The sequence below is a fragment of the Micromonospora sp. NPDC005174 genome (assembly GCF_040608495.1).
In the GTDB taxonomy this organism is placed as follows: Bacteria; Actinomycetota; Actinomycetes; order Mycobacteriales; family Micromonosporaceae; genus Micromonospora.
The window spans coordinates 323597-381267 of record NZ_JBEXIJ010000001.1 but is presented as its reverse complement, the minus strand read 5'-3'; the positions used below and the strand labels follow the sequence as shown (position 1 = coordinate 381267).

The 57671-nt window shown below is 72.4% G+C and carries 54 protein-coding genes and 1 pseudogene (2 of these 55 running past the window's edge); 19 read left to right on the top strand and 36 right to left on the bottom strand.

Going from position 1 to position 57671, the window contains the following annotated elements; all coding sequences use genetic code 11:
- The 8 genes from ffh to ftsY all read right to left on the bottom strand — a co-directional run.
- On the bottom strand, positions 1-470 hold the 5' end (the start) of the coding sequence (gene ffh, locus ABZU91_RS01785) for a signal recognition particle protein (protein WP_355233026.1). 1084 nt of this gene lie to the left of the window's left edge; only the first 470 of its 1554 coding nucleotides appear in the window; the start codon lies at positions 468-470; its stop codon lies beyond the left edge, outside the window.
- A 109-nt stretch (positions 471-579) separates the two neighbouring features.
- A complete protein-coding gene (locus ABZU91_RS01780) occupies positions 580-1236 on the bottom strand; it encodes a response regulator transcription factor (RefSeq protein WP_355233025.1) in 657 nt (218 codons plus the stop codon).
- A complete protein-coding gene (locus ABZU91_RS01775; protein ID WP_355233024.1) occupies positions 1233-2414 on the bottom strand; it encodes a sensor histidine kinase in 1182 nt (393 codons plus the stop codon). The genes ABZU91_RS01780 and ABZU91_RS01775 overlap by 4 nt, the downstream gene beginning before the upstream one ends.
- A gap of 329 nt (positions 2415-2743) precedes the next feature.
- Positions 2744-5020, bottom strand: coding sequence for a [protein-PII] uridylyltransferase (locus ABZU91_RS01770; protein WP_355233023.1), 2277 nt, complete (start codon positions 5018-5020; stop codon positions 2744-2746).
- 16 nt (positions 5021-5036) lie between these two features.
- Positions 5037-5375, bottom strand: coding sequence for a P-II family nitrogen regulator (locus ABZU91_RS01765; protein ID WP_007456507.1), 339 nt, complete (start codon positions 5373-5375; stop codon positions 5037-5039).
- Positions 5376-5400: 25 nt separating this feature from the next.
- Complete coding sequence (locus tag ABZU91_RS01760; protein ID WP_355233022.1) at positions 5401-6807, bottom strand: ammonium transporter; 1407 nt, start codon at positions 6805-6807, stop codon at positions 5401-5403.
- Positions 6808-7082: 275 nt separating this feature from the next.
- Positions 7083-7946, bottom strand: coding sequence for an aminoglycoside phosphotransferase family protein (locus ABZU91_RS01755; protein WP_355233021.1), 864 nt, complete (start codon positions 7944-7946; stop codon positions 7083-7085).
- A gap of 6 nt (positions 7947-7952) precedes the next feature.
- Complete coding sequence (gene ftsY, locus ABZU91_RS01750) at positions 7953-9134, bottom strand: signal recognition particle-docking protein FtsY (protein WP_355233020.1); 1182 nt, start codon at positions 9132-9134, stop codon at positions 7953-7955.
- 83 nt (positions 9135-9217) lie between these two features.
- On the opposite strand from ftsY, the gene ABZU91_RS01745 reads away from it, so the two are divergent.
- From ABZU91_RS01745 to ABZU91_RS01725, 5 genes are all read left to right on the top strand, one after another.
- A complete protein-coding gene (locus tag ABZU91_RS01745; RefSeq protein ID WP_355233019.1) occupies positions 9218-10930 on the top strand; it encodes an alkaline phosphatase D family protein in 1713 nt (570 codons plus the stop codon).
- Between the two features lie 26 nt (positions 10931-10956).
- Positions 10957-11397 carry a MarR family transcriptional regulator gene (locus tag ABZU91_RS01740; RefSeq protein WP_355233018.1) on the top strand — a complete coding sequence of 147 codons (441 nt, stop codon included), beginning with the start codon at positions 10957-10959 and terminating at the stop codon, positions 11395-11397.
- Between the two features lie 82 nt (positions 11398-11479).
- Positions 11480-13090: an MDR family MFS transporter gene (locus ABZU91_RS01735; protein WP_355233017.1), complete on the top strand. Its 1611-nt coding sequence runs from the start codon at positions 11480-11482 to the stop codon at positions 13088-13090.
- A 9-nt stretch (positions 13091-13099) separates the two neighbouring features.
- Complete coding sequence (locus ABZU91_RS01730; protein ID WP_355233016.1) at positions 13100-13594, top strand: universal stress protein; 495 nt, start codon at positions 13100-13102, stop codon at positions 13592-13594.
- Positions 13595-13639: 45 nt separating this feature from the next.
- Positions 13640-14161 (top strand): DinB family protein, encoded by a 522-nt coding sequence (locus ABZU91_RS01725; RefSeq protein WP_355233015.1) that lies wholly within the window; start codon positions 13640-13642, stop codon positions 14159-14161.
- Positions 14162-14168: 7 nt separating this feature from the next.
- Here the strand turns inward: ABZU91_RS01725 and ABZU91_RS01720 are convergent, their stop codons facing one another.
- The 3 genes from ABZU91_RS01720 to ABZU91_RS01710 all read right to left on the bottom strand — a co-directional run bounded on the left by ABZU91_RS01720 (position 14169) and on the right by ABZU91_RS01710 (position 18971).
- Entirely contained in the window at positions 14169-14789 is a 621-nt protein-coding gene (locus ABZU91_RS01720; protein ID WP_355233014.1) for an HAD-IA family hydrolase, read from the bottom strand.
- Entirely contained in the window at positions 14789-18403 is a 3615-nt protein-coding gene (gene smc / locus ABZU91_RS01715; RefSeq protein WP_355233013.1) for a chromosome segregation protein SMC, read from the bottom strand. The genes ABZU91_RS01720 and smc overlap by 1 nt, the downstream gene beginning before the upstream one ends.
- A gap of 373 nt (positions 18404-18776) precedes the next feature.
- Positions 18777-18971, bottom strand: coding sequence for a hypothetical protein (locus ABZU91_RS01710; RefSeq protein WP_030487463.1), 195 nt, complete (start codon positions 18969-18971; stop codon positions 18777-18779).
- Positions 18972-19343: 372 nt separating this feature from the next.
- On the opposite strand from ABZU91_RS01710, the gene ABZU91_RS01705 reads away from it, so the two are divergent.
- Complete coding sequence (locus tag ABZU91_RS01705; protein ID WP_355233012.1) at positions 19344-20459, top strand: CAP domain-containing protein; 1116 nt, start codon at positions 19344-19346, stop codon at positions 20457-20459.
- A 110-nt stretch (positions 20460-20569) separates the two neighbouring features.
- Complete coding sequence (locus ABZU91_RS01700) at positions 20570-21412, top strand: endo alpha-1,4 polygalactosaminidase (protein WP_355233011.1); 843 nt, start codon at positions 20570-20572, stop codon at positions 21410-21412.
- 90 nt (positions 21413-21502) lie between these two features.
- Here ABZU91_RS01700 and ABZU91_RS01695 read toward each other — a convergent pair whose 3' ends face one another.
- The 9 genes and pseudogenes from ABZU91_RS01695 to rsmD form a co-directional block, all read right to left on the bottom strand.
- Positions 21503-23722 carry an MMPL family transporter gene (locus ABZU91_RS01695; protein WP_355233010.1) on the bottom strand — a complete coding sequence of 740 codons (2220 nt, stop codon included), beginning with the start codon at positions 23720-23722 and terminating at the stop codon, positions 21503-21505.
- 221 nt (positions 23723-23943) lie between these two features.
- Positions 23944-24801 carry a bifunctional DNA-formamidopyrimidine glycosylase/DNA-(apurinic or apyrimidinic site) lyase gene (gene mutM / locus ABZU91_RS01690; RefSeq protein ID WP_355233009.1) on the bottom strand — a complete coding sequence of 286 codons (858 nt, stop codon included), beginning with the start codon at positions 24799-24801 and terminating at the stop codon, positions 23944-23946.
- Positions 24794-25729 (bottom strand): ribonuclease III, encoded by a 936-nt coding sequence (gene rnc / locus ABZU91_RS01685; RefSeq protein ID WP_355233008.1) that lies wholly within the window; start codon positions 25727-25729, stop codon positions 24794-24796. The genes mutM and rnc overlap by 8 nt, the downstream gene beginning before the upstream one ends.
- Positions 25726-26712 (bottom strand): phosphate acyltransferase PlsX, encoded by a 987-nt coding sequence (locus ABZU91_RS01680; protein WP_355233007.1) that lies wholly within the window; start codon positions 26710-26712, stop codon positions 25726-25728. Before ABZU91_RS01680 ends, rnc begins: the two co-directional genes overlap by 4 nt.
- A 114-nt stretch (positions 26713-26826) precedes the next feature.
- Positions 26827-27000 (bottom strand): 50S ribosomal protein L32, encoded by a 174-nt coding sequence (rpmF, locus tag ABZU91_RS01675; RefSeq protein WP_030335284.1) that lies wholly within the window; start codon positions 26998-27000, stop codon positions 26827-26829.
- 5 nt (positions 27001-27005) lie between these two features.
- On the bottom strand, positions 27006-27569 hold the full coding sequence (locus ABZU91_RS01670) for a YceD family protein (protein WP_355233006.1): 564 nt from the start codon (positions 27567-27569) through the stop codon (positions 27006-27008).
- Positions 27570-27679: 110 nt separating this feature from the next.
- Positions 27680-28177, bottom strand: coding sequence for a hypothetical protein (locus tag ABZU91_RS01665; protein WP_234590503.1), 498 nt, complete (start codon positions 28175-28177; stop codon positions 27680-27682).
- Positions 28178-28475: 298 nt separating this feature from the next.
- Positions 28476-28958, bottom strand: coding sequence for a pantetheine-phosphate adenylyltransferase (gene coaD, locus ABZU91_RS01660; RefSeq protein ID WP_355233005.1), 483 nt, complete (start codon positions 28956-28958; stop codon positions 28476-28478).
- Positions 28955-29527 (bottom strand): annotated as a pseudogene (gene rsmD, locus ABZU91_RS01655) (16S rRNA (guanine(966)-N(2))-methyltransferase RsmD); the annotation flags it as partial. The gene coaD and the pseudogene rsmD, both read right to left, overlap by 4 nt.
- Before the next feature lie 296 nt (positions 29528-29823).
- Here rsmD and ABZU91_RS01650 point away from each other — a divergent pair.
- Complete coding sequence (locus tag ABZU91_RS01650; RefSeq protein WP_355233004.1) at positions 29824-31347, top strand: cell wall anchor protein; 1524 nt, start codon at positions 29824-29826, stop codon at positions 31345-31347.
- 158 nt (positions 31348-31505) lie between these two features.
- On the opposite strand, the gene ABZU91_RS01645 is transcribed toward ABZU91_RS01650, so the two are convergent.
- Positions 31506-31979 carry an NUDIX domain-containing protein gene (locus ABZU91_RS01645; protein ID WP_355233003.1) on the bottom strand — a complete coding sequence of 158 codons (474 nt, stop codon included), beginning with the start codon at positions 31977-31979 and terminating at the stop codon, positions 31506-31508.
- Positions 31976-32698, bottom strand: a complete 723-nt coding sequence (locus ABZU91_RS01640) for an XRE family transcriptional regulator (protein ID WP_355233091.1) — start codon at positions 32696-32698, stop codon at positions 31976-31978. Before ABZU91_RS01640 ends, ABZU91_RS01645 begins: the two co-directional genes overlap by 4 nt.
- 246 nt (positions 32699-32944) lie before the next feature.
- Between ABZU91_RS01640 and ABZU91_RS01635 the strand changes: the two genes are divergently transcribed.
- Positions 32945-33202 (top strand): flavin reductase, encoded by a 258-nt coding sequence (locus ABZU91_RS01635; protein ID WP_355233090.1) that lies wholly within the window; start codon positions 32945-32947, stop codon positions 33200-33202.
- 133 nt (positions 33203-33335) lie between these two features.
- On the opposite strand, the gene ABZU91_RS01630 is transcribed toward ABZU91_RS01635, so the two are convergent.
- From ABZU91_RS01630 to ABZU91_RS01620, 3 genes are all read right to left on the bottom strand, one after another.
- The gene (locus tag ABZU91_RS01630; RefSeq protein ID WP_355233002.1) at positions 33336-34232 is read right to left on the bottom strand and encodes a TIGR03619 family F420-dependent LLM class oxidoreductase; all 897 of its coding nucleotides are present in this window, start codon (positions 34230-34232) and stop codon (positions 33336-33338) included.
- Between the two features lie 125 nt (positions 34233-34357).
- Positions 34358-36556: an ATP-dependent DNA helicase RecG gene (gene recG / locus ABZU91_RS01625; protein WP_355233001.1), complete on the bottom strand. Its 2199-nt coding sequence runs from the start codon at positions 36554-36556 to the stop codon at positions 34358-34360.
- Positions 36553-38166, bottom strand: coding sequence for a DAK2 domain-containing protein (locus tag ABZU91_RS01620; protein WP_355233000.1), 1614 nt, complete (start codon positions 38164-38166; stop codon positions 36553-36555). The genes recG and ABZU91_RS01620 overlap by 4 nt, the downstream gene beginning before the upstream one ends.
- A gap of 279 nt (positions 38167-38445) precedes the next feature.
- On the opposite strand from ABZU91_RS01620, the gene rpmB reads away from it, so the two are divergent.
- Entirely contained in the window at positions 38446-38637 is a 192-nt protein-coding gene (rpmB, locus tag ABZU91_RS01615; RefSeq protein WP_091671657.1) for a 50S ribosomal protein L28, read from the top strand.
- 83 nt (positions 38638-38720) lie between these two features.
- Here the strand turns inward: rpmB and ABZU91_RS01610 are convergent, their stop codons facing one another.
- Both ABZU91_RS01610 and ABZU91_RS01605 read right to left on the bottom strand, forming a co-directional pair.
- Positions 38721-39182 carry a GNAT family N-acetyltransferase gene (locus ABZU91_RS01610; protein WP_355232999.1) on the bottom strand — a complete coding sequence of 154 codons (462 nt, stop codon included), beginning with the start codon at positions 39180-39182 and terminating at the stop codon, positions 38721-38723.
- Between the two features lie 29 nt (positions 39183-39211).
- Entirely contained in the window at positions 39212-40201 is a 990-nt protein-coding gene (locus tag ABZU91_RS01605) for a thiamine-phosphate kinase (protein ID WP_355232998.1), read from the bottom strand.
- Positions 40202-40297: 96 nt separating this feature from the next.
- On the opposite strand from ABZU91_RS01605, the gene ABZU91_RS01600 reads away from it, so the two are divergent.
- A complete protein-coding gene (locus tag ABZU91_RS01600) occupies positions 40298-40531 on the top strand; it encodes an Lrp/AsnC ligand binding domain-containing protein (RefSeq protein WP_007456453.1) in 234 nt (77 codons plus the stop codon).
- Entirely contained in the window at positions 40532-41227 is a 696-nt protein-coding gene (locus ABZU91_RS01595; RefSeq protein WP_355232997.1) for a DUF3515 family protein, read from the top strand. It abuts the gene before it with no gap.
- Between the two features lie 49 nt (positions 41228-41276).
- Here ABZU91_RS01595 and ABZU91_RS01590 read toward each other — a convergent pair whose 3' ends face one another.
- Both ABZU91_RS01590 and ABZU91_RS01585 read right to left on the bottom strand, forming a co-directional pair.
- Positions 41277-42377, bottom strand: coding sequence for a D-alanine--D-alanine ligase family protein (locus ABZU91_RS01590; RefSeq protein ID WP_355232996.1), 1101 nt, complete (start codon positions 42375-42377; stop codon positions 41277-41279).
- 173 nt (positions 42378-42550) lie between these two features.
- Positions 42551-42769: a hypothetical protein gene (locus tag ABZU91_RS01585; RefSeq protein ID WP_088946586.1), complete on the bottom strand. Its 219-nt coding sequence runs from the start codon at positions 42767-42769 to the stop codon at positions 42551-42553.
- Between the two features lie 274 nt (positions 42770-43043).
- Here ABZU91_RS01585 and ABZU91_RS01580 point away from each other — a divergent pair, with 274 nt between their 5' ends.
- A complete protein-coding gene (locus tag ABZU91_RS01580; protein WP_355232995.1) occupies positions 43044-43889 on the top strand; it encodes a helix-turn-helix transcriptional regulator in 846 nt (281 codons plus the stop codon).
- 5 nt (positions 43890-43894) lie between these two features.
- Positions 43895-44095, top strand: a complete 201-nt coding sequence (locus tag ABZU91_RS01575) for a DUF397 domain-containing protein (RefSeq protein ID WP_355232994.1) — start codon at positions 43895-43897, stop codon at positions 44093-44095.
- Between the two features lie 104 nt (positions 44096-44199).
- Here the strand turns inward: ABZU91_RS01575 and ABZU91_RS01570 are convergent, their stop codons facing one another.
- The 5 genes from ABZU91_RS01570 to ABZU91_RS01550 all read right to left on the bottom strand — a co-directional run bounded on the left by ABZU91_RS01570 (position 44200) and on the right by ABZU91_RS01550 (position 49233).
- On the bottom strand, positions 44200-45249 hold the full coding sequence (locus ABZU91_RS01570) for an ROK family protein (protein WP_355232993.1): 1050 nt from the start codon (positions 45247-45249) through the stop codon (positions 44200-44202).
- Positions 45250-45582: 333 nt separating this feature from the next.
- Entirely contained in the window at positions 45583-46353 is a 771-nt protein-coding gene (locus ABZU91_RS01565) for a putative protein N(5)-glutamine methyltransferase (protein WP_355232992.1), read from the bottom strand.
- A 15-nt stretch (positions 46354-46368) separates the two neighbouring features.
- The gene (locus ABZU91_RS01560; RefSeq protein WP_355232991.1) at positions 46369-47487 is read right to left on the bottom strand and encodes a cystathionine gamma-lyase; all 1119 of its coding nucleotides are present in this window, start codon (positions 47485-47487) and stop codon (positions 46369-46371) included.
- Between the two features lie 7 nt (positions 47488-47494).
- On the bottom strand, positions 47495-48502 hold the full coding sequence (locus ABZU91_RS01555) for an NAD(P)H-dependent glycerol-3-phosphate dehydrogenase (RefSeq protein WP_355232990.1): 1008 nt from the start codon (positions 48500-48502) through the stop codon (positions 47495-47497).
- Positions 48499-49233 (bottom strand): lysophospholipid acyltransferase family protein, encoded by a 735-nt coding sequence (locus ABZU91_RS01550; protein WP_355232989.1) that lies wholly within the window; start codon positions 49231-49233, stop codon positions 48499-48501. The genes ABZU91_RS01555 and ABZU91_RS01550 overlap by 4 nt, the downstream gene beginning before the upstream one ends.
- Before the next feature lie 129 nt (positions 49234-49362).
- On the opposite strand from ABZU91_RS01550, the gene cofC reads away from it, so the two are divergent.
- From cofC to ABZU91_RS01525, 5 genes are all read left to right on the top strand, one after another.
- Positions 49363-50010: a 2-phospho-L-lactate guanylyltransferase gene (cofC, locus tag ABZU91_RS01545; RefSeq protein WP_355232988.1), complete on the top strand. Its 648-nt coding sequence runs from the start codon at positions 49363-49365 to the stop codon at positions 50008-50010.
- A 72-nt stretch (positions 50011-50082) separates the two neighbouring features.
- Positions 50083-50280: a cold-shock protein gene (locus ABZU91_RS01540; protein WP_355232987.1), complete on the top strand. Its 198-nt coding sequence runs from the start codon at positions 50083-50085 to the stop codon at positions 50278-50280.
- Positions 50281-50334: 54 nt separating this feature from the next.
- Positions 50335-52680, top strand: a complete 2346-nt coding sequence (locus tag ABZU91_RS01535; RefSeq protein WP_355232986.1) for an RNA degradosome polyphosphate kinase — start codon at positions 50335-50337, stop codon at positions 52678-52680.
- A 24-nt stretch (positions 52681-52704) separates the two neighbouring features.
- Entirely contained in the window at positions 52705-54225 is a 1521-nt protein-coding gene (locus tag ABZU91_RS01530; protein ID WP_355232985.1) for a CYTH and CHAD domain-containing protein, read from the top strand.
- A complete protein-coding gene (locus tag ABZU91_RS01525; protein ID WP_355232984.1) occupies positions 54213-55091 on the top strand; it encodes an NUDIX hydrolase in 879 nt (292 codons plus the stop codon). The genes ABZU91_RS01530 and ABZU91_RS01525 overlap by 13 nt, the downstream gene beginning before the upstream one ends.
- Positions 55092-55164: 73 nt before the next feature.
- Here ABZU91_RS01525 and ABZU91_RS01520 read toward each other — a convergent pair whose 3' ends face one another.
- Together ABZU91_RS01520 and ABZU91_RS01515 are read right to left on the bottom strand one after the other, a co-directional pair.
- Entirely contained in the window at positions 55165-57093 is a 1929-nt protein-coding gene (locus ABZU91_RS01520; RefSeq protein WP_355232983.1) for an endonuclease/exonuclease/phosphatase family protein, read from the bottom strand.
- Positions 57094-57238: 145 nt separating this feature from the next.
- A protein-coding gene (locus tag ABZU91_RS01515; RefSeq protein WP_355232982.1) for an HU family DNA-binding protein crosses the window boundary here: on the bottom strand, positions 57239-57671 show its 3' portion. Its footprint extends 242 nt past the window's final position; 433 of the gene's 675 nt are visible here — the last part of the coding sequence; the start codon falls outside the window, past its right edge; the stop codon is at positions 57239-57241.

Genomic DNA, 57671 nt, shown 5'->3' with positions numbered 1-57671 from the left:
TCGACCCCGGCCCGACCACCGAGCACCTGGAGCTGACCGACGGCGTTGGGACGCTGGAGGTCGGCGGCGACCAGCAGCGGCTGGTGCCCCTGGCCCTTGAGCCAGCGGGCCAGCTTGCCGGCCAGGGTGGTCTTACCGGAACCCTGGAGGCCGGCCAGCATGATCACCGTCGGCGGCTGCTTGGCGAACTGGAGCCGCCGCCCCTCGCCGCCGAGCACCTTGATCAGCTCTTCGTTGACGATCTTGATGATCTGCTGGGCCGGGTTGAGCGCCTGGGAGACCTCGGCGCTGCGGGCGCGCTCCTTGACGGCCGCGATGAAGCCCTTGACCACCGGCAGCGCGACGTCCGCCTCCAGCAGCGCGAGGCGGATCTCGCGCGCGGTGGCGTCGATGTCGGCGTCGGTGAGCCGTCCCTTGCCGCGGAGCTTGGTGAAGATCCCGGACAGGCGGTCACTCAAGGTGTCAAACACGCGAACATCCCGTTTGTCAGTGTTCCGGCGGGCACAACACGGCCGGCACTGCGGAGTCCGGCCACCGCTAGGGTAGCCGCCCGGCCGCACGGCCGCTGGCGGCCCGGCCTCACCCCGAAACCAGGCCCGATTGGTACGCGAAGACGACGAGCTGGGCCCGGTCCCGGGCTCCCAGCTTGCCCATCGCCCGGCTGACGTGTGTCCGAGCGGTCGCCGGGCTGACCACCAACCGGGCGGCGATCTCCTCGTTGTTGAGGCCCTCACCGACCAGGCTCACCACCTGGCGCTCCCGGTCGGTGAGGGTGTCCAGCCGCGGGTGCGGACGGGGCGCCCGCGACGGACGGGTGGCGAACTCACGCACCACCCGGCGCGTCACCGACGGCGACAGCAACGCCTCTCCCTCGGCGACCAGCCGGATCGCGCGCAACAGCTCCGGCGGGCGGGTGTCCTTGGTGAGGAAACCGCTCGCGCCGTGGCGCAGCGCGTCGAAGACGTACTCGTCCAGCTCGAAGGTCGTGAGCACCACCACCCGCGTGCCGGTCAGGTCGGGATCGGCGACGATTCGGCGGGTCGCCTCGATCCCGTCGATGCCCGGCATCCGGATGTCCATCAGCACGACGTCCGGCCGCTCCCGCCGGGCCAGCTCCACCGCCCGCAACCCGTCGGCGGCCTCACCGGCGAGCGTCAGGTCGTCCTCGCTCTCCACCAGCGCGCGCAGCCCGAGGCGGACCAGGTCCTGGTCGTCGGCGATCAGCACCCGGATCACGTGGAAGGCCCCAGCGGCAGCCGGGCCCAGACGCGGAAGCCGCCGCCCGGACGCGGTCCGATCGTCAGCCGCCCGCCCAGCGCTGCCACCCGCTCCCGCATGCCGGCCAGCCCGTGCCCTCCGGTCTGGCCGGCGGACGCGTCGAGCTCTCCGGCCGCGTCGAACCGGCTGGCGGCCCCGACACCCCGGTCCGTGACCTCGACGGTCAGCTCGTCGGCCCGGTAGCCCACGGTCACCTCCGCGCTCGCCACCCCGGCGTGCCGCAGCACGTTGGTCAACGCCTCCTGCACCACCCGGTACGCGGCCAGGTCCACCGCCGCCGGCAACTCCCGCGGGTCACCGTCCTGGCGCAGGTCGACCGCGAGACCGGCGCCCGCCAGGCGGTCACACAGGGCGGGGAGCCGGGCCAGACCGGGCACCGGTTCACGCTCCGCGCCCCGCCGTACCGCGCCCAGCGTGACCCGGAGTTCGTCCAACGCCTCCCGGCTGGTGCGGCTGATCGCGGTCAGAGCCACCTCCGCCTGTTCGGGCCGTTTCGGCAGCAGGTGCAGGGCGATCTCCGCCTGCATGCTGATCGCGGCCAGCCCGTGCCCCACCACGTCGTGTACCTCCTGAGCGATGCGCAACCGCTCCTCGTCGGCCTGCCGCCGGGCCTGCTCGGCACGCTCACGGGCCTGTTCGGCGCGGCTACGCGCGGCCGTCTCGCGGTTGACGCGTACCACCACACCCACTGCGAACGGTACGACCACCCAGGCCGACGCCGGCAGCACTCCGAACCAACCCGGCGCCGGCCCACGGCTGACGAAGACGTGCGCCACCAACAGGACGAACGCACCGCTGGCGGCGAGCGCCGCCGGACGCACCGGCAGTCGCACCGCCACGGTGTACACCGCGAACAGGAACGCGAGCAGAATCGGTCCGTACGGGTAGCCGAGCACCAGGTACGTCGAGGTGGCCATGGTGACCACTGCGAGGGTCGCCACCGGGGCTCGCCGCCGAAGCAGTAGGGCGAGGGCGGCGAGCGCGATCAGTGCGAGACAGATGGCATCCACCGGCGTGGACCCCGGCTGGTTGTCCCCGGCCAGGTCGGTGGCGAGCACCCCGAACACGAGCAGCGCCAGAGGGAGCATCGTGTCCGCCGCCGCGTGCCGCCACCCCCGCCACCCGTTCCCTCGCATGGTCGTCATTCTGCCCGCGCAGACGCCTCCCGACGTGCGCCCACGAGCGGCACCGCCCCTACGTCCCGCGACGTACCCGCGACCTCACCCCGCCCGCGCCATCCGGCCTGTCAGCCGCCGACGCGTCGCCCGACAGCCGCCGACGCCTGGGGCACGCGGCGGCGGACACCGCAATGAGCGTGATGACTGAGAGGCATATTGATGCCTCACAGTCATCAGCCGCAAGTAGCCCTTGCAGGCCGCTCAGGATCCCCGAGGCGACGACCAACCCCCGACGATCTGCGGGCGGCGGCTGCCAGCCTGGGTCGCCGCACGGCGATGGCCGTTGGTCAGACGGCGGCGAGGACGGCGGCCTCCAGGCGGGCCCGGGTGGCGTCGTCGGGCCAGCCGCCCACGAGGTAGAAGGCGTCGACGACGTCCGCGCCGAGGGTGGAGATCCGCGCGGCCCGGACCAGGGCTCCCGCCTCGTCAAGCGCGCCGGCCACCCGGTAGAGCAATCCTGCGGCGTCGGCCGCGCGCAGTTCGAGCAGGACGGCGTCGGTGGCGGCTTCGCGGTGCCAGACCACCCGCGGAGCGGCGCCGCTGCCCCGGGCGGCGAGCGCACGACCCCGCAGCCGTTGGGTGACGGACACGTCGCCGGCCACCGCACGGCGTAGGTCGGCGCGCAGCGGGACCGGGTCGGCCGGAAGTCCGTAGCGGGGTTGTACCCGGCACTCGACGAGCGCTCGACCGTCGACCACGGAGGCGTCCGCGGAGAGCACCTCCAGCCGGTGCAGGGCGAGGCAGCCGGCCACCGTGGCGAGCAGTCCCCGTCGGTCGGCGGCTGCCACCGCCACCCGGTCTCCGGTCAGGTGGACGACCGGCAGCGGCCCGGCCAGCAGCGCCGGGTCCGGGGCCGGGGGTTCGGGCAGTACGCCGGTGTCCAGGGCGGTACGGACGCGGGCGACGAGTTCGGCGACCAGTCGACCCTTCCAGTCCGACCAGGCGGCCGGGCCGGTCGCGGCGGCGTCGGCGCGTACGAGGGCGTGCAACAGGTCGAGCGTGCCGGTGTCGCCCACCGCCTCGGCGACCGACGCGATGGTCACCGGGTCGGCGAGGTCCCGACGGGTGGCCACGTCGGGCAGGAGCAGGTGCAGCCGGACGAGCGTGCCGATCAGCGCCACCTCCGGGGCGGGCAGCCCGACCCGGGTCGCCACCGTCTCGGCGAGCGGCACGCCGACGGTGCTGTGGTCACCGGGGAGACCCTTGCCGATGTCGTGCAGCAGGGCGCCGAGCAGCAGCAGGTCGGGGCGGTCCACCTCGCGGGCGTGCCGGCTGGCCTCGTGGGCGGCCTGCACGAGGTGCCGATCGAGGGTGTAGCGGTGCACCGGGTTGTGCTGAGGGAGGCTACGCACCCGGGTCCACTCGGGCAGCCAGCCGTCCACCAGCCCGTACCTGTCGCAGGTCTCCCACGCCGGCACCAGGCCGGGACCGGCGCCCAGCAGCGTGGTCAACGCGGCCCGGGCCTCGGCCGGCCAGGGCGCGGGCAGCGGCGGGCAGTACGCCGCCAGCCACTCGCAGGTGGCGCGCGCGATCGGCAGCCGGGTCGTGGCTGCCGCGGCGGCCACCCGCAGGGACAGGCTCGGGTCGGGGCGCGCGCCGATCGCCGTCCGGGCCAGCACCAACTCCCCGTCGTGCTCGACCACGTCCCGGGCCACGGGCCTGCGCACCGGACTGCCGTTTCCGCCGCGGGAGCGCCCGGAGCGCAGCCGGTCGGCGGCGCGGAAGGCGTCATCGAGGGCGTGGCTGACCGTGCGCGCGTCCCCGGCCACCCGCCGCAGGAGGGCGTCGCCATCCTCTAGCCCGAGCAGCGCGGCGACGCCGTCGCGTTCCTGGGCCACCAATCGGTCGACCCGGCGGCCGACCTGCTGGTGCAGAGCGTCGCGCGTGTCCAACAGCCGCAGGTGGGCGGCGCGGACGGCGGGACGCAGCGCGTCGGTGATGCCGGCGGCGGAGATCGCGCGCAGCAAGCCCACGTCGCGCAGCCCGCCGGCGGCCTCCTTGAGGTCACCCTCGAGGAGGAAGGCCAACTCGCCGTGGGCCTGCCAGCGGGCGGCGGTGACCTCCCGCAGACGCGGAAGCTGGCGTACGGCGGTACGTCGCCAGTGATCGGCCGCGGTGCGGGTCAGTGCGTCGGCCAGTGCCTGGTCGCCGACCACCAGGCGGGCGTCGAGCAGCCCGAGGGCGACCTTGACGTCGTCCTGGGCCACCGAGAGTGCCTCGGAGATGGTTCGCACCGAGTGGTCCAGGCGCAGGCCGGCGTCCCAGATCGGGTACCAGACCGAGGCGGCCAACTCGTCCGTGCCCGGCACCCCGGCGTGCAGCAGCACCAGGTCGAGGTCGCCGTACGGAGCGCACTGCCGCCGTCCCAGGCCCCCGACGGCCATCAGCGCGACACCGTCGCGCGCGGGCAACAAACCGCGCAGGAACTCGTCGTACGCGGCCGCCCGCCCCACTCGGGCGGCCTCCCCGATCCCCCCGGGTACGCCGACGACCTCGTTGATCAAGAGGTTCGCGTCACCGTTCTCGGCGTTTCCTGACGCGTCCTTCTTGATCAACGAGGTCATGTCGTCGTGATCCGGATCAGAGGGCGTCGAGGCCGCGCTCGCCGGTACGCACCCGGACGACCTCTTCGACACCGGTGACCCAGACCTTGCCGTCGCCGATCTTGCCCGTACGGGCGGCGCCGACGATGGCGTCCACGATCTTTTCCACGTCGATCTCGTCGGTGAGCACCTCGACCCGGATCTTGGGCAGGAACTCGACCGTGTACTCGGCACCCCGGTAAACCTCGGTGTGCCCCTTCTGCCGTCCGTACCCCTGGACCTCGCTGACGGTCAGCCCGGCCACGCCCAGGGCGTGCAGAGCTTCCTTCACCGCGTCCAGCTGGTACGGCTTGATGACCGCGGTCACCAGCTTCATGTCCAACCCCTCCATCTAAGGAACGTTAACCGGCGACCTTGGCGCTGACCGGCTCGGTGGACTCGGTCTCGGGAGCGGCGCTCGGCGCGCCACCGGTCGAGCCGATACCGGCCATCGCGAACGCGCCACCCGTGCCGCCGCCCGACGGGGACAGGTCGTAGCTGCTCTCGGCGTGCTCGGCGATGTCGATGCCCTCGACCTCGGCCTCGTTCTTGACGCGGAAGCCGATCGTCTTCTCGATGACGAAGGCGAGCACCCAGGCGATGCCGAACGACCAGGCGGTGACGATAAGGCCGGCCAGGGCCTGCCGACCGAGCTGGGTCACGCCGCCACCGTAGAACAGGCCGTCGGAGGCTCCGACCACGTCGCTGATCGCGGCGTTTACCGAGTTGGTGGCGAACAGGCCGAGCCAGAGCGAGCCGATCCAGCCACCGACGAAGTGCACGCCGACGACGTCGAGGGAGTCGTCGTAGCCCAGCTTGTACTTGAGGCTGACGGCGAGCGCGCACACCACACCGGCGACGATGCCGAGCAGTACGGACGCCCACGGGGCGATGAAGCCACAGGCCGGGGTGATGGCGACCAGGCCGGCGATGGCACCGGACGAGGCACCGACCATGGTCGGCTTGCGGTCCTTGATCCACTCGACCGCGATCCAGCCGAGCACCGCGGCCGCGGTGGCGAGCTGGGTGTTGATGAAGGCGAGGCCGGCGACCGAGTCGACGGTCAGCTCGGAGCCGGCGTTGAAGCCGAACCACCCGAACCACAGCAGACCGGCGCCGAGCGCGACGAGCGGGATGTTGTGCGGCTTCATGCCCTCGCGGGGCCAGCCGAGACGCTTACCGAGCACCAGCGCCACGGCCAGGGCCGCCGCACCGGCGTTGATGTGCACCGCGGTGCCACCGGCGAAGTCCAACGCGTGGATGTCGGCGCCGATGATGCCGCCGCCCCACACCCAGTGTGCGACCGGGAAGTAGACCAGGGTGGCCCAGCCGAACGCGAACACCAGCCAGCCGGCGATCTTGGCCCGGTCGGCGATGGCACCGCTGATCAGCGCGACGGTGATCACGGCGAAGACCATCTGGAACGCCATGAACACGTAGAGCGGAATACCGATGCCGCTGGGGTTCTCCGCCGTGGCGCCCCACAGGTCGGTCTCGGCGAGGAACGTCTTGGTACCGAGGTACGCGCCCGGGTCGCCCCAGAAGCCGTTCACGTCGGTCCCGAAGGCGACGCTGAAACCGTAGAACCACCACAGAACAGAGATGAGCCCGATAGCCGTGAAGCTCATCATCATCATGTTGAGTACGCCCTTGGCCCGGTTGAGGCCGCCGTAGAACAGCGCCAGTCCGGGGGTCATGAGCAGCACGAGCGCGGTCGAAACCAGCAGCCACGTGGTATTGGCGCCGTCGATCGTCGGTGCTTCAGGCACGCTGGCCTCCTAAAGGTGAAGTCCTCCTTCGCGGCTTTCCGGGGCAGCGTCGCCCGTAGGCCGGTTGCGCGGAAGCTTCGCGGCCGGCTGTTTCACTTTGGGTCCCGTGCGGGTTTCCGTTTCGTGACGGGTTGTTTCGTACGTGTCACGAAGTCCGCACAGTCAGCAGCATGGACGAGTGTGGATCAACCGGACGGTGAACGTCGATGGCTGACCGGTCGACCGCATCGACCGATGCGCGTGACGGGACCGGCCGCGCATCGACCGACAGGCACTCAGCGGAGGGCGTTCTCCAGAGCGTGCCGCTCGTAGTCGAGCAGTCGCAGGTCGCGCATCGGCCGCCGCAGGTGACCCTTGTGCACGATCCGGACGAACGCCGGCTCGCCGGCGGCAGCCATCCGGCGGATGCCCTCCACGTGGTCCACGATCCGCTTGCGGATGGTCCGGATCAGCCGGTGCCGGTCCCGTGGGATCAGCCCGTACGCGTCGGCGAAGAGCCGCAGCCGGCGCGGGCGGTCCGGGTGCTTCCAGCCCAGCGTGATCGAGTCCCGGTCGGCGAAGATCGGCACCCACGTCCACGCCGCGTACGCCACGTCGTAGATCCGGGCGCCGGGCGAGGCGAGGTCGAAGTCGATCAGCCCGAGGGTGCCGTCCGGCCGCCAGATCACGTTGTGCGGGGCGGCGTCGTGGTGACAGATCACCTCGGTGTCCGGTGGCGGGGGCCCGAACGAGCGCCAGACGGCCCCGGCCGGCGGGGCGAAGCCGTACTGCGCGTCGTGGAACATCCGCAGCATGGTGGCGACGGTGACCAGCGCCTCGTCGGTCACCCAGTGCGGAGCGAGCGGGTATTCCCCGCACTCCCCCTCCAGGTACGACAGCACCTCACGGTTGCGCTCGTCCATGCCGAGCGCCCGGGGAGCGCCGGTGAAGCCGACGTACTCCAGGTGCCGCAGCAGGGCGTGCACGGACGGGGTCCACGGCCCGGCGTTACGACGGACCGTGTCGCCGACCCGGACCACGGTGCTCACGTTGCCGCCGTGCAGCGGGATCTCCTGCGAAGTCACGTACGGTCTCCCGAGGCGCTGCGAGGCGTGGCCGGGGTCGCGCCAGCCCGTGTACGCGCGATCGTCAGTGGTCACCCGAGACTACGCGTCCCGTCCGGCGGGTTCGGTCCCCAGCAGCGCGTCGACGAACTGCGCCGGGTCGAACGGGGCGAGGTCGTCCTTGCCCTCGCCGAGGCCGACGAGCTTCACCGGGATGCCGAGCTTGCGCTGTACGGCGATCACGATGCCGCCCTTGGCGGTGCCGTCGAGCTTGGTCAGCACCACGCCTGTCACGTTGACCACCTCGGTGAAGACCCGGGCCTGCTCCAGACCGTTCTGGCCGGTCGTGGCGTCGAGGATGAGCAGCGTCTCGTCGATCGGCCCCTGCTTCTCCACGACGCGCTTGACCTTGCCCAGCTCGTCCATCAGGCCGATCTTGTTCTGGAGGCGTCCGGCGGTGTCGATGAGCACCGTGTCGACGCCGGTGTCGATGCCCCGCTTGACGGCGTCGAACGCGACGCTGGCCGGGTCGGCCGCCTCCGGGCCCCGGACGGTCTCCGCGCCGACCCGCTCGCCCCAGGTCTGCAACTGGTCGGCGGCGGCGGCCCGGAAGGTGTCGGCTGCGCCGAGCAGCACGCTCCGCCCGTCGGCGACCAGCACCCGGGCGATCTTGCCGCAGGTGGTGGTCTTGCCGGCGCCGTTGACGCCGACCACCAGCACCACCGCCGGAACGCCCTCCTTCGGCGCGGTCCGCAGCGCGCGGTCCATGGCGGGGTCGAGGGCGTTGACCAGCTCGGCCGCGAGCAGCGCGCGCAGTTCACCGGCAGAGCGGGTGCCCAGTACCCGGGTGCGCTCCCGCAGCCGGTCGACGATGTCGCGGGTCGCGTCGACCCCGACGTCGGCGGTGATCAGGCTGTCCTCGATCTCCTCCCAGGCGTCCTCGTCGAGGTGGTCGCGGGCGAGCAGGCCGAGCAGGCCCTTGCCGAAGACGTTCTGCGAGCGCGACAGGCGGGAGCGGAGCCGGACCAGCCGCCCGGCGGTCGGCTCGGGGACCTCGACCTGCGGTTCGAGCACCGGCGGCGGCTCGACCAGGACACCGGTGGACAGATCGGACTCCGGTGCCTCGACGGGCGGACCGGCGAGATCCTCCTCGGCCCGGGTGTCGACCTCGGTGCGCGGGAGCGGAGGCTCGGGCCGCCGCCGCAGACGGGGCACGACCAGCCCGACTGTGCCGGCGATCAGCACACCGAGCAGGACCAGAGCGAGGACGAGATATTCGGCCATGCCGGAATCCTGTCAGATGCCGGCGACGGCGTCCCAGCCACCGCACCCGGCCGGTGTCCGGAAACCGGCGGTAGGCTCGCGTCATGCCCGCCGCACACCTCCTGATCGGCCCACTGCTGCGGCGAGTGGTCGACACCCGGGCGACGATCTGGGTGGAGACCGCGGCGCCCGCCGTGGTCACCGTCCGCACGGCCGACGGCGCCACCGGCACCGCGCCCACCTTCTCGGCGTACGACCACCACTACGCCCTCGTCGTCGTGGAGGGCCTCACCCCGGACAGCGCCACGACGTACGAGGTACTTGTCGACGACGAGCTGGTCTGGCCCGTGGAGAGCAGCAGCTTCCCGCCCAGCGTGATCCGTACCCGGGCGGTTGACGACCTGGACCAGCCGGTCAACATGATCTTCGGTTCGTGCCGGGAGACCACCCAGCACGCCACCACGCGCAAGCTCCCGCCGGACGCCCTGGACGCGTACGCCCGGCGGTTGATGGCCGATCCCGAGTCGCACCCGCTGCCCGACCTGCTGGTGCTCCTGGGTGACCAGGTGTACGCCGACGTGACCTCACCGACCGTGCGGCGGCTGCTGCGTCGGCGGCGTCGTCGCCCCAAGGGCGCTCCCGCCGACCAGGTGGTCAGCTTCGACGAGTACACCAAGCTCTATCTGGAGTCGTGGCGCGATCCGGAGATCCGGTGGCTGCTCTCCACCGTGCCGAGTGTGATGATCTTCGACGATCACGAGATCATCGACGACTGGAACACCTCGGCGTCGTGGCGTGCCGAGATGCGCGAGCAGTCGTGGTGGGCCGAGCGGATCGGCAGCGGACTGGCCTCGTACTGGGTCTACCAGCACCTGGGCAACCTCGCGCCGGACGAGATCGCCGCCGACCCGGTGTTCGCCAAGGTGGTCGCCGCCGAGGACGCCACCGGCGTGCTGCGCGAGTTCGGGCACCGGGTCGACCAGGAGGCCGACCTGGCGCACGACACCGAACGCTGGCGGGCCGTGCAGTACCAGTGGAGCTACGCGCTCGACCTGGGGCGTACCCGGCTGGTCATGCTCGACAACCGGTGCAGCCGGGTGCTCGAACCGGGCAGCCGGGCGATGCTGCCGCCGGGTGAGTGGTCGTGGTTCCTCGACCAGGCGCACGGCGTCTACGACCACCTGGTGGTCGGCGCCTCGCTGCCCTGGCTGCTGCCGCAGGGCATCCACCACATCGAGGCGTGGAACGAGAAGCTGGCCGACTCGCGCCGGCCCTGGGTCGCCCGGACGGCGGAGAAGCTGCGCCGCGCCCTCGATCTGGAGCACTGGGCGGCGTTCCGGCGGTCCTTCGAGGCGCTCGGTGAGACGTTCGCCCGGATCGGCACCGGCACGCCGAGGGAGTCCGGCGCACGGGTCGGTGCCGGCCCGGCGTACGCCCCACCGGCGTCGATCAGCGTGCTCTCCGGGGACGTGCACCACTCGTACGTGGCCCGCGCCCGGTTCGCCGACCCCTCCGTGGTCACGCCCGTACACCAGCTCACCTGTTCACCGATCCACAACCAGGTGCCGGCCGGCATCCGCCCGCTGATGAAGATGGGCTGGTCGTCGGGTCCGGCGGGCGCCACCCGGGCACTGGCCCGCTCGGCGGGTGTCCGGCGGCCGGGGGTGCGCTGGCGCAAGCTGGCCGGGCCCTACTTCGGCAACGCCGTCGCCACCCTGTCCCATCGGGGCCGGCAGGCTGAGGTGACCATCGAGGGCACCACCAGCGACGGGCACCTACGCCCGGTGATGAGCCGCCGCCTCTCCGGCGACGGGTGACCAGGCCCCGCCGTACTCTCTAGGCCGTGAGCGAGCATCAGCCGGAGCCGATCCGGTCCGTCGAGCACGAGCTGACCGCGCTGCTGCGCCGGGGCCGGGCGGTCTCCTGGGAGATCGCCCGCGAGGTGCATCCGACCCTCGAACCGAACACCTACGGGCTGCTGCTCTGGCTGCGGCGCAGCGGTTCGATCCGGCTGACCGAGCTGGCGGCGCGCCTCGGCGTGGGCAAGGGCACGCTCAGCCGGCAGATCAACGGGCTGGAGGCGCTGGGCCTGGTGCACCGCGAGCCCGACCCGAGTGACCGGCGGGCGGCACAGATCAGCCTCACCGAGGAGGGGCAGCACCGGTTCGATGTCGCCCGGTCGGCCCGACTGGGCGAATTCCTCCGTGCGCTGGACGACTGGCCGGCCCGGGACGTCGAGGAGTTCGCCCGACTCCTCGGCCGGTTCAACGATTCCTGGAGATGACCCGCGACGCGGGGAATGTTGTCGCCGCTTCCCCAGTTGTTGCTTGAGGCAACCAATACGTACGGGCTGGAGGCACCACACGATGAGCCAGGCGACAGCGTCCCGAGCGCCAGCCGTCGACATGACCCACCGGCAGATCCTGGAGGCCCTCTCCGGGCTGCTGCTGGGCATGTTCGTCGCGATCCTCTCCTCCACGGTCGTCTCGAACGCGCTGCCGCGCATCATCACCGAGCTGCACGGCGGTCAGTCCGCCTACACCTGGGTGGTCACCTCGGCACTGCTCGCGACCACCGCGACCACCCCCATCTGGGGCAAGCTGGCCGACCTGACCAGCAAGAAGACACTCGTCCAGCTCGCCCTGGGGATCTACGTCCTCGGCTCGGTGCTGGCCGGCCTGGCGCAGGGCACCAGCGAGCTGATCGCCTGCCGGGTGCTCCAGGGCGTCGGCGCCGGCGGCCTCACCGCCCTGGCACAGGTGATCATGGCGACGATGATCACGCCGCGCGAGCGGGGACGCTACAGCGGCTATCTCGGCGCCGTGATGGCCGTCGGCACCATCGGCGGGCCGCTGATCGGCGGCGTGATCGTGGACACCTCGTGGCTCGGCTGGCGCTGGTGCTTCTACGTCGGCGTGCCGTTCGCCATCGCCGCGCTGGTCGTGCTCCAGAAGACCCTGCACCTGCCGGTGGTCAGGCGCAAGGCGCAGATCGACTGGTGGGGCGCCACCCTGATCACGGCGGCGGTCTCGGTGCTGCTGATCTGGGTCTCCCTCGCCGGTGACCAGTTCGCCTGGACGTCCTGGCAGACCGTCGTCATGGTCCTCGGCGCTCTGCTCCTGGGCGCGCTCGCCATCCGGGTGGAGACCCGGGCCGCCGAGCCGATGATCCCGCCGCGGCTGTTCCGCAACCGGACGATCACCCTCGCCGTCGTCGCCAGCGTCGCGGTGGGCGTGGGCCTGTTCGGCGCGTCGATCTTCCTCGGCCAGTACTTCCAGATCAGCCGCGGCGAGTCGCCCACGATGTCCGGACTGATGACCCTGCCGATGATCCTCGGCCTGCTGGTCGCCTCGACCGTGGGCGGACGGATCATCACGAAGACCGGCCGCTGGAAGCGGTTCCTGGTGCTCGGTTCGGCGCTGCTCACCATCGGCTTCGCGCTCATGGGCACGCTGCGCGCGGACACCAGCTACACCCTGCTCAGCGTCTACATGCTGCTGATCGGCGTCGGCCTGGGCCTGACCATGCAGAACCTCGTGCTCGCCGTGCAGAACACCGTCGGCACGCACGAACTCGGCGCGGCCAGCTCGGTGGTGGCGTTCTTCCGCAGCCTCGGCGGCGCGATCGGCGTCTCCGCCCTCGGTGCGGTCCTCGCCCACAAGGTCAAGGACTACACCGCCGACGGACTGTCCCAGCTCGGCATCCCGGCCTCCAGCTCCGGCAGCGGTGGCACCCTGCCCGACGTGCACACCCTGCCCGGCCCGCTGCGGGCGGTGGTGGAGGCCGCGTACGGCCACGGTGCCGGTGACATCTTCCTCGCCGCCGCCCCGTTCGCGCTTATCGCGTTTGTCGCGGTGCTCTTCATCAAGGAGGTGCCGCTGCGGGAGCAGAACGGCACTCCGGTTTCCGGCGGGGGCGAGTGGGAATCGAACCCTGTCGAGGGCGTCGGCGTCATCCCCGCCGGCGGGCAGAGGTGAGGTAGAGCCATGAGTGTGGGAGCACCGGATCGCGAGGAGTACGGGCCACAGGTCAGCTCGCTGCCCTTCGAGCGCGGCACCGACGGCCCTCGGGTGATCATGGTCGGCGTCGACGGCACACGTACCTCCGGGCGGGCCGGCGCCTACGCCGCCGGGCTGGCCCGCCGGCAGGGCGCCGCCCTGGTGGTGGTCTTCGTCAGCTCGACGAGCGGTCTCACCGCCCTGGTGCCCGGCATGGACGCCGGCGCGATCCAGCGCACCCACGACGAGTTGGCCGACGAACTGCGCCGAGAGTGCCGGCGCGGGGCCGAGCAGTTGGGCATCCCGGTGACGCTGCTGTGCCGGCGCGGTGACGCGTACGCCGAGCTGTCCGCGGCCGCCGACGAGTTCCGGGCCGACATGGTCGTGGTGGGTGCGTCCGAGCAGGCCGGTCACCGGCTGGTCGGCTCGGTCGCCACCCGGCTCGTCCGCAAGGGGCACTGGCCCGTCGTCGTGGTGCCCTGAATAACCCGTCGCGTCGTGTCACAGGTGCCGGGCAGGATGCGCGCCATGACGTGGACCGCCCCGGAGATCACCCGGACACCCGAACCGTACGTCGGCGACGAGCGCACCATGCTCGACGGCTGGCTCGACTACCACCGGCAGACACTGCTGCTCAAGTGCGCGGGCCTCACCGAGGAGCAGTTGCGCACGCCCAGCGTGGAGCCTTCCGGGCTGACCCTGCTCGGCCTGGTCCGGCACCTCGCCGAGGTGGAGGCGTGGTGGTTCCGGGAGTGCTTCGCTGGCGAGCGGGTCGACTACCCGTACTTCACGCCCGAGAACCCGGACGCCGATCACGACGTGAGCGCCGCCGACGCCGAGGCGGACTTCGCCACCTTCCACCGCGAGGTCGCGCTGGCCCGCGAGGCCGCCGCCGGCCACTCGCTCGACGAGACGTTCACCGAGGTCGGCAGCAAGAAGCGCACGTTCAACCTGCGCTGGGTGTACGTGCACATGATCGAGGAGTACGCCCGGCACAACGGCCACGCCGACCTGATCCGGGAACGCATCGACGGCGCCACCGGCGAGTGAGCGCCGTTCAGTAGTCCAGGGCCGCCCGCAGGTAGCGCAGGTCGGCGTGACCGCCCCAGCGGTGCGCCGACAGCCCGGCGGCGCGGGCGCCCCGTACCGCCCAGTCCTCGTCGTCGACGAAGAGCACCCGGGCGGGTGGGATGGCAAGCGCCTGGCAGGCGGCCTGGAAGTACTCCGGGGCCGGCTTGTGCACACCGACCACCGAGGAGTTGACCACGACGTCCAGCTCGCCGACCAGGCCGAGCGCGGTCAGGTCGGCGTCGAGCAGGTCGGTGGCGTTGGTGCCCAGCCCGACCCTGATCCCGGCCGCACGCACCTCCCGGACGAAGTCGAGCACCTCGGTGTCCACCTCACCGCGGTAGCGCTGCCACTGCTCGACGGCGTCGCGGGCCCGCTGCGGGCTGCCGACCGACTCGGTCAGGGCGTCCGCCACACTCGACACCCACTCGGCGTGGTTGACCTGGCCGGTGAGCACCGGCTGGAGCCGGCTCCACTGCATCGCGATCTCGCCGAGCACCCCCTCGGAGAGGCCGTACTCCCGCTCGACACCGGCGGCCACCGCCGGGTCCCAGCGGCGCAGGACGCCGTCGAAGTCCAGCAGGAGCGCCTTCGCGCGTTCCCGAGCCACTACCTGTTCTCCTCGCCGCGGCCGGGCCGCTGGTCGTCCTCGTCGGCCCGGTTGAGCCGTTGACTGATCACCTGGGTGACCCCGCTGCGCATGGTCACCCCGTAGAGCGCGTCGGCGATCTCCATCGTCCGCTTCTGGTGCGTGATGACGATCAGCTGACTCTTCTCCCGCAACTGTGCCAGCAGCGTGATCAAGCGGCCCAGGTTCACGTCGTCCAGGGCCGCCTCCACCTCGTCCATGATGTAGAACGGGCTGGGCCGGGCGCGGAAGATCGCCACCAGCATGGCCACCGCGGTCAGCGACCGCTCACCACCGGAGAGCAGCGACAGTCGCTTGATCTTCTTGCCCGGCGGGCGGGCCTCGACCTCGACGCCGGTGGTGAGCAGATCCTCGGGGTCGGTGAGGATGAGCCGGCCCTCGCCGCCGGGGAACAGCACCGTGAACACCTGCTGGAACTCGCGCGCGGTGTCCTCGAAGGCGCTGGCGAAGACCTCCAGGATCCGCTCGTCCACGTCCTTCACGACGGTGAGCAGGTCCCGACGGGTGGCCTTGAGGTCCTCCAACTGCTCGGAGAGGAACTTGAAGCGCTCCTCCAGCGCGGCGAACTCCTCCAACGCGAGTGGATTGACCTTGCCGAGCAGGGCCAGCTCCCGTTCCGCCTTGGCGGCGCGCTTCTCCTGCACCGGCCGCTCGTAGCGGACCGGCTCGGGCACCGGGAGGCCATCGCGCTCCGCAGCCGCCACGTCCGCCTGCGTCGGCGGAACGGGCTGGGTGGGGCCGTACTCGGCGACCAGGGTCTCCACGTCCAGCCCGAAGTCCTCGGCGGCCTTCGCCTCCAACTGCTCGATGCGCAGCCGCTGCTCGGCGCGGGCCACCTCGTCCCGGTGCACCTGGCTGGTCAGCCGCTCCAGCTCAGCGCCGAGGCGTTTGGCCGCTCCGCGTACCTCCTGAAGCTCGGCCTCGCGGGCGGCGCGTTCGCGCGCGACGGCGTCGCGGTGCTGCTCGGCCGCCGTGATCGACGTGGTGAGGCGGGTGAGCGCCGCGCGGGCCCCGCCCGCGACGGCCCGGGCGATGCCCGCACCCCGGGTGCGCGCGGCCCGCCGCGCCGCGGCACGCTCCCGCGCCGCCCGCTCCGCACTGGCCTGGCGGGTGAGGGAGTCGGCCCGGCCGGCGATCGAGGAGACCCGCTCCTCGGCGGTACGCACGGCGAGCCGGACCTCCATCTCGTTCTGTCGGGCCTGCGGCACCATGGCGGCGAGCTGGTCCCGCTCCTCGGTGGAGGGCTCGGCATCGACCGGGGTCTCCTCGGCCAGCCGCAGCCGCTCCTGGAGCTCGTCGAGCGTGGCGAGGTCCCGTTGCCGGGCGGCCTCGGCGCGGGCGTGGGACTCGCCGAGCCGGTCGGTCTCCGCCTTGGCGGAACGGGCGGCCGCGCCCAGCTCAGCGAGCCGGCGGGCGGCGGCGTTGCGGTGGCTCTCCGCCTCGCGCTTCTCGGCGGCGGCGTGCTGCACGGCTTCCTTCGCGGCCGTCACCTCGGCGCGCGCCTCGACGAGTTGGTCGCGCAGCTCCGCGCCGGTCCGCTCGGCGGCGAGCCGGTTGGTACGGGCCTCCTCGACGGCCGCCTGCACCTCGATGTAGCTGGGTGCCTTGGCCGATCCGCCGGCCGCCGCGTACGCCCCGACCACGTCACCGTCCGGGGTGACGGCCCGCAGCTCGGGGTTGCCGGCGACCAGCTCGGCCGCTGCGGCGAGATCGTCGACGAGCACCACGTCGCGCAGCGCCCGGTGCACCGCCGGACGGATGTCGGGTGCGCACTCCACCAGGTCGGGGGCCCAGCGGGCGCCGTCCGGCAGCTTCGGGCGCAACGCGTCGGCGGACCCGGTCATCCCGGGCCCGGCGGGACTGCCGACCAGCAGACCGGCCCGACCGGCGTCGGAGATCTTCAGCAGCCGCATCGCCTCGACGGCCTCGTCGACGCCGGTGACGGCGACCGCGTCGGCGAGGCCGCCGAGCGCGGCGGCCAGCGCGGCCTCGTTTCCGGGCGCCACGGTGAGCAGCCCGGCGAGACTGCCGAGCAGGCCGGGTACGTCCCCCGCGCGGGCCAGCAGCGCACCGGTGCCGTCCTTGCGCCGCAGGCCGAGTGCCAGGGCCTCCTCGCGGGCCTTCCAGGTGGCGGCGTCCTTCTCGGCGGCCCGCTCGGCGTCGGCCAGCGACCGTACGGCCGCCTGCGCCCGCTCCTGGACGGCGAGCGCCTCGGCGTGCCGGGCGTCGAGGTCGGCGTTGTCGCGGTCCGCCTCGGTGGACTGGGCGGCCACCGCGTCGAGGTCGGCCTGCGCCTGCTCGGCACGGCCCAGCGCGTCGGCGTGCGCGACCGCGAGCCGTTCGATCTCCTCGCCGGCGCTTGTCGTCCGCGCCCGGGCCGAGTTGACCTGACCGGTGAGCCGGGCCATGCCCTCGCGCCGGTCGGCGATGGCCTTGGCGGCGGCGACCAGCTCCCGCTCGGCGGCGGCGAGCTGACGTTCCAGCTCCTGGCGGTGCTCGACGGCCTCGGCCAGCCGGATCTGGTCGTCGGTGAGCGCCGCGCGCAGTTCCTCCTCCTGCTCGCGGACCCGTTCGGCCTCGGCCTCCAACTGGTCGGGGTCGCGGCCGGGTCGCTCGTCGTCGCCGGTGGCGCTGAGGTGCCGCAGCCGCTCCCGGGCCAACTGCTCGATCGAGCGGAAGCGCTCCTGCAGGGCGGACAGCTTGTACCAGGTGTCCTGCGCTGCGGCGAGCAGCGGCGCGTCCTCGGCGAGGGCGGCCTCCAACTCGCCGAGCCGGCCCTGCACCTCGGCGTGCTCGCCCTCGATCTGCTCGCGCCGCTCGCGCAGCGCGGTCTCGTCGGCGATCTCCCGATCCAGGGTGGTCCGCAGGGTGGCCAGGTCGTCGGCGAGCAGTCGCAGGCGCGCGTCGCGCAGGTTGGCCTGGATGGTGGCCGCGCGCCGGGCCACCTCGGCCTGCCGGCCCAGCGGCTTGAGCTGGCGGCGCAGCTCTGCGGTGAGGTCGGTCAGGCGGTTCAGATTCACCTGCATCGCGTCGAGCTTGCGCAGCGCCTTTTCCTTGCGCTTGCGGTGCTTCAGGACGCCGGCCGCCTCCTCGATGAACGAGCGGCGGTCCTCCGGCTTGGCGTGCAGCATGCCGTCGAGACGGCCCTGACCGACGATGATGTGCATCTCCCGGCCGATGCCGGAGTCGGACAGCAGCTCCTGGATGTCGAGCAGTCGACAGGAGTTGCCGTTGATCTCGTACTCGCTCTCGCCGGAGCGGAACATCCGGCGGGTGATGGAGACCTCGGTGTACTCGATGGGCAGCGCGCCGTCGGTGTTGTCGATGGTGAGGGTGACCTCGGCCCGGCCCAGCGGGGCGCGGCCGGCGGTGCCGGCGAAGATGACGTCCTCCATCTTGCCGCCGCGCAGCGCCTTCGCGCCCTGCTCACCGAGCACCCAGGCGATGGCGTCGACGACGTTGGACTTGCCGGAGCCGTTCGGGCCCACCACACAGGTGATCCCGGGCTCCAGCTTCAACGTCGTGGCGGAGGCGAAGGACTTGAAGCCCTTCACCGTCAGGCTCTTGAGATACACCTTCTCGATCCTCGTCCGGTGGCCGCCGTACCGTCGCCGGCTGCGGGGACCTGGGTGAACCCGCAGACTAACCCGGTGGCGGGACCGACCCGGCACGCGACCCGCCCCGAGCCGTCTCGACGACTCGCGCCATGCGTGACCCGGGAGCGGACCGTGCTGTCGTCGCGGTCGTCACCTAAAGACAAATACCGCTCACGATCGGAGTGCGCTTAGGCACGTTCCGTCGAAACTGCGGAGCGTGGAAAACGTGCGGCCGCTTACAAGATCACAAATGGTCGGCCGCCAAAGGTGCCGGACAGCGTTGCGCGCCGGCACGGAGGTGTCGGCGCGCATTTTTGCGGTGGTGCTGAGATTCAGTTTTGCGAACCGAAGATCAGGTCAGCGCCGGCTCGGCGAGACGAAGCAGGTCGTCCGCTTCCGCCGCAGCCGCCGCGAGCCGATCATTGTCGGCACGCAGACGCGTGATCTCGAACTCCAGTGCCTGAACCCTGGAACGCAGTCGGGTGACCTCGTCGAGCAGACGCCGATCGGGCGCTGCACCTACGTGGCCGTAGAGGGCCTTCGCCATGCTGACTCCTTGATATGCGCTGCCGGAAAGGCCGGCCAACGCGCGCCCATTAAGTACGCGGCTGTCATTCCAGGTGTATCTGGGCATGACCGGGCGCGACTGGCGACACCTATATATTGAGCCGCAAACCCCTCCTTCGTCAAGTCTTCGCAGGCCGTAGATCATCTCTACGTCGACCTGTCCACTTGTCGGGGGGCTGCCGCAAGGCACGGACACTCTCTGTCCGGACCCCTTTACTGTACGCCCGTATCCCCGGAAGTCAGCGCCTAGACGTCCGACTTCCTCTTAACTCTTCCTTAGCCACGTTGCCGCAGGTCGCGGGCGAGTCGTAGCGTCACCCGGGCCCGCAACCGACCCCGTGGAGGCAGAGGCGTGTACGGCTCAACCGACCCGATGGACCCGAACGGCGCCCCCCGGCGCGCCGGGCGGCCGACCGACGAGCCGGACTGGTTGAGGGACCGCCCGGAGCCCCGCTCGGCGTACCTGTTCGGGGACGACCCCGACCAACCCGGCGACGAGTGGCACCGCGCCGAGCCCACCGCCCACTGGCAGACCGCCCCCGTGGACGCGCCGACCATGGGCCGGCCCGGCCACGAACGGGCCGACGAGCCGACCGGTGACTCGCACCACGACCACCGACTGGCGGAGGTCGCCGACGGTTGGCGCACCGAGGCCGACGCGCTCACCACCGACGGCTGGAACACGACGGCCGGCGACGGGCGGACCGGCAGCGGACGGCACCGCTCGCCCCGGAACTGGCGTCGCCCACTCATGATCGGCGGCGCGGCCGCGGCAGCCACCCTCGTGGTCAGCATCGGCGTCGGCGCGCTCGCGATGCCCGGCAACGGCACGGAGGACGCACCGAGCGCCGTCGACGAGACCGTCGCCGCCGCGCCCGCGGTCCCCTCCGACCCCGCGACGGGCGACACCCTGGTCGCCCCCTCCCCGACCAGCTCGCCCAGCCCGACGCGGCCGAGCCCGTCGCCGAGCAGGGTCGTCAAGCCCACCCCGGCGTCGTCGCGGACCACCGCCACCTCGCGCCGCAGCGCCGATCGCAGCACCGCCCCGAGCACCACCAGCGGCGCCGGAGGCACCAGCGGCACCGTCAGCGACCAGGCGCGCGAGGTGGTGGACCTGGTCAACGCCGAGCGGGCCAAGGCCGGCTGCAAGGCGCTGAGCATCGACGACAAGCTGATGACCGCGGCGCAGCGGCACAGCCAGGACCAGGCCGACCACAGCAAGATGTCGCACACCGGCAGCGACGGCAGCGACACGGGCGTCCGACTGGACCGGGTCGGCTACGCCTGGCGTACCTACGGCGAGAACGTGGCCTGGAACCAGAAGACGCCGGCCGCCGTGATGGACGCCTGGATGAACAGCTCGGGGCACCGCGCCAACATCCTGAACTGCGCGTTCACCGAGATCGGCGTCGGCATCGCCAGCAGCAACGGGCCGTACTGGACGCAGGTCTTCGCGGCGCCGCGCTGACCGCGCGTCGTCCGCGCCCCCGCGCTCGTTGGACCGGGTGGGTACGCCGAGCGTAAGGGTGGCGTACCGGTGGGGGCGGCGACCGGCCGCCCGGGACCCGGGAGCTGCCGATGCGGATCCGGCCGCGGCGACGTTGCGCCGCACGCGCGCTGCGCCGGATCGTGTCGGCCGGCGTCGCGCTCGTCCTGGTGGCACCGGTGTACGGCTGCCGCCGGGAGCTGATCCCGCCCGGCGCGCCCACCGCGTGGCCGGCTGCCCAGGCCCGCCACTGGCAGTGGCAGTGGCAGGTCGACGGCCCCCTCGACGAGACCGTGGACGCCGACGTGTTCCTGCTCGACCCCGTGGCGACCACGGCCGCACAGACGGCCGAGCTGCGCGCCCGTGACCGGCGGTTGATCTGTCAGGTGCCGGTCGGTTCGGTGCGCCCGACCGACCCGGACGCCAGTCGACTGCCCGCCGTCGTGCAGGGCGCCCCCGGCCGACGGCCCGGCAGCCGATGGCTGGACGTACGGGGGTGGGACGCGCTGGAGCCGGTGCTGACCGACCGGTTCCGGCTGTGCCGGGGCAAGGGCTTCGGCGCGGTGGCGCTGGCCGACGCCGACGGATACGCGCACCGCAGCGGCTTCCCCCTCGGCTTCGACGACCAACTGCTGTTCAACCGTCGCCTGGCCCGCCTGGCCCGCTCGCTCGACCTGTCCCCCGGGCTGGTCAACGACGTGCCACAACTCGCGGCCCTGGCACCGGACTTCGACTTCGTCGTCAACGAGGAGTGCGTCCGGCTGGACCAGTGCGCCAAGCTGCTGCCGTTCGCGGACGCCGGCAAGCCCGTCTTCCACGTCGAGTACGTCGGCACGACCGACGACTTCTGCGTCACGACGGTCGGCTACGGCTTCGCGTCGATCCGCAAGGAGCGGGCGTTGGACGCCTGGCGGGAGCCCTGTCCCCTGCCGTGACCACCCGGTGCCGCCACGGCACAGGCTGCGCGGCCGGACGGCCCGTGCCGGGCCGCGAGTCGCGGCCCGGCACGGGGGACGATCGGCCGTTCAGGAGACGGGCACCAGCTCCGGGGCGGGCGTCGGCGGATCGGTGGGAGCGGGCTCCGGGCGCCTGCGGAGGAACCGCGGAGCCCACCAGTTCGCGTCACCGAGCATGGTCATGAGAGCCGGCAGCACCACTCCCCGGATGATCGTGGCGTCCAGCAGGATCGCCGCCGCCAGGCCGATGCCGAGCTGTTTCATGTCGATCGTGCTCAACGTGGCGAAGATCGAGAACACTCCGACCATCACGATCGCCGCGCTGGTCACCACCCCCGCCGACGAGGTGATGCCGTACGACACCGCGTCACGGTTGGACATGCCGGCCCGGACCCCCTCGCGGATCCGACTCACCACGAACACGTGGTAGTCCATCGAGAGGCCGAAGAGCACCACGAACAGGAACAGCGGCAACCAGGAGACGATCGCTCCCATCGACGTGAAGCCGAGCAACCCCTCCGCCCACTCACCCTGGAAGACCAGCACCAGCAGGCCGTACGCGGCGCCGGCGGAGAGCAGGTTGAGCACGATCGAGCTGGCCGCCACCACGACCGAGCGGAAGGTCAGCGTCATGACGAGGAACGTGAGCACCAGCACGAAGCCCATCACCAGCGGCAGCTTGTCGCGGACGTGCGCCGCGTAGTCCTCGCTGTCGGCCACGCTCCCGCCGACCGCGTACTCGATCCCGGGAATGCCCCGCAGTTCGGCCGGGACCAGGTCGGAGCGCAGCTTCTCCAGCGACTGGACCGACCGGTCGTCGCGGCTGGCGTACGGGGTGGGCACGTCCAGCACCGACACCCGCCGGTCGGCCGACACCTTGATCTTCGGGCCGTCCGCCTCGGTGGGGGCGAACAGCGGATCGCCGGAGGCGCGGGCGGCCAGGTCGGTGAGGGCCGCGCCGACCCGGTCGGCCTGCTCGGCCGGCGCGCGGACGGCCACCACGTGGTTGGTGCCGGTGCTCGGGAAGGCGGCGGTGAGCCGGTCGTACGCCTGCATGGCAGGGGTGGTGCGGGGCAGGTCCTCCATGCCGGGGAACTTCAGCTTCATGCCGAGCGCCGGCGCGGCCAACGCGAGCAGCAGGCCGACCGAGATGACGAGCGTCGCCACCGGCGCACGCAGCGCGGGCCGCAGCACCGCCGGCCAGAGCCGGGGCGCGCGCGCCTCGCCGTGCCGTCCCGTGCGCGGCGCGGTGAGGCGCCAGAGCAGCGGCACCCGGGGCCGGTCGACCCAGCGGCCCAGCCTGGCCAGCAGGGCGGGCAGTACGGTCAGCGAGCCGGTCACCGCGACGGCGACCACCAGGATCGAGCCCACGGCCAGGGACGAGAAGACGACGTCACCAGCGAGGAACAGCCCGGCCATCGCGATGATCACGGCGACCCCGGAGACCACCACGGCGTGTCCGGAGGTCTCCGCGGCGATCTCCACCGCGTCCAGACCGGAACGGCCCTTGGCACGTTCCTCACGTTCGCGCCGGATGTAGAACAGCGAGTAGTCGACCCCCACCGCCATGCCGATCAGCAGGATCACCGGTGACGTGGTGTCGGTGGCGGGCACCAGATGCGAGGCCAGTGTGGACAGGCCCATCGCGGCAGCGACCGACGAGAGCGCCAGCAGCACCGGCACGCTCGCCGCGATCAACGCGCCGAACGCGATGATCAGAATGGCCAGGGTCACCGGCAGGCTCAGCAACTCGGCCCGCTCGAAGTCCTTGCCGAGGGTGTCGTCGAGCGCCTGTCCGATCGAGGGTCCACCGACCTGCTCGATGCGGAGCTGTGGGTGCGCGCTCTGGACTGTCGCGGTGGCGTCGCGCAACGGCTGCACCCGGTCCGACGCGGTCTCCGGATCGCCGGACATGGTGATCGGCAGCAGCAGCGCCGACCCGTCCCGCGCGGTGACCGGTGGGCCGATCTCGGCAACCCCGGCGACCGTACGCAGCCGGGCGGACGCGTCGTCGGCGGCCGCCTTCGCCGCCGCCGGGTCCAGGGTGCCGCCCCGGGAGGTGATGAGGACGTTCTCCACGGCCGGGTCGTCGAAGGCCCCGCCGTCCACGATGAGGCTCGCCCGCCCGGCCTCGCCGATCGCCTGGTCGCCGCTGGTCGCCTCGTTGAGGCCGGCGGCGCTGCCCCCGACGAAGCACACCGCCACGAACACGACCCACAACGCGATCGCCCGCCACGGATGCTCGGCACTCCACCGCGCCATCCGCACCGTCACCGGTCTGCTGCCCATCAGTGCCCCCCTGTCACGTCGACCCCCTGTCGACGGTGCTGACGTTAGGAGCGTGACGAGGCGGTGACATCGGGGAACGGCCCCCGTTCACCCCGGAGTCGGTCCGCCGGGGGCGGCGGGTCCGTCGGACGGGCATGAACCCGCGATTCGGACGTACGCCGGGGTGCTGCCCGGAGCGTCCGGCCGCGACCCGCCGACGCCGACCCGGAGCCGGCTCCGGGTCATCCCCGAAGGGCACCCCGAGGCCGCGGCTGGCAACGCGGACAGCTGTACGAGGAACGGTTCATGAACGACTCGCGCCGGATCGGCGTACCGCACCGCCGGCACGGCTCGCCCTCGCGGCCGTACGCGTTCAGCGCCCGGTCGAAGTAGCCGCTCTCGCCGTTGACGTTGACGTAGAGGGCGTCGAAGCTGGTGCCGCCCTCCTTGATGGCCTCGGCGAGCACGTCGCGGACGTGGCCGAGCAGGCGCTGCGCGGCCGGGCCGGTGAGGGCGTCGGTGGGGCGGGCGCCGTGCAACCGTGCGCGCCACAGCGCCTCGTCGGCGTAGATGTTGCCCACCCCGGAGATCAGCGTCTGGTCGAGCAGTGCCCGTTTGACCTCGGTCCGCCGGCGTCGCAGCGCGGCGACGAAGGCCTCGTCCGAGAACTCCGGGTCCATCGGGTCACGCGCGATGTGTGCGATCTCGGCGGGCAGGTCGGCGCCACCCTCGCTGACCGCGAGCCCGCCGAAGGTGCGCTGGTCGACGAAGCGCAGCTCGGGCCCGTCGTCGGCGAAGCGGAACCGGACCCGCAGATGGGTCTCGTCGGGGGTACCGGGCGGCTGGAGCAGCAGCTGACCGGACATGCCGAGGTGTCCGACCACCGCGTCGCCGCTGTCCAGCGGGAGCCACAGGTACTTGCCGCGCCTGCGCACGTCCAGGATCGTCCGATCCGCGAGCACGTCGGAGAAGTGCGCGCCACCGGGTACGTGCCGCCGGACGGCACGCGGGTGACGGACCTCGACCGAGGCGATCCGCCGGCCGGTGACCCACTGGGCCAACCCCTGCCGGACGGTCTCCACCTCGGGCAACTCAGGCACGACGGGACCCCTGCTCCTGCGCCACGTCGGCCGGCATCACCTGCGCCAGGTGATCGGCTGCCTCGCTGCGGGCCGCCTGCTCGGCGCGCTCCAACGGCCCGGCCGCCCCACCCTGGTCGCCCTCGTCGCGCCGATCGTCGGACGCCTGCTGGTCGGCGTGCTCGTGCTCGTGCTCGTGCTCGTGCTCGTGCTCGTGCTCGTGCTCGTGCTCGTGCTCGTGCTCGTCCGAGAGCATCCGCCAGGCCGCCTCGGCAGCGCGCTGTTCGGCCTCCTTCTTGCTACGCCCCTCCGCGCCGCCGTACCTGTTGCCGGCCACCACGACCCAGGCCGTGAACGTCTTGAGGTGGTCCGGGCCGGTGCCCTCGATCCGGTACTCGGGCACACCGAGGCCGAGCGCGGCGGTCAACTCCTGGAGGCTGGTCTTCCAGTCCAGGGCAGCGCCCCGACCGGCCGACTCGGCCATCAGCGGGTCGAAGAGCCGGTGGATCACGATCCCGGCGGTGTCCAGCCCGTACTGCAGGTAGATCGCGCCGAGCAGTGCCTCCAGGGTGTCGGCGAGGATGCTCGCCTTGTCCCGGCCACCGGTGCTCTCCTCGCCCTTGCCCAGCAGCAGGTACGCGCCGAGACCCTCCGGGCCGAGGCCACGAGCCACGTCCGCGAGCGCCCGCATGTTGACCACGCTCGCCCGGAGCTTCGCCAACTGCCCCTCGGGCAGGTCCGGGTGGTTGTGGAACAGGGCGGTGGTGATCACGACGCCGAGCACCGAGTCGCCCAGGAACTCCAGTCGCTCGTTGGTCGGCAGGCCGCCGTTCTCGTACGCGTACGAGCGGTGGGTCAGCGCGCGTTGCAGCAGGTCCGGCTCCAGGCTGACGCCGAACGCGGCTTCCAGGTGAGCGACGGACGCCCGCCGCCGCTTGTCGTTGCTCATGATGTGCGTACCTCGGTGTCGGTGGAGCGGTCGGTGCGGTCCGTCGCAGCGTCGCCGTCGAGCAACGCGGAGACCAGATCGGTGGCGCGCCGCCGCCACAGGTGAGCGGCGAGAGCGATGCCGGAGGCGACGTCGCCGGCGCGGGCGGAGCCGTGACAGACGACGACGGTCCCCGCGACGCCCAACAGGGCCGCCGCGCGGGGCGCGCCGCCCTCGGCCGGTGGGCCGCCGGCCATGGCGTACGCGCCCTCGATGGCCTTGAGCAGCACGTTACCGGTGAAGCCGTCGGTGACCACCACGTCGGCGCGCGCGCCGACAGCCACGTCGTACCCCTCGACAAGGCCGACGTAGCGCGCTCCGGCAGGCAGCGGTTCGACGGCGAGCAGAGGGTCGGTGGCCCGGCGTACCCGATCGCCCTTGCCGGCCTCGGTGCCCACCGAGAGCAGCCCGACCCGGGGGGCGGCGATCGAGTGGGCCACCGCGGCGTACGCGGCGCCGAGCACGGCGTGCCGGGCGAGGGTGGCGGGGCGGGGTTCGAGCGAGCCGCCCACGTCGAGCAGGATCACCGGACCGGCGACCGCGGGCAGGGTGGCGACCAGGGCGGGCTGGCGGATCTCCGGCCAGCGCCCGAGGCCGAGCACGGCGGCGGTCACCGTGGCGCCGGTGGCGCCGGCCGAGACCAGGGCGTCGGCGGTGCCGTCGCGGACGGCGGTGACAGCGGCCCGGACGGTGCTCTCCGACCGGGCGGCGCTGGGATGGTCGGCCATGCCGACGGCGACGCGGACCGGGCGGACCGTGATCCGGGCGCGTTCGGCCGGGACGAGGGCAGCGATCAACTCGTCGGCGACCTCGGCAGGACCGACGAGCAGCAGGTGCAGATCGGGGTCGGCGCGCATGGCCCGCAGAGCGCCGTCAACCACGACGGCGGGAGCGTCGTCCCCGCCGAGGAGGTCAACGGCGATCCGCGCGGCGCCCGGCTCCACCGGAACACCGGCCGGGTTGGGCCGGCCGGTGTCGGAGGGAGCCGGGGCACCGGGCGAATGCCAGGGTGCGCGCGCCGCCCGACCTGGGGTCGGGGGCGTCACTCGGCGTCCAGGTCAGACCTCGAGAACCTGGCGGCCGTTGTAGGTGCCGCAGACGGAGCAGGCGGCGTGCGGCAGCTTCGGGGACTTGCACTGCGGGCACGCGACGGTCGCGACCACGGTCGCCTTCCAGTTCGCCCGGCGGGACCGGGTGTTGCTGCGCGACATCTTGCGCTTCGGGACGGCCACGGTTCTTACTCCTCTGTAACGGTCAGTTGCGACAGGCCCGCCCAACGCGGGTCGATCTGCTGGTGACTGTGGTCGGCCGGCAGATCGTCCCAGTGCGCCCCACATTCGGGGCACAACCCTGGGCAGTCCTCCCGGCAGAGCGGGTTGGTCGGCAGCGTGAGCACCAACGCGTCCCGCAGCGCCGGCTCCAGGTCGATCAGATCGCCCTGCATCCGGCCCACCTCGTCCTCGTCGGTCGTGATGTCCGTGGTGCTGTTCTCGTACGCGTACAGCTCCTGGATCGTCACGGCCATCGATTCGTTGATCTCGCGCAGGCAACGCCCGCACTCGCCCCGGATGGGACCGGTGATGGTCCCCGAGACGAGCACACCCTCGGACACCGACTGCAACCTCAGATCGAGGTCGAGGTCCGCGCCCTCCGGCACGCCGATCAACTCCACACCGAGGTCCACCGGTGCCGGCACGACCCGCTGGACCTCACGCAACGCACCAGGGCGGCGCGGCAGGTCTCTCGTGTCGAGGACCAGCGGCGACCTGGGGTCGAGTGTCGATGGCGAGCGCTTGGGCATAGTAAGACTCCGGCCGGTGAGAGGCCGACAAAAAAGGTTACCTGGGCGACCCCCGGACCGTCGAACCGGGGGCGACGCCCGACCTCGAATGTCGGCTGGTGAGGTGCCGCTCAGAAGGGTAGCGGGCGTTCCGCCTCATCCCCACCGAAGGTGCCGATCTCCCGCAGCGCGTGCATCTTGTCGCGGCCGCGTTCGATCGAGGCGAGGGCCCGGGTGAGGAACTGCTCGAAGTTGGCCAGCGCCGTGTCGACGTAGTCGTCGACCTCCTCACGCAGGCGCTGCGCCTCGGCACGGGCCTCGGCGATGATCCGGGCACCCTCGTGCTCGGCCGAGACGGTGATCTCGTTCACCGAGACGAGCCGGGCGTGTTCTGCCTCACCCTCGCTGATGATCCGGTCCGCCTCGCGCTTGCCGGCGTCCATGATCTTGTCGCGCTCCTCCAGGAGCGCGGCGGCCCGACGCAGGTCGGCGGGAAGGTCCGCGCGCATCTCGTCCAGAGCCGCGATCATCTCGCCCCGGTCGACCATGCAGTTGTTACGGGACATCGGGACGGAGCGCGCCTGCTCCACCATGGCGATCAGTTCGTCGATGCGATCGAGCGGGTCCACCGGTACCTCACTCCTGTCGTTCGTCGGCCGACCTCCATGATGCGGGCTACGGCCGGTTCCCCGCTGCGCCCATCATGTCGTGCCCGTCCCACACGATCCCCCACCACCCCAACCCGGCGCGTCGCGAACCCGTCACTCCCGGCTCCCCCCAGCCCCCCCCCCAGCCCCTCTCGCCCCCCGCCCCACGCCCTCACCCCACCGCCCCCGCCTCGCCGATCTTGCAGTTGCTGTCGCGGCAAAACGGTGCAGAGTGGGCAATACGGCGACCGAAAGTGCAAGATCGCGGAGGTGGTGCGGGTCAGCGGCGCGGACCCAGGCGAGTTTGCAGGGCCTCGCGGACCGGGTCGGGGACGTGGGCCGAGATGTCGCCGCCCCACTTGGCCACGTCCTTGACGAGGCTGGAGGAGAGGAACGAGTAGAGCGGGTTTGTCGGCATGAAGAGCGTCTCGACGCCGGCCAGCCCGATGTTCATCTGGGCCATCTGCAACTCGTAGTCGAAGTCGCTGACCGCCCGCAGACCCTTGATCAGGACGCTCGCCTGCTGGGCCCGGCAGAAGTCGACGAGCAGCCCGCGGAACGACTCGACCCGCACGTTGTCATACGAGGCGGTCACCTCGCGGAGCATCTCGATCCGCTCGTCGACGGTGAACAGGCCGCTCTTCGACTGGTTCACCAGCACACCGACGATCACCTCGTCGAACAGCCGACTGGCGCGGCCGATGATGTCGAGGTGCCCGTTGGTGACCGGGTCGAACGAGCCGGGACAGACCGCGCGTCTCATGATCGGCGACCGTACCAAAGGGTGGTCTCGCCGTACCGGCGACTGCGCTCGGGGGTGATCCCCTGCACCCACTCGAAGTCCCTGGTCCGGCGCGACCGCTCCACCACCACCAGCGCGTCGGGCGTCAGCCAGCCGCCATCGACGAGCGTCGTCAGCAGCGCGGTGATCTCCTCGTCGGGCACGGCGTAGGGCGGATCGGCGAAGACCACGTCGTAGCCACCACCGTCCGGACCGGCGGCCAGGACCGTCGCCACCTTGCCCGCCACCAGTCGTACGGCCGAACCGGCCCGCAGGGTCGCCACGTTCTCCCGGATCACCCGGGCCGCCCTCGCGTCGGACTCCACGAGCAGGACATGCGCGGCACCCCGGGACAACGCCTCCAACCCAACCGCGCCGGAGCCGGCGTACAGATCGGCGAAACGCGCGCCCTCGAGGTCGACCTCCGACTCGACGGCACTGAACAGCGCCTCCCGGACCCGGTCGGACGTGGGTCGGGTGCCGGCCCCGGGTGGCGCGGCGATCCGCCGCCCGCCGAGCGTCCCGGCCACGATCCGGGTCACCGTTTCCTCCTGCTCATGAACACGACGCTACGCGACCCGTCGCACCCACCGGCCGACACGGTCGGTACCTCCACGCAGAGCATGTGATCACTTCTCGTATATCAATGATCTCAAGTTCATAACATCAGTCTTAGCAAATCCTGAGCGCTGTATCACGCGCGGCGATATCGCTAGGGTCTGCCGGGTGCCGGCGGCAAACCGCCGGCCCACGGCTCGGGAGGGCGCCTCTCCGATCGGACGTGCCACGACCGTCCACTGTCTCTCCCGTGCCACACCCCTTACGCTTCAGCACTCCAGGAGTACCCGTGATCCGTCCCAAGCTGTCGCTCCGGCGACCGCTGGCCATCCTGGGAGCCGCCATCGTCGGCCTCACCGGGGTCGTCGCGGTTGCCGCCCCAGCCAGCGCACACCGCACCACGATCAGCGCCACCGCCGAGTGTGACCGGCTCACCGGTGAGCGCGTGATCACGTGGAAGGTGGTGAACAGCGAAGCCAACAAGGACGCGACCATCCAGAAGGTGACCACCGATCCCGGCACCCCGGTGACCTCGCTGGTCGAGGGGGTGAAGGAGGCGCAGCCGCTGCAGGGGCTGATCGTCCCCATGGGCTCCTACAAGCTGGCCACCCAGCGCGTGCCCGGCAACACCACCAAGGCCCACCTTCAGGTCTACGCTGAGTGGATCAAGGAGGACAAGGTCACGGCGAATCACACCGCCGACGGTGACATCAACCTCGCGGCGGACAAGTCCTGCACCCCGGCCCCGAAGTGCGTGGACGTCAACAAGGCCACGTTCAGCCACACCTTCGACGGTCCGAAGGGCACCGCCACCGTCAAGCTCAACGGTGACCTGCCGCTCTGCGGCGACGGCAAGCAGTACTTCACGCTGGTGTCGTACTTCGCGCCGCGGCCGCAGTTCGCCACCCCGCAGTACGTGTACGGCACGCCGGACAGCGACTTCGTCAGCGCCGCCCAGACCGAGATCACGCTGAACGTCGAGATCCCGGACTGCCACACCCAGGTCGACCTCATCTGGGGCGACAAGGACCAGGTCATCGGCGAGATCGTCGACGGCGGCAAGCGCTACGACAACAAGAAGCTCGGCTCGCCGGGCGCCCCGGGCAACCGGTCCAAGGGCCCGCAGGGTTGGTACAACGGCGGCAGCAAGAGCTGCGTCACCCCGGCCTCGACCTTCGCGTCCAAGTGCGACGGTTCGGTCGCCGTGTCGCTGAGCAACGACGGCAAGATCAGCAAGTACGCCGTCGAGTTCGAGGTCAAGGGCGAGAACGGCTTCACCAAGAAGGTCTCCGTCGCCCCCGGCAAGGCCGACACCAGCATCGTGGTGCCCGCCGCCGACGCCGGCAAGATCGAGGTCCTGGTCGACGGCAAGGTCATCGAGAACGGCACGTACTCCTGGGCGCGTCCCGAGGACTGCCCGCTGCCGGCCGTCACCACCAAGGCCGACTGCAAGGAGTTCGCCCTCACCGTCACCAACCCCGAGGGTGGCCTGCCGGTGAAGACCACCTTCACCTACGGCGACAAGACCGAGACCCGTACGGTCGCGGCCGGCGCCTCGGAGACGGTGACCTTCAAGGCCGGCAAGGACAAGACGGCGATCGTCGCCCTGCCGGACATGGACCTGGAGCTCGAAGCCATCTACACCCCCGAGGGCAACTGCGGCGGTAGCGGTGGCGGCGGCAGCGACGAGCCGGGCCTCCCGGTCACCGGTGCGGCCGCGGGCGGCATCGCCGCTGGCGCGATCGCCCTGCTGATCGCGGGCGCGGTGCTCTTTGTCATCGCCCGTCGGCGTCGGGTGACCTTCACCGCCTGACCTGACCTGCGCTGAAGCCCGAGGGCGCGTCGACCATCCGGTCGACGCGCCCTCGGTCGTTGTGCGGTGACAGCGTCCGCGCGCAGTCGGCCGCCCCGGCTGAGTGTCGACCCCGACGACAGCGGGAGAGGGGTCGTCAGCGCGTCGAAGTATCGGTGCTATCCGAGGTAGGGAGTGCCGCGGTCTTCGACGTGGTGATCGAGGCGGAGTCGCACGGTGTCGTGGATGGGGATGTTGTCGAACTCGGCGGGATCGACGAAGCGGACGTCGCTCGACTCGTCGCTGATGCTGATCGTGCCGCCGATGACGTGGGCGCGGTAGGTGATCGTGAATTCCTGGCGGACCTCGCCGTCGGAGTAGGCGATGACGTGCGCAGGATCGCTGTAGATTCCGAGCAGACCGGTCACCTCGACGTCCAGGCCGGTCTCCTCCCGTACCTCGCGGACCACGCACTGTTGTAGGGTTTCGCCGATATTCATGGCACCGCCGGGTAGAGACCAGTTACCGGAGTCGCTACGCCGCTGCAATAGCACGCGACCGCGCTGGTCGGTGACGACGGCCGCGGCGGCGGGAACGAGACTGTTGGCGACCGGCGCTTGCGGGTCGCGGTAGTAGTCACGCCGTCCGTTCACCGGGTCTCCCTCGGGTAGGCAGTGGTGGTCTGCCAAACCTGCTCGAACTGGTCCGCGTGGGCGGCGAAGATGCCGTGCGGCGACAGTTCCCGTAGGTGTAGGGCTGGGTGCTGGTAGCCGCGAGCGCGGTACAGGTGTGGGGTGACGATCATCTGGTGGTCGAAGCGGAACACCGAGTTGTACAGGTGCACGGTGTGCAGGCCGATCTCCACACCGGCCACGCGGTGGAGGGGCTCGCAGAAGTTAAGAGCGTTACGGATTCGGCCGGGCAGCGTGCCCCCGATCTGTTCGAGAGCGTCGCGTTCAGCGACGTGCGGGCAGTCGGGATCAGCGAACGCGAACCGGACCTGAGCACCGTCGGCCGCCTTGTCACAGATGAGCTGCATCGTGTTGGGCAGCAACTCCAGCAGGAACGGGTAGGCGTAGCCGAGCAGGTCGATTCGAGTGGTCGCGCCGGTGAGGAGCGCGGCCCAGACATGGTGCGGGATGTCGGCGCGGTGGGCGTAGGCGGCGACGACCTCAGCAGTGGCCTCCGCACCGGGCGCCTGGTCGGGACGGGTCTGAGGCCAGAGGTCTGCTTCGGTCTCGCCGAGGGCGTCGGCGACGGCGAGGCGGGTGCGCTGGTGTGGGACGCGGCCGGCGAGCCAGCGAGTGACGGTCTTGACGTCGACACCGACGGCCGTGGCGAGGGCGGCCGAATCGAGGTGGGCGCGGAGCATGGCCGCGCGGAGGCGGTGACTCATACCGTCCCACCGTAGTGGACACAGCGGGACGCTTCAGGATCGCCAAAGTGTCAGCTCTAGTGTCCACGGGGACGTTGGAGTGCCCAGGACCGGTTCGTAGGTTCACCGGCAGGGCCTTGCTGGTTCGCACGCGGCAGATTCGCCGGGCTGGTGGGTGCCAAGGGGGAAGGGTGCCGACGCCTCTGGGAGGGACCCTTCCCCCTTCAACGATCCGGGAGGGTGGTGGGGTTGTTGTCCGCGCATCAGCCAGTACGGCCGCAGTGGATCTGCGCGGGTTGCAGGGCACCGTGGCCGTGCAGAACTGTAAAACGGCAGCTCATCAAGGAGTTCACCGGCGCACGGATATCGCTGATGCTGCACCTGTCGGCGTACCTGGTGCAGGCGTGTGCGGACCTGCCGCGGACACCGTCTGGAGTGTTGCACTCGCGGTTTCTCGCCTGGCCGCGTTCGGCGGCGCTGGGCGACGAGCAGCCACGGTGAGATTGGCGGCCGACCCGGTGCAGGAACACCGGAGTTCGTCGGCGGCATCGAATTGCGAGCCACCGACGGCCTTCGTCGGCACGTTAGGCGATCACCCTCGTCGGGGTGTGCAGGCGACCACGTCCGCGACGGGTCAGCCGGCCCGGACGATCCCGATGAACCGGCCAGCGACATCCAGCAGTTCCGGGACCGACGCGCATGCCTGACCAAGGTCGATGAACGCCTCGTCGAGGCCGAGCGCGGACGCCTCTCGCACGTACGCGGCGGTCTGCTTCAACGCGTCGTCCGACACGCCGGTCGGCTCGACGTTGATGCGCAGCGGCGCTCGGAGGGTCGCCGGGTCCCGGCCAACGCCCTCCCACTCGGCCCGCAGAGCGCCCCACAGGTAGGTCAGGTTCTCCATCGGCATCTGGACGGGCAGCCAGCCGTCCGCGCTGCGGGCGATGCGCTTCAGAGCCGGCGGGGCGAATCCCGCCAGCAGGATCGGCGGGTGCGGCCGTTGCGCCGGCTTGGGCTCGATCGTCGTGGGCACGATGTCGAAGTACGTCCCGTGATGCTCGACGACCTCCTGCGTCCAGATCGTCTTCAGTACGTCCACGGTTTCGTCGAGGCGACCGCCGCGGTCCTTCCACGGCACGTTCACCGCGCTGTACTCGTCGTGCAACCAGCTGATGCCGAAACCCGCGTCGACCCGGCCGCCGCTGAGGATGTCCAGGGTCGTCAGGGTGCGAGCCAGCAGGACGGGCGGGTACCACAACGCGTTGAGCGTGCTCATGCCGAGCCGCATCCGCTCGGTGTGCGCGGCGGCGAAGGTCAACGCGGTAAGCGGATCGAAGTACGTCTTGAAGGGTGCCGGCATGGGCGCCCCGGGCACGCCGCCGTAGCCGTCGCTGGGATCGAGCGGCGCGAGGATGCGATCGCCCGTCCAGAGACTGTCGTAGCCCATCGCCTCCGCCGTACGGCTGACCTCGACGACGGCTTCCTTCGTCGTGAACGTGCCGTAGTGGGGCAGGCTGATCCCGATCCGCATGAACTTCTCCTGGCACCGTTCCTGGCGGCTGACGAGGACCGCCAGCTCACGTCAACACTCGCAAGTCAAGCACCACCGCCGTGACGGCGTCTTGACACTCACTGGACGTGCACCAGGGGGGTCCGTCAGCCCTTCTCCAGGTACTCCGCGCGATCCTCGTCGACAAGCGCGGCCACCGACGCGGCCAGCGCCGGGTTGCCCGTCAGCTCCGGATCGTCCCCGATGAGGGTGATGGCCTCGGCGCGGGCGTCGCGGATCAGGTCGGCGTCGCGTCGCAGCGACAGCAGCCGCAGATGTGAGCGGTGCCCGGACTGGGTGGCCCCCAGCACGTCACCCTCGCGGCGCTGCTCCAGATCCAACTCGGCGAGCTTGAACCCGTCGCTGGTGGAAGCCACCGCGTCCAGCCGTTCCCGCGCCGACGACCCCTCGGCGGCCTCGCTCACCAGCAGGCAGAGCCCGGCGGCGGCACCCCGGCCGACGCGGCCCCGGAGCTGGTGCAGTTGGGAGACACCGAAGCGGTCGGCGTCCAGCACGATCATCACGGTGGCGTTGGGCACGTCGACGCCGACCTCGATCACCGTGGTCGCCACCAGGACGTCCAGGTCGCCGGCCGCGAAGGAGCGCATGACCGCGTCCTTCTCGTCGGCCGGCAGGCGGCCGTGCAGCACCCCGATCCGCAGACCGTGCAGCGGCCCCTTGGCCAGCAGCGGGGCTACCTCGGTCACCGCCAGCGGAGGCCGCCGGCCGTTGTCGTCCTCCGGCGGCGGCTCCTCGTCCGACGTCGGGCCGTCACCGATCCGCGGGCACACCACGTACGCCTGGTGGCCGGCGGCCACCTCCTCGCGCAGCCGTCGCCACGCCCGGTCGAGGAAGGCCGGTTTCTCGGCGGCCGGGACCACGTGTGAGGCGATCGGCGACCGGCCCCGGGGCAGTTGCGAGAGGGTGGACACCTCCAGGTCGCCGTAGACGGTCATCGCCACCGTGCGCGGGATCGGCGTCGCCGTCATCACCAACGTGTGCGGCGGCTGGTCGGCCTTGGCGCGCAGCGCGTCACGCTGCTCCACGCCGAAGCGGTGCTGCTCGTCGACCACCACGAGGCCGAGGTCGGCGAAGTCGACGCCCTCGTAGAGCAGTGCGTGGGTGCCCAGCACGATCCCGGCGGCGCCGCTGGCCACCTCGCCGAGCGCCCGCCGTCGGGCCGCCGCGCCCAAGGAGCCGGTGACCAGCTCGACCCGGGTGGCGTGCTCGGCGGAATCCAGCTCACCGGCCCGACCCAGCGGCCCGAGCAGGTCGAGCATGCCGCGGTGGTGCTGCGCGGCGAGTACCTCGGTGGGTGCCAGCAGCGCGGCCTGCCCGCCCGCGTCGACCACCTGGAGCATCGCCCGCAGGGCCACCACCGTCTTACCCGAGCCCACCTCGCCCTGCAGGAGGCGGTGCATCGGATGCGCGCCGGCCAGGTCCTCGGCGATCTCCGCACCCACCTCGCGCTGGCCGGCGGTCAGCTCGTACGGCAGCCGGGCGTCGAACGCGTCCAGCAGCCCGCCGGCGCGCGGCGGCCGGGGTCGGGCCGGCCAGTCGGCGGCCCGGTGCTTGCGCTGCACGAGTGTCAGCTGGACGGCGAACGCCTCGTCCCACTTGAGCCGCCGCCGCGCCCGGTGCAGGGCTTCCTTCGTGGACGGCCGGTGGATCTCCCGCAGCGCCGCGCCCAGGTCGACGAGGTTGCGGCTGGCCCGCACGGCGGCCGGCAGTGGGTCGTCCGGTGGGGTGAACGTGTCCAGGACAACCCGTACACAACGGGCGATGACCCAGGTCGGTACGGCGGCGGCGGCCGGATAGACGGGGATCAGCGCACCCGCGAACTCCTCGATCTCGTCGTTGACGGCCGCCTCGCCCTCACCGCCCTCGCCGAGCAGGACGTACTCCGGGCCGTTGAGCTGCCGTTTTCCCCGGAACTCGGTGACCTTGCCGGCGAACAGCCCCCACCGACCCGGACGCAGCTCCCGTTCGCGCCACGCCTGGTTGCCGAAGAACGTCAACGTAAGCACACCGCCGGAGCCGTCGCCGACGGTCACCTCGAGCAGGTTGCCCCGGCGCTGGCGCATCGGCCGTACGGCGGTGCGCTGCACCTGGGCCAGGACGGTGACCTGCTCGCCGACGTCCAGCGAACGGATGTCGGTGTGCTCACCACGCTCGTCGTAGCGGCGCGGGAAGTGGTAGATCAGGTCCCCCGCCGTGTGCAGGTCGAGCTGGGTGGCCAGCACCTTTGCCGTCTTGTCACCGACGAGCTTCTTCAGCGGCGTGTCCACCGTGGCCGGCTCACTCATTCGACCCCCACCAGGAGCGGATAGAACGGCTGCCCGCCCGGGTACACGTGCACCTCGACGAACGGCCACCGCCGCGCGACGTGCGCGCGGACGGCATCGGTGAGCCCGGCGGGGGCGTCGACGCCGGCGAGCAGGGTGACCAGCTCCCCGCCGCCGCCGAGCATCCGGTCGACCACGGCGGCGCAGGTGTCGGTGAGATCGGCGCCGATCAGGTGCACCTCCCCCTCGACCAGCGCCAGCACATCCCCGGGGCGGCAGGGGCCGGCGACCGTGAGCGCCTCCCGGCTGGCGTGGCAGACCTCGGCGTAGCGGCACGCGCCGGCCGCCTCGGCCATCGCGATCACGTCGTCCTCGAAGCGACGGGTGCCGTCGCGGACCGCGAGGGCCGCGAGGGCCTGCACCGGCGATCGCGTCGGCACCACGCTCACCTTGACGCCGTGCCGGTGCGCCTCGCGGGCCGCAGCGCTGGCGACCGCCTCCGTGTTGGCGTCGTTCGGCAGCACCACCACCCGCGACGCCCCCGTGCCGCGCACCGCGGCCAGCAGCTCAGCCGTGGACGGGTTGCCGGGCACCACCGTCGCGCCCTCGGCGGCGAACAGCTCGGCGATCCCCGCGCCGGTGGCCACCACCACGGCCGCGCGGCCGTCCTCGGTCGGGCCGCCGGGCGGCTCCGGCTGGTCGGCGAAGCGGGTCACCGAGATCCGGTACGGGCGGCCGGCGGCGATACCCGCCTCGACCGCCGCGCCCACGTCGTTGACGTGCACGTGCACGTTCCAGGTGCTGTCCGGCTCACGCCCGTCGCCGACGACGACCAGCGAGTCGCCGAGCGCGCCCAGCGTGCCGCGCAGCACAGCCACCGCGTCGGCGGGAGCGTCGAGCAGGTACTGCACCTCGTAGGCGTACTCCTCGGAACCGGTCTCGCGCGCGACGGTGGCCGCCGGACGGGCGGTGCGTGGCGGCGGCGCGGGCGGGGTTGCGCTCTCCCCGGTGAGCACCTCGACCAGGGCGTCGAGCAGGACGCAGAGCCCGCGCCCGCCGGCGTCGACGACGCCCGCGCGGGCCAGGGCCGGCAGTTGCTCGGGGGTACGGGCCAGCGCGTCGGCCGCCGCTCGCGCCGCGCCCTGGGCCACCACCGGCAGGTCGTCGCTGGCCGCCTGCTCGGCTCCCGTGGCCGCTGCGGCGACGACGGTGAGCAGGGTGCCCTCGACGGGACGCCCGACCGCCGTGTACGCGGCGGCGGCCGCCGCCCGCAGCGCGACGGCCAGGGCCTGCCCCCGCACCGCCGGCACGGCGACGACCGCGTCGGCGAACCCGCGCAGGATCTGCGAGAGGATGACCCCCGAGTTGCCTCGCGCGCCCAGCAAGGCACCCTGCGCCATCAACCGCAGCGCGTGCCCGTGGGCGGTGGAGCCGCTGTCCGGGAGGGTGTCCAGGTCCATCGAGAGGGCCTGCTGAGCCGAGGTGAGGGTGAGCACCAGATTGGTGCCGGTGTCGCCGTCGGGCACCGGATAGACGTTCAGTTCGTCGATCTCGCCCTGGTGGCGCTTGAGCGCGACCAGCCCGCTCGCACACCAGCGACGGACCGTGGCGGCGTCGAGGGTGTCCAGCACGGCCAGAAGCCTACTGGCGCACACCGACACGCGTCGGACTCGTCCGGCGTTTCCGTCCGCGTCCGCTCCGACGGTGCTCCCCGGCCTGGTCGGCACCTCCGGTACCGTTGCCGCCGGGCCGGCACACCGGCCCACCAGCAGGCCCGCACCGGGCCGTGCACGACCCGCCCCGACCGGGCCGGTTGGCCGGGCCGGCGGGGCATCGGGTAGGCTGACGCGGTTGCCCGTGCAGCACCTCTGCCGGCGACCTCATGAACGTTTCAATCCCAGGAGTATCCCGTGGCTAGCGTGTGCGACGTCTGTGGCAAGGGGCCGGGCTTCGGCCACAACGTGCCCTGGTCCAAGAAGAAGACCAACCGCCGCTGGAACCCGAACATCCAGTCGGTGCGCACCCCGGCCGGTGGCGGTAACACCAAGAAGCTGCAGGTCTGCACCTCGTGCATCAAGGCCGGCAAGGTCACCCGCGCCTGACGCGGTAGCGCCACTCTTCTCGTTCGGCTCAGCCGGCGGGCCCCTGCGGCCCGCCGGCTCTGTCGTGTCCGTGCTCGGGCCGCTCAGAGTGTGCGGCCGAAGGAGACGCAGCCCTCCGCGTCCTTGTAGAAGCCGAAGTTCGGGATTCGGTCATAACCGGCGGACGCGTACATGGCGATCGCCTCGGGCTGCCTGTCCCCGCACTCCAGGACCATCCGCTTGCGGCCGTGCTCGCGGGCGGAACGCTCGACGGCCGCGAGCACCGTGCGTGCCACGCCGCGCCCACGGGCCGCCGGGGCGGTGTACATCCGCTTCAACTCGGCGGTGTCGTCACCGTGACTGCGCCAGCCACCGCAGCCGACCGGCTCACCGGCCAGGTAGGCGACGAGGAACGCGCCGTCCGGTGGCTCGAACTCACTCGCGGCGACCGGGGTGTCATCGCCGGTGCCGCCGTAGCGGACCGCCAGGTCGGCCAGCGTGGCCTTGATCAACTGCTGTGCCACCGGCGCGTCGAACCGCACCAGCCGGATCTCGATCTCACTCACGGTGTCCAGGGTACGGCCGTCGCGCGGCCCTATCGGAAGTGGTCCCAGCCCCGGGGCCCGTCGTAGGCACCGCCGTCGACGGTCACCCCGACACCCTCGGTCACCACGCCGACGGGACGCCACGGCGGCGGCAACGCCACCGTCGGGGGAAAGGTCGCGGCCAGCGCGTGGTCCTCGCCACCCGCCAGGAGCCAGGTGTACGGGTCGACGCCCAACGCCTGCGCGGCGTCGGCCATCTGCCGGGGCACCTCGAACGCGTCACGGCGTACGTCGATCGCCACACCGCTGGCCCGCGCCACGTGCCCGAGGTCGGCGAGGAGCCCGTCCGAGACGTCGATCATCGAGGTCGCGCCGAGCTGGGCGGCCTGCGGCCCGGCCGGGTACGGGACCTGCGGCCGGCGGTACGCCTCGACCAGCAGCCGCGGAGTGCGGAAGCCCCGGCTGAGCACGGTCAACCCGGCCGCCGCGTACCCGATGCGACCCGCCAGGGCCAGCACGTCGCCGGGACGGGCGCCGGAACGCACCACGGGCGCCCGGCCGCCGAGGTCGCCCAGCGCGGTGACCGCGATGGTCAGGGTGGGACTCGACGACATGTCCCCACCGACCACGCTCGCGCCGACCGTGGCGGCCTCCGCGGCCAGCCCGTCGGCCAGCTCCTCGGCCCAGCTTGTCTCCAGGTCGGCGGGCATGCAGAGGGCGACCAGCAGAGCGGTCGGGACGGCGCCCATCGCCGCGACGTCGGCCAGGTTGGCCGCGGCGGCCCGGTGACCCACGTCGCGCGCCGATCCCCAGTCCCGCCGGAAGTGCCGTCCGTCGACGAGCACGTCCGTGCAGGCGACCACCCGGCCGTCCGGCGCGGCCACCACCGCCGCGTCGTCACCCGGCCCGAGCACTGTCGTCGGGCCCATCGACAGGCGAGCGGTCACCCGCCCGATCAGCCCGAACTCGCCGATTCCGGCCACGCTGGCACCACCGCCGACGTTCGACCCGTTCTGCCCGGCACCGCCGCGCTCGCTCACCGCTGCTCCTTGACCACCGATAGGGATCGGACCTGGTCCGTAAGGTAGTTTCACCCTTCGGGCCGCCTCCGGGCGGCGACGGACGGAGGTCGAGTCGTGGTACAGGCGTACATCCTCATCCAGACCGAGGTCGGCCGCGCACGCGACGTGGCGGGTCTCATCGCGGACATCGCCGGCGTGGTACGCGTCGACGCCGTCACCGGACCGTACGACGTGGTCGTCCTCACCGAGGCGAACACCGTCGACGAGCTCGGCAAACTCATCGTCAGCAAGGTGCAGATGGTGCCCGGCATCACCCGCACCCTCACGTGTTCGGTGGTGCGGCTGTAAGTGGACGAGATGACGACCCCCTCGGCTGCTCTGGACGACGACGGCAGGAAGCGGGAACCGGCGGACGAGTCGCACGAGCCGGCTGACGGTACCCACGCCGACACCGATCCGATCGTCGACGCGCCGGCCGGCCGGGACCGGACCATCCGGGGAGCGGCACTGCTGGCCACGGTGATCGCGTTGCCGATCACCCTTCTGGTGGCTGTGCTGGCCTTCACCAAGCTCGCCCCGGAGACGCCGGCCGCCGCCCCGAGCCCTTCGGCGAGCACCACCCGGGCGCAGTCCAGCGCTCCCGTCGAGATGGCCGCGCCGGCACTGGCCGGACGTCCGGCCACGGTCTGCCGCGCGCTGCTCTCCCAGCTGCCGCAGACCATCCGTGACCTGACCCAACGTCCGGTCACGGCGGGCCCGGAGCAGAACGCCGCCTACGGCGACCCCGCGCTCACCCTGGCCTGCGGAGGCACCGAGCCGACCGTCCCGGCCACCGACGAGGTCTGGATGGTCAACCGGGTCTGCTGGCACCCCGTCGAGGAGACGGACGTGACAGTGCTCACCACCGTCGACCGGGAGACTCCGGTGACCGTCCGCATCCCGCGCTCCTACACGCAGCCGCTGCAGTGGGCCGCCCCGATCTCCAGCGCCATCGTGGCCTCGGTGCCCTCGGGCGGTGCCGTCCCCGCCGGCTGCAAGGGCTGACGCGACGACGCGTGACCCGCCACACGGGTCACGCGTCGAGGGCGGCGGCTCAGTGCAGGCCGACGCCGCGCCGCTGGGCGGTACGGATCAACCGGTTGACCAGCTTGGGATACTCCAGGCCGGAGGCCGCCCACATCCGGGGGAACATCGACGTCGGGGTGAACCCGGGCATCGTGTTGACCTCGTTGAGGTAGATGTCCAGCTCGGGAGTGACGAAGAAGTCGGCCCGGGCCAGACCGGCGCAGTCCAGCGCGGTGAACGCGCGGACGGCGTACTCCTGCACCTGGCGGGTCACCTTGTCCGGCAGGCCGGCCGGGATGTCGTACTCGCAGGAGTCGTCGAGGTACTTGGCCTCGAAGTCGTAGAAGTCGTGGTCGGCGACGACGCGCACCTCGGCCAGCACGGACGCCTCGGGGGTGCCGCCCGCCTCACCCTCCAGCACACCGCACTCGACCTCGCGACCGATGATCGCGGCCTCGATGATGACCTTGGGGTCGAACTGCCGGGCGGTGGCGACCGCCTCGTCCAGCTGGGCCCAGTCGGTCACCCGGGTGATGCCGAACGAGGAGCCGGCGCGGGACGGCTTCACGAAGACCGGCAGGCCGAGCCGCTTCTTGTCCTGCTCGCTGAGCGTCATGCCGTTGCGCAGCACCGCGTACGAGCCGACCGGGATGCCCTCGATCGCGCAGAGCTTCTTGGTGAACTCCTTGTCCATCGCCGCGGCGGAGGCGAACACGTTCGCGCCCACGTAGGGGATGCCGGCCATCTCCAGCATGCCCTGGATGGTGCCGTCCTCGCCGTACGTGCCGTGCAGCACCGGGAAGACCACGTCCACGTCGGCCAGCGCCCGCGGACCCTCGGTCGGGTCGAGCACCATGAGCCCGTTCCCGGTGGGGTCGGCGCGTAGCACGATGTCCGCGCCGGAGTCGGCGGTGATCTCCGGGAGCTGGCGGGCGTTGATGGCGAGCTGGGCAGGATCACCGCTGGTCAGCACCCACTGGCCGGCGCGGGTGATGCCCACCGGCACCACCTCGTACTCGTCGGGGTCGAGGGCGCCGAACACGCTGCCGGCGCTGACGCAGGAGATGCCGTGTTCCGGGCTGCGGCCGCCGAAGACGATCGCCACGCGGGTCTTGCCTGGGGTGGTCACTCCGGTCACCTCTTCGTACGCGACTGCGGCTGGTCGTGCTCGCCGGTGGCGCTCACCCGGTTGACCTTACTGTGCGTGGCGATCAGACGCGGCGATACCCGGCGAGCCACGAACCGACACGGCATTCGGTCAACAGAGCATATACGGTGCGTGACGATTGATGAGGGTCGGAATCAGTCCCGTGAGTGCCGGCGACCGACCGCGATCACCTTGACCCGCTGCCGGCCGGCCCGGACCATGCCCAGCGCCATGAAGGCCCCGGCGATCCGGTCGGCGGCCTCCCTGCTGCTCGCGCCGACGACCTGGCGGCGGCGCTCGGGGGCGACCCGCTCGTTGCGGTCGATGCCCTCGACGGGCCGCACGTCGGTCAGGACGACCAGGAAGCGGGTCATCGCCGACCCCCCGGGCGCGGGGGCGGAGACTTCGAAGCGGTAGGCACGTCGTCTCCTTCCGGCGGGCTGGCGCGGGCGGCACGCGGCGATCGGGTACGGGGGAGAAACCCGATCGCCGCGCGCCCTATCCCCTCCGGTCGCTCACCACCACCGTCGCCACGACAACCGGCGGTGAGGACGCGATAACAGATTGACACGTCTACAGCCATGAATGCAACTCTCATCGGCCATCTCTCATGTACCCGTTCCCGTAAATGTGTGCGACCATCGATGCATGGCCCCGAAGACCGCCCGCGCCCGTCGACTCGGCATCGCCCTACGCCAGTTCCGGGAAGCCGCCGGGCTGACGCTGGAGACCGCCGCGGACGAGATCAACAGCACCCGCAGCACCCTCTCCCGCTACGAGAACGCCCAGACGCTGGTCAGCCCGGCCACCGTGCGCGCCCTGCTCACCTCGTACGGGGCGAACGCCGAGGAGGTGGCCGCAGCGGTGCAACTCGCCAAGGACGCGCGCAAGCCGGGCTGGTGGGTGTCGTACTCGTACCTGCTCGACCCGCGCACCATCGACTTCATCGCGCTGGAGGCCGAGGCCACCGCCATCTCCAACTTCGAGCCGTCGGTGGTGCCCGGTCTGTTGCAGACGGCCGACTACATCCGCGGAGTGATGCGCGGCGGCCCGCACACCCTCGGCGACGAGCTGGTGGAGCAGCGGGTGAAGGTCCGGCTCGACCGCCAACAGCGGCTCACCGCCGACACCCCACCCATCCTCGACGCGATCATCGACGAGGGCGCGCTGCTACGCCCGGTCGGCGACGAGTCGGTGATGGAGGGCCAACTGCGGCACCTCGTCAAGATGGCCGAGCTGCCGAACATCACCGTCCAGGTGATTCCGCTCTCCGCCGGCTACCACCGGGGCACCCGTGGCTCGCTGCACATCCTGGAGTTCGCCGATCCGGAGGACCCGATCATCGCGTCGGTGGAGACCGTCGCCGGTCAGATGATCCTCGACCGGGCGGGCGAGACGCGTACCTGCACCAAGATCATGGAGCATCTGCGCAGCGTGGCGCTCAGTCCGGCGGACAGCCGGGCGATGCTCCTGTCAGTCCTGAAGGGACGGTAGGACCGATGACACCGACTATCACAGCGGCGTTGGCCGCGGCGGCGTGGCGCAAGAGCAGCCGCAGCGGCGACGAGGGTGCCTGCGTGGAGGTGGCCACGATCCCCCGACTGGTCGCCGTCCGCGACTCCAAGGACCCGGCCGGCCCGGCCCTGCTGTTCCCCCCGGCGGCCTGGGCCGCCTTCGCCCAGGCTCCACCGCACCGCTGACCGCCGCGCTCCCGCACGACACCCGCGCCCCGCCGACCGGGCTGACACAGCCCGGGACGCGGGGCGCGGGCGGGTCAGAGCGGTCGTCGGTGTTCGCGCGACGGTCAGGCGATCAGCGGGCGGGGCTCCGGCGCGGCGCGTACCGCCTCCAGGGCGGCGATCGCCACCCCACGGGCGCCGGCCATGTCGCGGTCCGGCACGAGGGCGAAGGTGGCGACGGCGGCCTGCTCGGCGCGGAGCACGGTGTGCTCGCGGACCGTCGCCAGGAACCAGTCCCGGAACGCCGGCGCGGCTTCCACCACCCCACCACCGACGAAGTACGCGTGCGGGTCGGTGAAGTTGGCCGCCAGGGTGAACAGGCGACCCAGCGCCATCGCCTGCTGGGTGAAGAGGTCCCGGGCCAGCGCGTCACCCCGCTCGCCGTAGCCCCGCACGAGCTTCGCCGCCCGTGCCAGCGGCTCGGCCGCGAGGGGATGGTCGGGATGACGGGTCAGCCAGTACGGCAGCAGGTTGCGCTCGATGCCGGTCAGCGACGCGACGCTCTCGACGTCGCCGCTGAAGCCACAGGCACAGGTCGGCTCCGGCTGCCCCGGGCCGATCAGGCCACCCAGCGGGATGTGCACGTGACCCAGTTCCCCGGCCATGCCGGAGGCCCCGGCGATCACCTTGCCGCCCTCGACCACCCCGCCGCCGAGGCCCGTGCCGACGATCGCCGAGACCGACGAACGGGTCATCGCCTCGTCGCCGAAGTACACGTGGTGGGCGTAGAGCGCGGCCGCGTTGCCGTCGTTGTGGTAGGTAACCGGCAGGCCGAGCCGCCGCTCCAACGCGCCCCGCACGTCGAAGCCTCGCCAGGCCGGCTGGGAGAAGTTGGTCGAGCCACGCGACGAGATGACGCCGGTGGCGCTGGCGGGACCGGGGGTGTCCAGCCCGACCGCACGGACCAGCTCACGCGGGACACCGGTCTGCGCCAGCGCCCCGTCCAACGCCCGCGCCAGGGCCTCGATCGCCGCCTCCGGGCCGGCCTGCACCTCGCTGGGGATCTCCAGCAGGCCGTCCACCAGGAATCGGCCGTCCACGGTCAGCACGGTGGCGTTGTTGCTGGTGCCACCGTTGTCCAGGCCGACGACCACCGGCACCCCTGCGCTGCCCACCGCAACCGCCTCCTGCCCTCATGAGTGTGAGCCGAGGCTAGTGCCAACCCCGCTCCCCCGCCACGCCGCCCCACGCCGCCCCACGCCGCCCCGCACCGCCCGCCGCGCACCGCGCCACCGGGCGGGGAGGAGCACGGGTGCTCGGGTCGCCCTTTGCTCTGCTTCAACCCGGGAAACACCTGACGTCCGGTAATCGGACAGCGCGGTGTTTCCTCCGTTGAAGCAGAGCAAAGGGCGCGAACAGCAGGTGCGTACCCAGCGCCGCCGCCATGACCGCGCGCCTGGACGACCTGATCCCGCGCACCACCACGACACCGACGGAGCGGGGGCAGCTCAACCCGGGCGGCGAGCTGTCACCGCAGTGGCGTCGAGGTTCTCGTCCGCCCGCACCGTCGGGATCAGTCCTGCGGCCTCGAACGACCGGCAGAGGTCGACCACCTGCGTCTCGCCGGCCTCGACGATCAGGTGCCCGCCCGGAGCCAGCCAGGCTGCCGCCTCGACGCCCACGCGGCGTAGCACGGCGAGCCCGTCCGGCCCGCCGTCGAGCGCCACCGTGGCCTCGTGCAGCCGCGCCTCCGACGGCATCAGGGCCACCGCGTCGGTCGGCACGTACGGGGCGTTGGCGACCACCAGATCGAGTCGCCCCCGCCAGTGTCCCGGCAGCGGGGCGAACAGGTCACCCTCGTACACCTCGGCGGCCAGCCCGGCGAGGTTGCGGCGGGCGCACGCCACCGCCGCCGGGTCGATGTCGGCGGCGGCCAGCCAGCGGGGCGCGAGCCGGCGCGCCAACGCGACGGTGGTGGCACCGGAGCCGCAGCAGAGGTCGACCACGGCCGGGGCGGGGCCGGTCAGCTCGGCCGCCAGCTCGACCAGCAGCGCCGTCCGGCCACGTGGCACGAAGACGCCCGCGTCGACGGCGATCCGCAGGCCACAGAACTCGGCCCAGCCGAGCAGGTACTCCAGCGGCTCACCGGCCACCCGTCGGTCGGTCAGCTCGGCCAGCCGCAGTGGATCATCGGTGGCGGTGATCAGAAGTTCTGCCTCGTCCTCGGCGTACACGCAGCCCGCGCCGCGCAGCCGGCCCACCAGGGCGGAACGGTCCACCGACGGTGACCCCACTCAGGCCCCTCCGCTGGCGTCCAGCGCGGCGGCGATGTCGGCGACCAGGTCGGCCGGGTCCTCCGCGCCGCAGGACAGCCGGACGAAGCCGGGAGCGGTGTCGTCCCCCCACTGCGCCCGCCGGTCCGCCGTGGTGTGCAGGCCACCGAAAGAGGTGGCGGCCGCAACCAGCCGGGCGGCGTCGATGAAGCGCGCCACCCGATCGGCGTCACCCAGGTCGAACGACAGCACCCCCGGCATCCGGCGCATCTGCGTCGAGGCCACCGCGTACGCGGGGTCGCCCGGCAGCCCCGGCCAGCGCAGTCCCGTGACGTCCGAACGGGCCGCCAACAGGTCGGCGACGGCGGCCGCGTTCGCGGTCTGCCGGGCCAGCCGCAGGTCGAGTGTCGCCAGCGACCGGTGGGCCAGCCAGGCGTCGAACGCGCCGGGAACCGAGCCGGTGCTCGTACGCCACAGCGTCGCCGCCTCCAGCACCTCGGCCGACCGGCTGGCCAGGTAGCCGAGCAGCAGGTCGGAGTGGCCGGTGAGCGCCTTGGTGCCGGAGGCCACCACCAGGTCGGCGCCGAGGTCCAGCGGACGCTGCCCGAGCGGGGTGGCCGTGGTGTTGTCGACCGCGAGCAGGGCACCGGCGGCGTGCGCCCGCTCCGCCAGGGCGGCCACGTCGACCACGTCCAGGCCGGGGTTGGCCGGAGTCTCCACCAGGACCAGCCGGACGCCCTCGAAGGACGGGTACGGCCCCACGGTCGGCACGAAGAGCACCCGTACGCCGATCGTCTCCAACACGGCCGTGGCGAACGCCCGCACGGGGAAGTACCCGTCGGAGGGCAGAACCACGGTGTCCCCCGGCCGCAGCAGGGTGAACAGCGCCCCGGTGATGGCCGCCTGGCCACTGGCGAAGACGCGGCAGTCCCCGCCCTCCAACTCGCCCACCGCGGCCTCCAGCAGCCGCCGGGTCGGGTTGTCGGGGCGACCGTAGCCGTTCGGCGACGTGCCCTGACCCTGCCACGGGTCGAGGTGGTACGGCGCGGCGAAGACCGGCCCCGGCAGGAACGGATCACCCGGCGCCGGCTCGGGCAGACCGGCGCGGACGCAACGGGTGCCGTCTCCCAGTTCGCTCATCGAATCCTCACTCGTACGACTCGGGCTTGGCGGTGCGGCTCATCAGCGCCCGAACGGCGAGGCGCGGGTCCATCCCCTCGTGGCAGATCCGTTCGACGTGCTCGGTGATCGGCATCTCCACCCCGTGGGCGCGGGCCAGGTCACGGATCGCGAGGCAGCTCTTGACGCCCTCGGCGGTCTGTCGCGTGGCGGCCTGGGCCTGTTCCAGCGTCTCGCCCCGGCCCAGGTGCTCGCCGAAGGTCCGGTTCCGGGCCAGCGGGGACGAGCAGGAGGCGACGAGGTCCCCCATGCCCGCCAGGCCGGCGAAGGTGATCGGGTCCGCGCCGAGGGCCACCCCCAGGCGTGCCGTCTCGGCCAGCCCCCGGGTCATCAACATGGCCCGGGTGTTGTCGCCGAAACCCATCGCCGTGGCGATGCCGTAGGACAGCGCGATCACGTTCTTGACCGCGCCGCCCAGCTCGCAGCCGATCACGTCGTCGTTGGTGTACGGGCGCAGGTACGGCGTCCGGATCGACGACTGCACGAGCACGGTCCGGTCGGCGTTCGTCCCGGCCACGACCGTTGCGGCCGGCTGCTCGGCGGCGATCTCCGGGGCCAGGTTCGGGCCGGAGACCACCACGACCCGGTCCGCGGCAACCCCGGCGGTCTCCACGATGACCTCGCTCATCCGCTTGGTGGTGCCGAGTTCGATGCCCTTCATCAGCGACACCAGGGTCGAGTCCGGGTGCAGGTGGACGGCCCACTCGGCGAGGTTGCCGCGCAGGGTCTGCGACGGCACGGACAGCACCACCACCTCGGCGCCGCTGATCGCCTCGGCGGCGTCGGTGGTGGCGGTGACCCGGGCCGGCAGCAGCAGGTCCGGCAGGTACTCCGGGTTGCGCCGCTCGGCGCGGATGCTCTCGGCGACCGGGGCTCGGCGGGCCCAGACGGTCACGTCCCGCCCAGCGTCGGCGAGGATCTTGGCGAAGGCGGTGCCCCAGGAGCCGGCGCCCAGGACGGCGACGTGGCCGCTCATGCCGCTTCGCCCTGAGGCCGCTCGACGGACGGGCGGACCGGTCGTTCCCAGAGCGGCGGCGGGGTGCCGCCACGGATCTCCGCGAGCATGTCCCGCAACCGCAGCATGATGGCGTCCGTCATCTCTTCGAGGGTCTCCCGCGTCGGCGGCGCGTCCGCCCAGCGGCTCAGGTCGACCGGTTCGCCGGCCACCACGGTGACCGGAATCCGGGGGCGCGGGTTGAGCCGACTGGTACGCGGGTCGAAGATCCGCTCGGGGCCCCACATCACCACCGGCACCACGGGCGCGCCGGTGGCCAACGCCAGCCGGGCGGCACCGGTCTTCGCCTTCATCGGCCACAGCTCCGGCTGCCGGGTGGTGGTGCCCTCCGGGTAGATCACGACCGCGCCGCCCGCGTCGAGGGCGGCGATCAGCGCGTCCAGCGACCGGACCGCCTCCACGCTGCCCCGCTCGACCGGGATCTGGAGGCACCGGTGCAGGATCCAGCCGACCACCGGCACCCGGAACACGCTGGCCTTGCCCAGAAACTGCGGCCACCGGCCGGAGTCGTAGACGAAGTGGGCGGAGACGAGCGGGTCGGCGTGTGAGATGTGGTTCGGGACGATGATGATGCCGCCGTCCCCGCCAAGGTGCTCCTGGCCGCGCCAGGTCCGCCGGGTCCAGATGGTCATCACCGGCTTGACCAGCCCCACGGCGAACCGTTGCCAGAACCCCAGCCTTCGCCGTGCCACTGTTGCCTCCTCGTCGCGCCCCGACCCCGCCGCGGGGCCCCACCCGCAACACCCGCAGCGGAAATCATGCCTGCTCGCCCCCGGTACGGCCAGCGAGGGTCCCGCCGCCCGGCTGGCAGGATTGCGGACGTGAGTCAGCCGAGGTGGACCGTCGTCGTGCCGGTGAAGCGTCTGACCGAGGCCAAGAGTCGGCTGCGGGGCGGGCTGCCCGGCGTACCGCATGAGGAGCTGGCCCTGGCGCTGGCGGCCGACACCCTCCGTGCGGTGCTGGCCTGCCCGGCGGTCGCCGAGGTTCTGGTGGTGACGGACGACCCTCGGGTGGCGCGGGCGACGCGGGCCGCCGGGGCGCGGACGCTGGCCGACGTGCCGGAGGCCGGCCTGAACGGCGCGTTCCGGCACGGCGCGGCACAAACCCCGGCGCGGTGGGTGGCCGGGCTCACCGCCGACCTGCCGGCGCTGCGCCCGGACGAGCTGGCCGCCGCGCTGCTCGCGACGCAGCGCGGCCCCGAGGGGGTACGTCGCTTCGTCGCGGACGCGCCCGGCACGGGAACGGTGCTGCTCGCCGCGCCGCCGGGCGTCGACCTCGACCCACGGTTCGGGGTCGGCTCGGCGGTGGCGCACGAGGCGAGCGGGGCGCTGCCGCTGACCGGCGACTGGCCGAGCCTGCGACGCGACGTGGACACCGCCGAGGACCTGGCCGCCGCCGCCCGACTGTGGGTGGGACCACGCACCGCCGCGCTGCTCGCCGCCGCCCGACCGGCGCCCGTCACGGGCTGACGGCCACCGCCCGAGGAGCCGGCCGCCGGAACGGCGCCCCAGGGCCGGACCCCACCGGTGTACGGTGCCAGCATGCAGGGCACGGTGGCCAGCTATGACGCGGCGACACGCAGCGGTGTACTGCTGCTCGACGACGGCACCGAGCTGCGTTTTCCCCGGCGGGCGTTCGATGCCTCCGGCCTGCGGCTGCTCCGGCTCGGTCAGCGGGTGCGCATCGACACCGATCCCGACGGCGAGGTCGTCCGGGTGACATTGCCGACGATGAACTGAGCTGGCAGGGCCAAGTTCATTTTGCGTTAACTCGAATCGGGTGATTATGAGCGGGTGAGCACCCCTCGCGAGCATCCGGTCACCCCACCCGCCACCGACCCACGCAACGGCACCCGCATCCGCGGCACCGACGGCCGTTTCCGTCCCTCCCGGGCCGAACGGGCCGGCGCCGCCCGCGCCGACACGCTGGCCGACGACCCCGGCGGAGCCTCCTCCGGGTTGGACGAGGTCCTCGACCCCGCCGTGGCGACCCCCGAGACGGACGGCCCGGCGGCCGGCGGCCTGCAGCCGACCGCGCCATCAGCGGCCGACGACGACGAGTCGCCGGCCCCGCCTCCGCTGCCGGAGGACCGCTTCCTCAACCGGGAGCTGTCCTGGCTCGACTTCAACGCCCGGGTGCTCGCCCTCGCCGAGGACCAGCGCACTCCCCTGCTGGAGCGGGCCAAGTTCCTGGCGATCTTCGCCAGCAACCTGGACGAGTTCTACATGGTGCGGATCGCCGGCCTGAAGCGGCGGCTCTCCGCCGGCCTGCCGGTACGCGGAGGCGACCGCCTCCCCCTGCGGGCGCAGCTCGATCTGATCGCCGAGCGGACCGCCGCGCTGGGCGCCCGACACGCCGCCTGTTTCGTCGACGACGTGCTGCCCAAGCTGGCCGACGAGGGCATCCGAATCCTGCGCTGGGGTGAGCTGGGCGACGGTGAGCGGGAGCGGCTGCGCACCTACTTCCGGGAGCACATCTTCCCGGTGCTCACCCCGCTCGCGGTGGACCCGGCACACCCGTTCCCGTACATCTCGGGACGTTCGCTGAACCTGGCGGTGGCCGTCCGGGACCCGGACGGCGGTTCCGAGCTGTTCGCACGGGTGAAGGTGCCCAACAACGTCCCCCGCTTCGTCCGCGTCGACCGGGACCAGCCGGGCGTACGGATGCTGCCCGTCGAGGACCTGATCTCGGTACATCTCGGTCAGCTGTTCAGCGGAATGCAGGTGGTCGAGTGCCACCTGTTCCGGGTGACCCGCAACGCCGAGGTGGAGGTCGACGAGGACCGCGACGAGGACCTGCTCCAGGCCCTGGAGCGGGAGCTGGCCCGGCGCCGGTTCGGCCCACCGGTCCGGTTGGAGGTCGCCGCGTCGATCTCCGACCACATGCTGGAACTGCTCGTCCGCGAGCTGGACATGGACGACCAGGACGTGCTGCGCGTACCCGGTCTGCTCGACCTCTCCGCGCTCTGGCAGGTGTACGGCGAGGCCGACCGCCCGGACCTGAAGGACCCGCCGTTCGTACCGGCCACGCACCCCCGGCTCGCCGAGGGTGAGGTGCCGCGCAGTGTCTTCGCCACGCTGCGGGACGGGGACATCCTGGTGCACCACCCCTACCACTCGTTCGCGACGAGTGTGCAGCGCTTCATCGAGCAGGCCGCGGCCGACCCGAACGTCCTCGCCATCAAGCAGACCCTCTACCGGACCAGCGGCGACTCGCCGATCGTCGACGCGCTTGTCGACGCGGCCGCCGCCGGCAAGCAGGTGGTGGTGCTGGTGGAGGTGAAGGCCCGCTTCGACGAGGTGGCGAACATCGGCTGGGCCCGCACCCTGGAACGCGCCGGCTGTCACGTCGTGTACGGGCTGGTGGGGCTCAAGACGCACTGCAAGACCGCGTTGGTGGTCCGGCAGGAGGGCAACCAGATCCGCCGGTACTGCCACATCGGCACCGGCAACTACCACCCGAAGACCGCCCGGCTGTACGAGGACTTCGGCATGCTCACCGCCGACCCGGAGATCGGAGCGGACCTCACCGACCTGTTCAACGTGCTGACCGGCTACAGCCGGCAGACAGCCTACCGACGGCTGCTGGTGGCCCCGCAGGGCATCCGCAGCGGGCTCATCGAACGGATCGAGCGGGAGATCGCGCACGTCCGGCTCGGCATGCCCGGCCTGGTCCAGTTCAAGGTCAATTCGCTGGTCGACGAGGGCGTGACCGACGCGCTCTACCGGGCCTCCCAGGCCGGCGTCCACGTCGACCTGCTGATCCGGGGAATGTGCACACTGCGTCCGGGGGTGCCGGGCCTGTCGGAGAACATCCGGGTCCGCTCGATCCTGGGCCGCTTCCTGGAGCACTCCCGCATCTTCCGGTTCGGCAACAACGGCGAGGCGGAGTTCTGGATGGGCTCGGCGGACCTGATGCACCGCAACCTGGACCGGCGGGTGGAGGCGTTGGTGCAGGTGAGCGATCCGATCGCCCGGGCCGAGCTGGACCACGTGCTGACCGCCGCGATGAGCCCGGACATCGACGCGTTCGAGCTGGCCGGCGACGGCACCTGGACCCGGCGTACCGGCGGCGACGAGGCGGCCCGCGTGCATCTGCAGGAACTGCTGCTGCGCCGCGTCGGTGGCACGGCCGGCTGAGCGATCACCGCATAGGCTGAGCTGATGCTGGAGGAGGAGCAGAAGTACGAGGTGGACGACACCTTCGTGCTGCCCGACCTGTCCGCCAGCGCACCGACCGGTGGACGGGTCCGGGCGCTGCCGCCCGTGACGCTCGTCGCCCGCTATCTCGACACTGTCGACCTGCGGCTGGCCCGGTCCGGGGCGTCCCTGCGCCACCGCGACGGTGACGAGCTGCCGTGGACGGTGAAGCTGCCCACCGGCACCCCCGGCGTCCGGCACGAGATCTCCCGCCCCGGACCGGCCGGGCAGCCGCCGCCGGAGCTGGTCGAGCTGGTCACCGCGCTGCACCGGGGTGCGCCGCTGGCGCCGGTCGCGGTGGTGCGTACCGTCCGGCACGCCCACGAGGTGTGCGCCGGGGACGGCACGGTGCTCGCCGAGGTGGTGGACGACCGGGTGCGCGTCCTGGACGACGCCGGTGCCACCACGGGCGCGTTCCGCGAGGTCGAGGCCGAGCTGAAGGCCGGCGACCGCGACCTGCTGGGCCGCGTCGGCGAGGTGCTGCACGACGCCGGGGCGCGGGCCGGCGCGTTCACCCCGAAGCACGTACGGGCGTTGGGGGCGGCCGCGCGGGCCGAACCCGACCTGGTCCCACCGGGCGGGCTGGCCGACGACCCGAGCGCCGGCGCGGTGGTCACCGAGGCGGTTCGCAAGGAGGTACGCCGTCTGCTGACGCACGACCCGCTCGTCCGGCTGCGCGGCTCGACCGAGGGCGGCGACAGCGCCGTACACCAGATGCGGGTGGCCTGCCGACGGCTGCGGAGCGACCTGCGGACCTTCCGGCCGCTGGTACGACGGAGTTGGGCCCGTCCCCTGCGCGACGAGCTGCGCTGGCTGGCCGGGGTGCTCGGGGAGGCGCGCGACGCCGAGGTGCTGCGCGACCGGCTCCGACGCACCGCGACCGCGGACCCGCTCAGCCCGCTCGACATGGACGCGGTCGGCCGGCTCGACGACGCTCTCGCGCGGCGGCAGCGACGGGCGCTCGCCGCCATCGACGAGGCGCTGCGCTCGCCGCGTTACCTGGCCCTGGTGGACGCGCTGGTGCTGGCCGCCCGCGCGCCCCGGCTCACCCGGCGGGCGGCCACCCCGGCGGCCCGGACGCTACCGAAGCTGGTGGCCCGCCCGTGGCGGCAGCTCACCGGCCCGGACGGCGTCGACGGTCTCGACCCCCTCGCGCCCGACGACCGCTGGCACGCCGTCCGCAAGGAGGGCAAGCAGGCCCGGTACGCGGTCACCGCCGTGCTCCCCGCGGTCGGCAGGGACGCCCGCCGGCTGGCCCGCGCGCTGGCCCGGGTGCAGGACGTGCTCGGTGAGCACCAGGACGCCGCGGTGGCCGCCGAGACCTGGCTCGCCCTCGCCGCCGAGCGGCCGGACGACCACGAGGTGGCGGTCACCGCCGGGCGGCTGGCCGAGCGGGAACGCGACACGGTCCACCGGATGCGGGCCCGGTTCCCGGACGCGTGGCATCGGGCAACCCGGCGACGGCGGACCAGATGGCTGCCGTGACGGGCATCCGGGCCGCCGGCGGGGTCTGCTGGCGGCCGACCGACGACGGCGTACGGGTCTGCGTCGTGCACCGCCCGCGCTACGGGGACTGGACGCTGCCCAAGGGCAAGTTGGAACCGGGCGAGCACCCGCTCGTCGCGGCGGTCCGCGAGGTGGCCGAGGAGGCCGACGTGCGCGGCGTACCGCAGGTGCGGCTGCCGTCGGTGCGCTACCGCAGCGAGGGCCAGGCCAAGCTGGTCGACTACTGGTCGATGCTCGCCGTCGCCGAGGGGGGTTTCCAGCCGGGCACCGAGGTCGACGACATCCGGTGGCTGACCGTCGACGACGCGATCCGGCTCGTCAGCTACCCGCACGACGCCGAGGTGCTGGCCGCGTTCGCCACCGTGCCACCGGTGACCGCGACTGTCGCGCTGGTGCGGCACGGGCACGCCGGCAAACGGGCCACCTGGACCGGGCCGGACACCGCTCGTCCGCTCGACGACGAGGGGTGGGCCCAGGCGTACGCGCTGGCCCCGCTGATCGCCGTGGTCCGGCCGGCCCGGCTGCTGTCGGCCTCGGCGCGCCGGTGCGTGCAGACGCTCGACCCTGCCGCCGCGCTGCTCGACCTGCCCATCGAGGTCTGCGGCGACCTGGACGAGCCGCAGCCGGGCCAGCAGCGCGACGAGCGGGTGCTGGCCACCGCCGCCCAGCTGCTGGAGCTGGGCTGCGCCGGCGGGCAGGTGGCGGTGTGCAGCCAGGGCAAGGTGCTGCCCGGCGCGTTGGAGCGGCTGACCGGCCGCGCCGACGAGGATTTCACCACCCCGAAGGGCGGCGGCTGGCTGCTCGCCTTCGGCGGGGACAGACTGCTCGCCACCGACCGCCTGTGACGCGCCGACCGCCACGCCGGGGCGTTGGGCGGCGCAGGGTCACCGAGATCAGGCTCCGCTGACGCCGGGTGCGTCAGCGCGGCGGCAGCGCGACGGTCACCGCCACCGGCAGGTGATCGCTGGCCTCGCCGCGCGGCGCGACCGGGTCCGTCGCCGTCAGTCCGGGTGAGACGAAGACGTGGTCGATCTGCTCCCGGGGGTCGTCGGCGGGGCTCGTCGCCAGTGGTCGGGAACCCGCCAACGCGTCCACCAGGCCCGCCGCCGTGAACTGCCCGAACGCCTCGTCATCCGGTTCGGTGTTCAGGTCGCCTGCCACGACGAGTGGCCGTCCCGCCGCGTACCCCGTGGCGAAGTCGGCGACCGCGCGGGCCTGGACCACCGGCCCGCGCCCGGGCGGTGGTTGCAGGTGGGTGCTCACCACTGCGGCACGTACGCCGTCGCCGAGGTCGAGTGTCACGGCGAGGGCCTGCGCGCCGGTGGGCGCCCCGACTGCCGGCAACGGCAGGGACTTCGGCTCGGTGACCGGCCAGCGGCTGAGCACCGCGTCACCCCACACGGGGTCGGCGGCCGGCCCGAAGACGTACGGCATACCGAGCCGGTCGGACAGCAGGTCCAAGGTGTCGTGGCCGCCGTTGAGCAGCCAGCCCCGGTCCACCTCGCTCAAAAGCACCACGTCGGGCCGCTGCCCGTGGATCGCGGCGGTCAGCGCGGTCAGGTCGAACCGGCCGTCCAGGCCGAAGCCCATCCGGACGTTGTACGCCACCACCCGCAACCGCTCCGGCGGACCCTCCCGGTTGCTGGCCACCGGGAGTTCCTCGTTGACGAGCGGCGCCAGCAGGGCCAGCACGGTCACCACGGCCGTGGTCGGCAGTGGTGCCAACGGTCCGGGGAGCCGGAGGTGGGTGGGACGGGCCGCCAGGGCCACGGCGGCGACCACCCCGGCCACCACCACCGGTACGGCGGCGTTGGGGTAGCCGAGGTCGTAGGCGGAGTAGTAACCGACCGAGCCGAGCACGAAGACGAGCATGCCGCCGGCCACGGCGTAACCCCGGCGGGCCGCCGCCCGCCGGCCGTCGTCGGCCTCCTGGGCAGCAGGGTCCCGGTCGGGTCCGTCGGTGGCGGCGGTCTCGGGCCCGGCGACGCCGTCGGTGACGGCGAGGCACGCGCCGAGGCCGACGGCGCTGAGCAGCATGGCCACGACCAGCAGGTCGCCACTGTCGAGGGCGAAGAGCACCGCGCCCGCCAGCAGGGCCGCCGGCCCGAGCGGTCGGGCCCACCGACGGTTCGGGCCCGTCAGCGCGGCCAGCAGGAATCCGCCGACCGCCACCGGCACCGGCGCCAGACCGAAGAGCGGTGAGCGGGCGACAGACCCACCCGCTTCCAGGTACGACATCCCGGCCTGCGCCAGCGCCGGAGCGAGGGCCACCATGCCGGACAGCAGCAGCGTCGGCCCGAACAGCAGCCACGATCGGGCGCCGGCGCGGCCGGGCGGCGCGGCGGGCAGGGCCGCGTCGAGCAGGAACAGCGCCACCGCGACGCTGCTGAGCAGCCACGCCACCCAGCCGCCACGCCAGACGAGATCGTAGGTGTCCAGTAGCGCGTGACCGACGGCGTTGACCGCCAACCCGAGCGCCAACCCGGGCACCGGGCGGTCGGTGCCGGCGGCGACGCCGACCAGCCACACCAGCCCGGCCAGCAGACCCGCGGTGGCCAACCAGAGCTGGGGACGACCGCCGGGAGTCGCGGTGAGTGCGAGACGGGCCACGGCCAGCGCGACGGCCGAGACGACGGTCACCGGGCGGGCACCGACCCGGCGGACCAGGGCCGGCGCGGCCAGCGCCAGGACGAACCAGCCGAGCGCGAACGCGCCCATCAGCTCGGCAGGAGTGGACGCGGCCTGCCCGAAGATGGTGATGATGCCGGGTAGCCAGACCCGCAGCACGTCGATGAGCAGGATGACGCCCAGCGCGAGCGATCCGGTGGTGAGCTGGCGGTAGCGCACCGGCGCCCCACTTCCCGTCGACGGACCGGCACGAAGGGGGAACCGGCACGGCGATTCTGCGCGTACGACCCGACCCGGTCAACGGTCCCGGCCAGCGCAAGGGGCGCCCACCACGCGGGTGGACGCCCCTTGCGCTGGCCGTCGGTCAGCGCTTGCTGGCCGCCTTCTTGGCCGGAGCCTTCTTCGCAGGCGCCTTCTTCGCCGCCGTGCTCTTGCTCGTCGCCGCCGCGGTGGTCTTCTTCGCCGTGGCGGACTTGGCCGCGACGCTCTTCTTCGCCGGGGCGGTCTTCTTGCTGGCGACCGTCTTGGTCGCCGTGGTGGTCTTGCTCGCCTTGGCCGGGGCGGTCTTCTTGCTGGCCGCCGTCTTGGTGGCGGTGGTGGTCTTGCTCGCCTTGGCCGGGGCGGTCTTCTTGCTCGCCGTCTTGGTGGCGGTGGCCTTGGTGCCGGCCGTCTTGGCCGTGGCCTTGGTGGCGGCGGCCTTGGTGCCGGTCGCCTTGGCCGTGGTGGTCGCGGTCTTCTTCGCCGCCACCGTGGCCTTCGGCACCTTGCCGCTGGCCACCATCTCCTTGAACCCGGCG

Bases quoted from the DNA above. Each gene is read 5' to 3' on its own strand.
- ABZU91_RS01770 (WP_355233023.1), bottom strand. From the start codon at position 5,020: ATGACCTCGTTGATCAAGAAGGACGCGTCAGGAAACGCCGAGAACGGT.
- ABZU91_RS01530 (WP_355232985.1), top strand. From the start codon at position 52,705: ATGCTGGAGGAGGAGCAGAAGTACGAGGTGGACGACACCTTCGTGCTG.
- coaD (WP_355233005.1), bottom strand. From the start codon at position 28,958: ATGAGACGCGCGGTCTGTCCCGGCTCGTTCGACCCGGTCACCAACGGG.
- rnc (WP_355233008.1), bottom strand. From the start codon at position 25,729: ATGAGCAACGACAAGCGGCGGCGGGCGTCCGTCGCTCACCTGGAAGCC.
- ABZU91_RS01630 (WP_355233002.1), bottom strand. From the start codon at position 34,232: ATGCGGATCGGGATCAGCCTGCCCCACTACGGCACGTTCACGACGAAG.
- ABZU91_RS01700 (WP_355233011.1), top strand. From the start codon at position 20,570: ATGCGGATCCGGCCGCGGCGACGTTGCGCCGCACGCGCGCTGCGCCGG.
- ABZU91_RS01735 (WP_355233017.1), top strand. From the start codon at position 11,480: ATGAGCCAGGCGACAGCGTCCCGAGCGCCAGCCGTCGACATGACCCAC.
- ABZU91_RS01585 (WP_088946586.1), bottom strand. From the start codon at position 42,769: ATGACCCGCTTCCTGGTCGTCCTGACCGACGTGCGGCCCGTCGAGGGC.
- ABZU91_RS01710 (WP_030487463.1), bottom strand. From the start codon at position 18,971: ATGGCGAAGGCCCTCTACGGCCACGTAGGTGCAGCGCCCGATCGGCGT.
- ABZU91_RS01525 (WP_355232984.1), top strand. From the start codon at position 54,213: ATGGCTGCCGTGACGGGCATCCGGGCCGCCGGCGGGGTCTGCTGGCGG.
- ABZU91_RS01725 (WP_355233015.1), top strand. From the start codon at position 13,640: ATGACGTGGACCGCCCCGGAGATCACCCGGACACCCGAACCGTACGTC.
- ABZU91_RS01745 (WP_355233019.1), top strand. From the start codon at position 9,218: ATGCCCGCCGCACACCTCCTGATCGGCCCACTGCTGCGGCGAGTGGTC.
- ABZU91_RS01555 (WP_355232990.1), bottom strand. From the start codon at position 48,502: ATGAGCGGCCACGTCGCCGTCCTGGGCGCCGGCTCCTGGGGCACCGCC.
- ABZU91_RS01670 (WP_355233006.1), bottom strand. From the start codon at position 27,569: ATGCCCAAGCGCTCGCCATCGACACTCGACCCCAGGTCGCCGCTGGTC.
- recG (WP_355233001.1), bottom strand. From the start codon at position 36,556: ATGAGTGAGCCGGCCACGGTGGACACGCCGCTGAAGAAGCTCGTCGGT.
- ABZU91_RS01775 (WP_355233024.1), bottom strand. From the start codon at position 2,414: ATGCGAGGGAACGGGTGGCGGGGGTGGCGGCACGCGGCGGCGGACACG.
- ABZU91_RS01560 (WP_355232991.1), bottom strand. From the start codon at position 47,487: ATGAGCGAACTGGGAGACGGCACCCGTTGCGTCCGCGCCGGTCTGCCC.
- ABZU91_RS01575 (WP_355232994.1), top strand. From the start codon at position 43,895: ATGACACCGACTATCACAGCGGCGTTGGCCGCGGCGGCGTGGCGCAAG.
- ABZU91_RS01730 (WP_355233016.1), top strand. From the start codon at position 13,100: ATGAGTGTGGGAGCACCGGATCGCGAGGAGTACGGGCCACAGGTCAGC.
- ABZU91_RS01640 (WP_355233091.1), bottom strand. From the start codon at position 32,698: ATGCTCCGCGCCCACCTCGATTCGGCCGCCCTCGCCACGGCCGTCGGT.
- ABZU91_RS01765 (WP_007456507.1), bottom strand. From the start codon at position 5,375: ATGAAGCTGGTGACCGCGGTCATCAAGCCGTACCAGCTGGACGCGGTG.
- ABZU91_RS01540 (WP_355232987.1), top strand. From the start codon at position 50,083: ATGCAGGGCACGGTGGCCAGCTATGACGCGGCGACACGCAGCGGTGTA.
- ftsY (WP_355233020.1), bottom strand. From the start codon at position 9,134: ATGGCCGAATATCTCGTCCTCGCTCTGGTCCTGCTCGGTGTGCTGATC.
- ABZU91_RS01695 (WP_355233010.1), bottom strand. From the start codon at position 23,722: ATGGGCAGCAGACCGGTGACGGTGCGGATGGCGCGGTGGAGTGCCGAG.
- ABZU91_RS01580 (WP_355232995.1), top strand. From the start codon at position 43,044: ATGGCCCCGAAGACCGCCCGCGCCCGTCGACTCGGCATCGCCCTACGC.